The sequence below is a fragment of the Marseilla massiliensis genome (assembly GCF_016899855.1).
Classification (GTDB): domain Bacteria; phylum Bacteroidota; class Bacteroidia; order Bacteroidales; family Bacteroidaceae; genus Prevotella.
Genome location: NZ_JACJJG010000011.1, coordinates 1 through 55086, shown reverse-complemented (window position 1 = coordinate 55086; position 55086 = coordinate 1). Strand labels below are relative to the sequence as shown.

38 protein-coding genes are annotated in these 55086 nt (G+C 50.4%); 20 read left to right on the top strand and 18 right to left on the bottom strand.

The features are described from left to right. Positions 1–52: 52 nt before the first annotated feature. From H6A34_RS04090 to H6A34_RS04080, 3 genes are all read left to right on the top strand, one after another. Entirely contained in the window at positions 53–2632 is a 2580-nt protein-coding gene (locus tag H6A34_RS04090) for a glycoside hydrolase family 2 protein (RefSeq protein ID WP_205103634.1), read from the top strand. A gap of 459 nt (positions 2633–3091) precedes the next feature. Further along, entirely contained in the window at positions 3092–5209 is a 2118-nt protein-coding gene (locus H6A34_RS04085) for a TonB-dependent receptor (RefSeq protein ID WP_205103632.1), read from the top strand. 95 nt (positions 5210–5304) lie between these two features. Further along, positions 5305–9708 (top strand): two-component regulator propeller domain-containing protein, encoded by a 4404-nt coding sequence (locus H6A34_RS04080; RefSeq protein ID WP_205103630.1) that lies wholly within the window; start codon positions 5305–5307, stop codon positions 9706–9708. Positions 9709–10079: 371 nt separating this feature from the next. Here H6A34_RS04080 and H6A34_RS04075 read toward each other — a convergent pair whose 3' ends face one another. Genes H6A34_RS04075 through H6A34_RS04065 form a run of 3 tightly spaced genes read right to left on the bottom strand, consistent with a single transcriptional unit; the run spans position 10080 to position 17144 of the window. After that, positions 10080–12290 (bottom strand): RagB/SusD family nutrient uptake outer membrane protein, encoded by a 2211-nt coding sequence (locus H6A34_RS04075; protein WP_205103628.1) that lies wholly within the window; start codon positions 12288–12290, stop codon positions 10080–10082. 35 nt (positions 12291–12325) lie between these two features. Beyond that, complete coding sequence (locus H6A34_RS04070) at positions 12326–15646, bottom strand: SusC/RagA family TonB-linked outer membrane protein (RefSeq protein WP_205103626.1); 3321 nt, start codon at positions 15644–15646, stop codon at positions 12326–12328. A gap of 28 nt (positions 15647–15674) precedes the next feature. Beyond that, the gene (locus H6A34_RS04065; protein ID WP_205103625.1) at positions 15675–17144 is read right to left on the bottom strand and encodes a DUF4992 family lipoprotein; all 1470 of its coding nucleotides are present in this window, start codon (positions 17142–17144) and stop codon (positions 15675–15677) included. Between the two features lie 574 nt (positions 17145–17718). Here H6A34_RS04065 and H6A34_RS04060 point away from each other — a divergent pair. The 5 genes from H6A34_RS04060 (at position 17719) to H6A34_RS04040 (ending at position 26028) form a co-directional block, all read left to right on the top strand. Then, a complete protein-coding gene (locus H6A34_RS04060) occupies positions 17719–18318 on the top strand; it encodes an RNA polymerase sigma-70 factor (protein WP_205103623.1) in 600 nt (199 codons plus the stop codon). A gap of 68 nt (positions 18319–18386) precedes the next feature. Further along, entirely contained in the window at positions 18387–19391 is a 1005-nt protein-coding gene (locus H6A34_RS04055) for a FecR family protein (protein ID WP_205103621.1), read from the top strand. A 77-nt stretch (positions 19392–19468) separates the two neighbouring features. After that, on the top strand, positions 19469–22867 hold the full coding sequence (locus H6A34_RS04050; protein ID WP_239480748.1) for a TonB-dependent receptor: 3399 nt from the start codon (positions 19469–19471) through the stop codon (positions 22865–22867). Between the two features lie 13 nt (positions 22868–22880). After that, positions 22881–24581, top strand: coding sequence for a RagB/SusD family nutrient uptake outer membrane protein (locus H6A34_RS04045; RefSeq protein ID WP_205103619.1), 1701 nt, complete (start codon positions 22881–22883; stop codon positions 24579–24581). Positions 24582–24714: 133 nt separating this feature from the next. Next, on the top strand, positions 24715–26028 hold the full coding sequence (locus H6A34_RS04040; protein ID WP_205103636.1) for an MGH1-like glycoside hydrolase domain-containing protein: 1314 nt from the start codon (positions 24715–24717) through the stop codon (positions 26026–26028). Positions 26029–26760: 732 nt separating this feature from the next. Here the strand turns inward: H6A34_RS04040 and H6A34_RS04035 are convergent. The 7 genes from H6A34_RS04035 to H6A34_RS04005 all read right to left on the bottom strand — a co-directional run bounded on the left by H6A34_RS04035 (position 26761) and on the right by H6A34_RS04005 (position 33237). Further along, positions 26761–27366: a LysO family transporter gene (locus H6A34_RS04035; protein ID WP_205103618.1), complete on the bottom strand. Its 606-nt coding sequence runs from the start codon at positions 27364–27366 to the stop codon at positions 26761–26763. Between the two features lie 60 nt (positions 27367–27426). After that, complete coding sequence (locus tag H6A34_RS04030) at positions 27427–27723, bottom strand: LysO family transporter (RefSeq protein WP_205103617.1); 297 nt, start codon at positions 27721–27723, stop codon at positions 27427–27429. Positions 27724–27733: 10 nt separating this feature from the next. Continuing rightward, complete coding sequence (locus H6A34_RS04025; RefSeq protein WP_205103616.1) at positions 27734–29062, bottom strand: outer membrane beta-barrel protein; 1329 nt, start codon at positions 29060–29062, stop codon at positions 27734–27736. A 4-nt stretch (positions 29063–29066) separates the two neighbouring features. Then, complete coding sequence (locus H6A34_RS04020) at positions 29067–29630, bottom strand: RNA polymerase sigma factor (RefSeq protein WP_205103615.1); 564 nt, start codon at positions 29628–29630, stop codon at positions 29067–29069. Positions 29631–29713: 83 nt separating this feature from the next. Then, the gene (locus H6A34_RS04015; RefSeq protein WP_205103614.1) at positions 29714–30457 is read right to left on the bottom strand and encodes a NigD1/NigD2 family lipoprotein; all 744 of its coding nucleotides are present in this window, start codon (positions 30455–30457) and stop codon (positions 29714–29716) included. A 147-nt stretch (positions 30458–30604) separates the two neighbouring features. Continuing rightward, a complete protein-coding gene (locus H6A34_RS04010) occupies positions 30605–31666 on the bottom strand; it encodes a DUF4831 family protein (protein WP_021948493.1) in 1062 nt (353 codons plus the stop codon). Positions 31667–31710: 44 nt separating this feature from the next. Continuing rightward, a complete protein-coding gene (locus H6A34_RS04005) occupies positions 31711–33237 on the bottom strand; it encodes an NAD(P)H-hydrate dehydratase (protein ID WP_205103612.1) in 1527 nt (508 codons plus the stop codon). Positions 33238–33324: 87 nt separating this feature from the next. Between H6A34_RS04005 and hpt the strand changes: the two genes are divergently transcribed. The 6 genes from hpt (at position 33325) to H6A34_RS03975 (ending at position 39529) form a co-directional block, all read left to right on the top strand. Continuing rightward, positions 33325–33864 (top strand): hypoxanthine phosphoribosyltransferase, encoded by a 540-nt coding sequence (gene hpt, locus H6A34_RS04000; RefSeq protein ID WP_021948495.1) that lies wholly within the window; start codon positions 33325–33327, stop codon positions 33862–33864. 24 nt (positions 33865–33888) lie between these two features. Beyond that, positions 33889–34461: an adenylate kinase gene (locus tag H6A34_RS03995; protein ID WP_205103610.1), complete on the top strand. Its 573-nt coding sequence runs from the start codon at positions 33889–33891 to the stop codon at positions 34459–34461. Positions 34462–34613: 152 nt separating this feature from the next. Beyond that, complete coding sequence (gene obgE, locus H6A34_RS03990) at positions 34614–35780, top strand: GTPase ObgE (RefSeq protein ID WP_021948497.1); 1167 nt, start codon at positions 34614–34616, stop codon at positions 35778–35780. 111 nt (positions 35781–35891) lie between these two features. Continuing rightward, complete coding sequence (gene pgeF, locus H6A34_RS03985; RefSeq protein ID WP_205103608.1) at positions 35892–36671, top strand: peptidoglycan editing factor PgeF; 780 nt, start codon at positions 35892–35894, stop codon at positions 36669–36671. Positions 36672–36712: 41 nt separating this feature from the next. Next, positions 36713–37834, top strand: a complete 1122-nt coding sequence (locus H6A34_RS03980; RefSeq protein ID WP_205103606.1) for a glycoside hydrolase family 53 protein — start codon at positions 36713–36715, stop codon at positions 37832–37834. Between the two features lie 591 nt (positions 37835–38425). After that, on the top strand, positions 38426–39529 hold the full coding sequence (locus tag H6A34_RS03975; RefSeq protein WP_205103604.1) for an Mrp/NBP35 family ATP-binding protein: 1104 nt from the start codon (positions 38426–38428) through the stop codon (positions 39527–39529). Positions 39530–39635: 106 nt separating this feature from the next. Here the strand turns inward: H6A34_RS03975 and H6A34_RS03970 are convergent, their stop codons facing one another. The 3 genes from H6A34_RS03970 to H6A34_RS03960 all read right to left on the bottom strand — a co-directional run bounded on the left by H6A34_RS03970 (position 39636) and on the right by H6A34_RS03960 (position 42755). After that, the gene (locus H6A34_RS03970) at positions 39636–40742 is read right to left on the bottom strand and encodes a cytochrome d ubiquinol oxidase subunit II (RefSeq protein WP_205103602.1); all 1107 of its coding nucleotides are present in this window, start codon (positions 40740–40742) and stop codon (positions 39636–39638) included. Positions 40743–40865: 123 nt separating this feature from the next. Beyond that, a complete protein-coding gene (locus H6A34_RS03965) occupies positions 40866–42458 on the bottom strand; it encodes a cytochrome ubiquinol oxidase subunit I (RefSeq protein WP_205103601.1) in 1593 nt (530 codons plus the stop codon). Positions 42459–42539: 81 nt separating this feature from the next. Then, entirely contained in the window at positions 42540–42755 is a 216-nt protein-coding gene (locus H6A34_RS03960) for a DUF4492 domain-containing protein (protein WP_239480747.1), read from the bottom strand. 479 nt (positions 42756–43234) lie between these two features. Here H6A34_RS03960 and H6A34_RS03955 point away from each other — a divergent pair, with 479 nt between their 5' ends. The 6 genes from H6A34_RS03955 (at position 43235) to H6A34_RS03930 (ending at position 49692) form a co-directional block, all read left to right on the top strand. Then, complete coding sequence (locus tag H6A34_RS03955; RefSeq protein WP_021948178.1) at positions 43235–44107, top strand: hypothetical protein; 873 nt, start codon at positions 43235–43237, stop codon at positions 44105–44107. 157 nt (positions 44108–44264) lie between these two features. Further along, on the top strand, positions 44265–45758 hold the full coding sequence (locus H6A34_RS03950) for a TolC family protein (protein ID WP_205103599.1): 1494 nt from the start codon (positions 44265–44267) through the stop codon (positions 45756–45758). 112 nt (positions 45759–45870) lie between these two features. Continuing rightward, a complete protein-coding gene (locus tag H6A34_RS03945) occupies positions 45871–46857 on the top strand; it encodes an HlyD family secretion protein (RefSeq protein ID WP_205103598.1) in 987 nt (328 codons plus the stop codon). A gap of 1 nt (position 46858) precedes the next feature. Next, positions 46859–48022, top strand: a complete 1164-nt coding sequence (locus tag H6A34_RS03940) for an ABC transporter permease (protein WP_205103597.1) — start codon at positions 46859–46861, stop codon at positions 48020–48022. A gap of 66 nt (positions 48023–48088) precedes the next feature. Continuing rightward, complete coding sequence (locus H6A34_RS03935) at positions 48089–49306, top strand: ABC transporter permease (RefSeq protein WP_205103596.1); 1218 nt, start codon at positions 48089–48091, stop codon at positions 49304–49306. Between the two features lie 26 nt (positions 49307–49332). Beyond that, positions 49333–49692: a CGGC domain-containing protein gene (locus tag H6A34_RS03930; protein WP_021948183.1), complete on the top strand. Its 360-nt coding sequence runs from the start codon at positions 49333–49335 to the stop codon at positions 49690–49692. A gap of 730 nt (positions 49693–50422) precedes the next feature. Here H6A34_RS03930 and trmB read toward each other — a convergent pair. The 5 genes from trmB to H6A34_RS03905 all read right to left on the bottom strand — a co-directional run. Then, the gene (gene trmB, locus H6A34_RS03925) at positions 50423–51193 is read right to left on the bottom strand and encodes a tRNA (guanosine(46)-N7)-methyltransferase TrmB (RefSeq protein ID WP_205103594.1); all 771 of its coding nucleotides are present in this window, start codon (positions 51191–51193) and stop codon (positions 50423–50425) included. A 127-nt stretch (positions 51194–51320) separates the two neighbouring features. Then, on the bottom strand, positions 51321–52343 hold the full coding sequence (locus H6A34_RS03920) for a branched-chain amino acid aminotransferase (protein ID WP_021948185.1): 1023 nt from the start codon (positions 52341–52343) through the stop codon (positions 51321–51323). A 159-nt stretch (positions 52344–52502) separates the two neighbouring features. Further along, positions 52503–52694 (bottom strand): exodeoxyribonuclease VII small subunit, encoded by a 192-nt coding sequence (gene xseB / locus H6A34_RS03915; protein WP_205103593.1) that lies wholly within the window; start codon positions 52692–52694, stop codon positions 52503–52505. 77 nt (positions 52695–52771) lie between these two features. Next, positions 52772–54076 (bottom strand): exodeoxyribonuclease VII large subunit, encoded by a 1305-nt coding sequence (gene xseA, locus H6A34_RS03910; RefSeq protein WP_205103591.1) that lies wholly within the window; start codon positions 54074–54076, stop codon positions 52772–52774. Between the two features lie 104 nt (positions 54077–54180). Then, positions 54181–55086 (bottom strand): S8 family serine peptidase (locus H6A34_RS03905; RefSeq protein ID WP_205103590.1); only part of this gene is annotated, 906 nt, incomplete at its 5' end.

Below are 55086 nucleotides of genomic sequence, written 5' to 3'. Positions count from 1 at the left end.
TTGTCTTAACTCCTTTACTACCTTACTCCTTAACTCCTTTAAAACTACCTTCATGAAAAAACTATTATTTCTTTTATCCTTATTCATATCACTGACAGCGGCTGGAGCCGACGCCTATTCGGTTGCAGGGCTGTTTCCGTTGCAGGGCAGCGGCAGGGTGATATACAACTTCAATCAAGGCTGGCGCTTCCATTTGGGTGACGCACAGGGTGCCGAGGCCGTATCGTATGACGACAGCAGATGGACCGTTGTGTGCGCCCCGCATACCGCAAGGCTTGAACCTGCCGACGCAAGCGGTGGCCGCAACTATCAAGGCATAGTATGGTACAGAAAGCACTTCACCGTTCCTGCCGACATGAAAGGCAAGGACGTTACCGTGCATTTCGAGGCGATAATGGGCAAACAAGACATCTTCGTGAACGGAAAGAAGGTGAAAAGCCATCTCGGAGGCTATCTCCCGATAACCATAAACCTATCTGAACTCGGCGTGAAGGCGGGCGACAAGTGCCTGATAGCTGTCAAGGCCGACAACAGTGACGACAAGACGTATCCCCCGGGCAAGAAGCAGGCGGCGCTCGACTTCTGCTACCACGGCGGAATGTACCGCGACGTATGGCTCATCGGTAAGTCACCTGTGGCTATAACCGACGCCATCGAGGCGAACAAAGTAGCCGGAGGAGGCGTATTCCTGCACTATGACAACATATCGGAACAGAGCGCCGACGTGTTCGTAAACGTAGAAGTAGGTAACACGTCAGGCCGCACGGCGCAGCCTACGGTCATCGCCGTAGTGAAAGACCGTGACGGAAAACAACTATATTCTGTAACGAAAAAAATAAAGGTTAAGGCAGGAAAGGCTACTACGGCATATCTTGCCATGAAGATGAAGCAGCCGAAGTTGTGGTCGCCGGAGAGTCCCTATTTATATAATGTGGAGATAACCGTCGCTGAAAACGGTACGACAGTTGACGGCGGAATGGTGCGCATGGGCATACGCAAGGCAGAGTTCCGCGGAAAGGACGGCTTTTGGCTTAACGGCAAACCCTATCACCAGCTCATCGGCGGCAACCGCCATCAAGACTTTGCGTACGTTGGCAACGCAATGCCCAACAGCCAGCAATGGCGCGACGCCAAGCGACTGAAAGACGCGGGCATGACCATCGTGCGCTGCGCACACTACCCCATGGACCCGGCATTCATGGAGGCGTGTGACGAACTGGGGCTGTTTATCATCGTACCTACGCCTGGATGGCAGTACTGGAACAAAGACCCACGTTTCGGCGAGCTTGTACACGAGAACACAAGACAGATTATCCGCCGTGACCGCAACCACACTTGCGTGCTGCTTTGGGAACCGATACTTAACGAGACGCGCTATCCTGAGGACTTTGCGCTGAAAGCATTGCAGATAACACGCGATGAATTCCCATACCCCGGACGTCCGGGAGCGGTGGCCGACATGCCGTCTGCCGGTGTTGCCGACAACTACGACGTTGTGTACGACTGGCCCGAGAACATCGGAAAACCGACAACCGTTAAGGACAAGTGCGTATTCACGCGCGAGTTCGGCGAAATGGTAGACGACTGGTACGCGCATAACTGCCTCAACCGCGCCGCCCGTGCGTGGGGCGAGAAGCCCATGCTGACGGCCGCCCTGTCGCTCTGCGACACCTACGGAACGATGTTCCACGGCCAGCGCCAGTTCATCGGAGGCTGCCAGTGGCACCCCTTCGACCATCAGCGCGGCTACCATCCCGACCCGTATTACGGCGGTATATACGACGCCTTCCGCCAGAAGAAGTACACATTCGAGATGTTCCGCTCACAGGTAAGCGACGGCGAGCCGATGGTATTCATTGCAAACGAGATGACACAGTTCTCCGACTCGGACGTAACCGTATTCTCCAATTGCGACAGCGTGCGCCTGACGGTGTTCGAGGGCGACAAGAGCGTGACCCTTCCCGTTTTCCACGACGCTAACGGAATACAGTGCGCACCGGTGGTATTCAAGGGCTTCTGGGACTTCTGGCAGGCCCGCGAGTACAGCTACAAGCAGCGCAACTGGCAGCGCGTAAGCCTTCTTGCCGAGGGCATACGTGACGGAAAGGTTGTCGTCAAGGAAAAGAAAATGCCCTCGCGCCGCTCAACCAAGCTGCGCCTTTACGTCGACGACATGGGCAAGCAGCTCACCGCCGACGGCAGCGACTTCATCGTTGTTGTGGCCGAAGTGACCGACGACAACGGCAACGTAAAGCGCCTGGCGACGGACAACATATATTTCACCGTTGAGGGCGAGGGCCGTATCATAGGCGACGGCGCCGACATCATGGCCAACCCGCGCAAGGTGGAATGGGGAAGCGCGCCCGTGCTCATCCAGGCTACCGACCGTCCGGGCAAAATCACCATCACGGCACGCTCGTATTACGAAGGCAACTACGCACCGAAGGCCGACACATTGACCATCGAGAGCGTAGCCCCTGCCCTGCCCGCCTGTTTCACCGACAAACCTACAAGCACGCAAGCGGACAAGCAGACAGGCAGACAAACCGTAAAGCAAGCCATGACCGACGAGGAACGCCAGCGCACTCTCGAAGAGGTTAACCGCCAACAAGCTGACTTCGGAATACAATGATAATTAAGAATTAAGAAAAATAGCTTTGTCAAATCAGCATTGCATATTTTCTTAATTCTTAACTCTTAACTCTTAATTTCCAATAGGTGGTCTTTTGCTTTCCAAAAGGCCGTTAACCGCAAGCCAAAAGGCCGTCTTTTAGCGTGTAAAAGACGGCCTTTTATAATACCATTGAATATCAGGCAGTTACGTAATGCTAACGACTTGGTTGTAAAGTGACCGCTATACGCAGGAACAAAGACCTGAAACCATGCATCCAGACGCTACAGATCAAGACGCCTCAACAATTGCCCTCTTCGTTAAATTACGTTAATATTAAAAAAATAAAAAATATTTTGTCACTAAATGGCGTACCTTTGCGTACCATAAACAAACGAGGTAAAACATTAATCACGTGTTATCGCTGAGCCAATAACGTTACACGACATCAATATCAACAATCAAACACCACACGCCACGATGAAAAAAGCAACGCTTATATTACTCGCCACGGCACTAACCTACACCACGGCGACAGCCCAGTCCGACTCGCTGAAAGTTGACACGACGCTTAACCTGAGCGGTGTAACAGTAAAAGGAATGCGCTCCATAAATAAAGTAGACCGCCAGGTGCTGCTGCCCACCAAGGCTATGAAGCGCTCGGCGGGCAACGGGTACGAGCTGTTGCAGCTGATGCATCTCGACGGAATAAAGGTTGACCCGGTGCAACAGCAGATCACGTCGCTCAAAGGCGGTGGCGTACAAATCAGGATTAACGACGTTAAGGCCAACACACAAGACGTCATGGCGCTACAGCCCGACGAGGTAGTGCGCGTGGAGTATATCGACAACCCCGGCGTACGCTACTCTGACGAGAGCCTCGACGCCGTGATAAATTACGTGGTAAGGCGGCGCTACGCCGGCTATGTGGGCGGCTTGTCAACAATGCAGGCATTCACAACTGGCTTCAACAACAGTTCGGCATACTTCAAGTACAACCACAAGAAGTCGGAATTCGGCATACAGTACGGTTTCAGTTACCGCGGCTACGACCAACGCCGCTACGACGCCACGACCGACTACTACTTCACCGACGGCACCGAACGCCACAGGAACGAGGTGGGATACAACAGCGATTTCATGTACACAACCAATTTCGTACAGCTGAGTTACAACCTGGCCGAGCCCGACAAGTACAACCTGAACATACGCTTCAACTATGACGGATACAACAGCCCATACCGCGGAGTAAACCAACGAATTGAAGAAACGGGCATGCCCGACCTCTATTCGTACAACGAAAGGATGGACAAACAGTACACTCCGTCGCTCGACATCTACTATTCCGTTAACCTGCCCCACTCCCAGAACATCGTGGCCAACGTCGTAGGAACGTACATAAAGAGTAAGTACAAATACCTGATGCGTGAATATCTGTTCGACCAGACGCCCGAACAGTCGATGCAGTCAGCGGCGCTCAACGACTACAGCTATGCCACTAAGGGCGAGAAATATTCGCTGATAAGCGAGGCGATATACTCAAAAAACTTCAAGAAACTAACTCTCTCTGCCGGCGGAGAGTTCACGCTCAGCCGCACGGACAACCGTTACTCGGGCAGCGTAGGCACCCACGCCGTGCTCAACTCAAACAACCTGTACCTCTTCGCGCAGGCAAGCGGAAAGATAAAATGGCTGACCTACCAGCTCGGATTGGGCGCTAACCGTGCCTCGATACACCAGGACGACATCGGATTCGAGAAGTGGACATTCCGCCCGAGACTTTCGCTCCAGGCCTCGCCGATAAAGAACGTGTCGATACGTCTTAACGGACAGGTAAGCCAGGGAGTGCCCTCGCTCTCACAACTCAGCGACGTGCGCCAGCAGAGCAGCTCGCTCATGGCCTCCGACGGCAACGTAGGCCTGACGCCATACACCAGCTACCAGACTTATCTCGACGTCACCTGGAACCATCCTATGTTCAGTCTGTGGGTGAACGGAGGCCTCAGCTACTCTCCCGACGCCATTATGATGAGCTACATCCCCGAGCTGCAGGACGACGGGTCGTACATCATCGTGTCGCGCCCCGAGAACCAGCGGGCCTTTATCAGTAAGTGGACACGCGCCAACTTCACCCTGCATGCCATAAAAGACGTGCTTGACATCAGCCTATACGGCGCCTACCAGCGTTATGACAGCCGCGGACTTACCTACCGCCACACCTACAACTCATGGCAATGGGGTGCCGACGCAAGCCTCATGTTAGGCAACTGGACGGTCAACGCAGACTTTTACACTACGCCAAAAAGCTTCTACGGCGAGTCGATGAGCGGCGGCGAGAACTCGTCAGACCTCCGCGTAAGCTACCGTTGGAAAAACCTTCGCGTTGGCATAGGAGCCATACTCGTAGGCTATCCGCAGGGCTACGAGTACCCGGGATACACCGACAGCCAGTACTACAAGTCGCATTACAAGACATGGATCAAGGACAACGGCAACATGATATACTTCACCCTGTCGTACAACTTCAGCCGCGGCCGCAAGTACGACGCCGGACAACGCAAGCTGAACAACAGCGATAACGACAACGGAATAAAATAAACCAAACGCCGCCCTGCACGAAGTTTTTACGTATATGATGGCAAAAGTCTGCGCAAAATTTCGAATAATCGGATTTTTTGTGCTATCTTTGCCGTATGATGAAAACACGGAACACTAACATTATCAGGCTGTTACAGCTGGTACTTGCCTTCATTGCGCTGCCCTTGGGCGCAACGGCACAGCCCGACATGATAGTAGAACACTACACGCGCGAAGAGGGTTTGCCGAGCAACACTGTATACAGTGCGCTGAAAGACAGTGAAGGGTTCGTGTGGTTTGGCACCTGGCACGGGCTTTGCTCGTTTGACGGTTCAAAGTTCACGCCATACACCACACGCCCCAGCGGGCCTTCCGACGTTCCGCCGCAGAAGGTGAGGAACATCGTGGAAGACAAGGACGGATACTTGTGGATACGCAATACGGACAACCACCTGTACATGTTCGACAAGGTGACCGAAGCCTATCACGACATATATAACGAACTAAAGAAACTGTCACGCAACGTACAGGTAATAAAAATACAGCGCATGGACAGCGGACACGTGCTCGTGCTCACGCGCAACAAGGATATTTTCGAGGCCCACGTGGGCAGTGACGGCAAGATACAAGTAGATAAAATCTACGACTCCAAGCTCGACATAGACGCCTCGACAATGAGGCTGCGCCATAACGTCCTTGGCGAAAACAATGAATACGTGTACTGGCTTAGCTCAAGGCTCAACATGTACGTCATCACGAAAAAGCGCAACACACGCATACTCAAGGCCGTACGTAAAGGTGAAAGGTTCACTTCCTTCAGGCATGCAGGGCAATACATCTGCGCCGGAACGGCCAACGGACGCATTTACATAATCAACACAACTGACGGACATACGCAAGAATATTCATTCAAGGATACCGGCGCTCCGGTGACAAGCATTGAGCTAATTGACGGGAAACTGTATTTTACCTCCCCGTCAGGACTATACAGCCTGACCAAAGGTTCCGTCCCGAAGCTTATTACCGAGCAGGCACAAGGAATATATAAATCATTCTCTGACAAATACGGCAAACTATGGCTATGCTCGCAACGCGGGCTAATGACATGCCTCGACCCGGCAACAGGCAACAGGCAAACGTTCACAATGCCTACGGACAGCTTGTTTGCCGAGATGAAATTCATGGATACCGGAGCCAACGGATTGTTCATACTGCAACGCAACGGCGAGGTATGGCGCTTTGACCACAAGACAAAGACCATGCAGAACATCAACCGGCTGAAAGAGTTTACGGACTATGCCGTAGGGCCGCATTTCTTTGACGTTGACATCGACTCTAACGGCATAATGTGGCTATCGTCAACAACAAGCGGCGTTTACAAAGTATGTTTCCCTAAATACAGCTTCAGGTTCCTGTTTCCCGACATACTTGAGCCCTCACGCTTCAGCGGCGACGCCAACGGCATACGCTCAATTTACCAGGCACGCAACGGCGACCTTTGGATAGGAACGCGCGACGGCAACCTGTACTGCATGGACGTAAAGACCCATAACGTGAAACGGCATTTCGGGAAAGAGGACATCGGAGTGGTATACCACATAATGGAAGACCGTAACGGGAACTTATGGATGTCGACCAAAGGCTCGGGGCTCGTCAAGGTATCCGACGACGAAATGGCACCACAAGGATTGCGCCTTACCAGATATACCAACCGCCGCGGCGACCGGAACTCCATCAGCAGCAACCGTGTTTACTACACATTCCAGGACAGCCGGGGGCGCATTTGGGTCTGCACTTTCTACGGAGGCCTGAACCTCATTGAGCAAAAAGGAGGAAAAGTTGTCTTCAGGCACAAAGGCAACGGCATGAAGACATATCCTAAATACGAACTGTACACAGACGTAAGGGTGATAGCCGAGGACAACAACGGACGCTTCTGGGTCGGTACGACAGACGGACTAATGTCGTTCGACGGCAACTTCAAGAACGCCTCTGACATAAAATTCGAGACTTACAGAGGACAGAACAATTCCGGACTAATAAGCAACGACATATCCACCATATACAAGGACAGGCACGGGCGGATATGGATGGGAATATTCGGCAACGGCCTAAACCGGCTGGAATACTACGACAAGAAACACCACCGCCCGGTACTGAAATCATATATGATTAACGACAAGCTCAGCGGTAACGTCATCATGTCGATAACGGAAGACAAGAGCAGCTGTCTGTGGATAGGGACGGAGAACGGACTTGCCAGCCTTAAACACGGCTCAACGTTCGTAAAGAGCTATGACAGGTTTGCGGGTTTCCCCAATGTCACCGTTGAAGACAACACCTCCACTTGCATGCAGGACGGCACAGTGCTAATCGGTTGCCGCCAAGGATTGCTGGCATTCAGTCCGGACGCAGTAAGGGGAGAAAACGAAATCAAGCTAAAGACATACGTTGTAGACTTCAAGGTGATGAACCGCGACCTCGAGGACTTTGACCCTCCGATTTACCATGGCTCGGTAAAATACGCCAGGAAAATAAAGCTAAGGCACGACCAGGCCACGTTCACGATAGAGTTTGCATCGCCGTACTACGCCGACAACAACCTTCTGCCGTACACCTACATACTCGACGGATACGAAGAGCAGTGGCATAACGGCAGCAACCGCATGGCCTCATACTCAAACGTGCCACCCGGCCACTATAAGTTCCGCGTCAAGGTTCACGACTACGACTCGCCGGAGTGCGTGCTCGAAATCGTGGTGCTTCCGCCGTGGTGGGCCACATGGTGGGCATACGTCATATATACGTTAGTTACAGTCCTGTTGCTGTACGGCATAATGCGCACCGTGATGTACGTAGTGAAAATGCGTAACGAGGTATATATCAACGACCGCCTGGCCGAACTGAAAATACGTTTCTTCACGAACGTAAGCCATGAGCTGCGCACCCCTCTGTCACTTATAAAGGGACCGGTTGAAGAACTCAAGGCCAACGAGAAGCTGAGCCCCACAGGCCGTGAATACCTGAACCTCATCGACCGCAACTCACGCAAGATGTTGCAGCTCGTCAACCAGATACTCGACTTCCGCAAGATACAGAACGGCAAGATGAAACTGCACGTATCGCTCGTCGACATCAACGGAATGATAGAGATGCTTATGGACGAGTTCAGGATACTGGCCAACGAGCGTGACATAGCGTTCGTATTCGACAAGCCCGACGAGCGCGTAATGGCATGGTGCGACGCCGAGAAAATAGGCGTGGTACTCAACAACCTCATCAGCAACGCGTTCAAATACACCGACGACGGAGGCACGATATGCATCGCCCTCGAACATGACTACGACAGAAAGACATGCACGATAAGGGTTGAGGACAACGGCGCCGGAATACCAAAATCACAGCTCGAGCTGATTTTCGAACGATTCTCGCAGGCCGACAACAAGACGTCCGGCGACACCACTTCAGCCGGCACAGGTATAGGCCTGTCGATATCAAAAGAGTATATCAACATGCACAACGGCCGTATATGGGCCGAAAACATTGCCGAAGGCAAGGGCACGGTATTCTCGGTAGAACTGCCCACCGACAAGGAGCACTTCAACGGCAAGGACATAGAGGTGTACTTCAACGACAGTACGGCCGGAAGCGGAGTAAGGACGGACAACGCCGAGCACAACGAGGCGGACAACAGGCCGGCCGGTGACATCAACGAAGACGTGCCGACCGTACTGCTTATAGAAGACAATACCGACATGTGCCGAATGCTGAAGCTACAGCTCGGAGGCAGCTACAACGTCTTTACGGCGCACGACGGAAAAGAAGGGCTGAAGAAAATATACCAATACCATCCCGACATCATCGTTACCGACCTCATGATGCCCGAGATGAGCGGGCTCGACGTGCTGCGCAGCGTACGCCAGGACTTCAACATAAGCCATATACCGGTAATCATCCTCACGGCAAAAAACACCGAGGAGGAAAAGATGAAGGCCGTAAAGGCCGGCGCCAACGCGTTCATAACCAAGCCGTTCAGCAGCACCTACCTAACGGCAAGAATCAACCAGCTACTCGACGAACAGCGTATTTTCCAGCGCAAGATGGTTGTACAGACAGCCGTAGAGAACAGCAATGACGACGCCAAGGACGAATACGAACAGCACCTGGTGAAGAAGGACATCGAGTTCATGCACAAGATACATGAAATAATAGAGAAAAACCTCAACGCCAACGACTTCAACATCGACACGATAGCCGGCACGATAGGCCTGAGCCGCTCGGCTTTCTTCAAGAAACTGAAGAGCCTGACAGGCTTCGCCCCCGTTGACCTCGTACGGGAAATACGCCTGAACAAGGCCGCGCGACTGATTGAAACAACCGACAACAGTATAACGGAGATAGCGTATTCGGTAGGATTCCGCGACGTGGGCTACTTCGGCAAGTGCTTCAGGAAGAAATATGACAAGACCCCGAAAGAATACCGCAAAGAGGTAAGGGAAAAAATGCGTAACGGGGATTAATCACCACCTTTCACTTTCCCAAAGACCATCAATCACAAGCTAAAAGACGGCCTTCCGCATGACGGAAGGCCGTCTTTCGTAAATCAAAAGATAAACAAATTACCGAAAACATCCGTCATCTGTCAGGTTTTGCCATAACGCCCTGAAATACAACACATTACGGCATGACAGCAAAACACGTATCCTTCACCCATCTTTCACCTGCCGTCAGGTTTCACAACCACCACTGAAAGACACACATTCATCTGTCAGCCCGTAACCGCCTGTCATTCAACAGACTACGCATGAAACTGAAAGATGAAAGATAAAAACGAAAAAAGGACGCACCCTAAGGCGCGCCCCCTCCATATCATGATAACAACGAAATACTATTATTCGGCAAGCGGATCGAAAGTTCCGTTCGCGCCACCGTTGTGCGGGTCTTCCCAACCTATTGTCTGGTCTACCGAAGCCATGTTGTTCAACGCTCCTTGCGGCAATCCGAGGAAGTAATAGCGTGGCAGGAAGTTGATATACAAGTCAACCTGCTGTGATGTCTGGCCGTCACCCTTCTTGTCCTTGCGCACGAGATTGTCTGCATACCATGTCTTCAAGGTCTCAAGCTGGGTTGTAAGGTCCTCACGCAAGTCAACCGCGGCGCAACGTTCTACATCTGCGATGGGGTCACTGTCATACGTCGTACCGCCCACTCCGTTGCTGTGGTCATTGTTTACGCGGAAGTACATGTTCTCGCGACGTTGGCCGTTAAGCGGGGTGAAGCCGAGCCAAGTGCAGGTGTTACCACCCCATCCGGTAAGTGTCCATGCAGAAGGCGCGCCGTCTATCTGGCTGAAGTACTGTCCACCGTCGTAAAGCAGCCAACGGCGGCAATCGTCAAAGCGCTTGCCTTCATACGCGAACTCTATCTGGCGTTCATAAAGTATTGCCGACATACATGCAGCCTGGTCTGAAGCCAGGTTTGCCTGCAGTCCGTAATTGTTCTCTGATGTATATCCAGCGCGTGCGCGTATCTGCTGCAACAGCTGTACGGCGTAAGCCATGTCTTCGGCGCCGCAAGCTGCCTCGGCAAGATTGAGCAATACCTCAGCGTAACGTATCTCCATATACGGCTGCGCGGAGAAAGCGAAACCGCCGCCGCCCTTTTCCGTGTTGGTGGCATCGAAGTTTGCGTAAAGCGGAGAACTGTTTATGTCAAGGTCGTCAGAACGCTTACGTACATACACACCCTGCACATCCGTCAACAGGTTGTCAGCTCCATATTCGTCTCCACCATTCACCTTGTCGCGGTCTTCCTCGGAAGAATACCATACATAGTTCCAAAGCTCGTAGTCCTGTCCGTTGTTGTACGACGGGCTGTTTGGCTGATCCTCGGCAAGCGTGCTGTTGCCCTGATATGCCCAGCGGAAACCGGGGAATGCGAACGTACGGTAGAAGCGCGGGTCACGGTTCATGAAAGGATACTCTTTGTCATAAGAATATGACGAGGCGTCAAGCTTGGTATAAGTATTAGCCGTTGCCGGACGCTTGCCGTCAGCCATGGGGAACATGTCTACAAGCATGGCAGAAGCAGTCTTACCTGAACCTGAAGTGTTAGCCGGACGTATGCTGCGCTCCCAACGGCTGTTCTTAGCAACGTCGCCGTCTATATTCGAATTGTTGTACAATGTCACGAACACAGCCTCCGGATTGGCGTTCTGGCATTGCGTAAACACGCGCGCGAATGTCGAGCCGTTTACGTTGTCGCCGTCAGTGTAAAGACCGTAACCGCAAGCCTTGATTGAGTCAAGCTCGGCCTTCATCTGAGTATAAGCGTTCTGCCAACGTGTCTGGTCGTTGTCGCGGTTGAACAAAGGGCTCGCCCACAACAGCAGTACCCTGCCCTTCAGCGCAAGGGCTGTACCGGTGGTAACACGTCCATACTCCTGGGCGCCACCGTTCATCGTCGACTCTGCCATCATTTTGGCAGCCTTGTCAAGGTCGTCAAGCATGAAGTCAATGCATTCCTTAGTGGTATTACGCGGGTTTACCACACCTTCAACAGGGTCTTGCACCTCGGTTACGATAGGCACACCTCCGTAAAACTTCACCATGTTGTAGTAACGCCACGCACGGAAGAAGTAGCACTGGCCGAGCAGTTCGTTCTTTTCTTCGTCGGAAAGCGTACTTCCGCTAATGCCTTCGATTACCTCATTGATGTTGCGGATATGTCCGTAGGTATTCTCACGGACGTTGTTCATCGAACCGAAGAACAGATCGGGCACCTTGGTTCCGCTCATAACGTTCAGAGGGTTTTGCGTACCATTGACAAAGTCGCTCAGGCCGCTGTATTCCTCAGTTGATTTACCGGCATTGTCATTGCTACCCGTAGACGTATTCCAGTATTTTATGTCATCGTTTACATCCGGCAGACACCTCACGTAGATATCGTTGACACGAAGCAGAGCGCCGGTATAATCGTTATAGGCGTCCGGTGACACATAGTCGTAACTTTTCTTGTCCTCCAGGAAACTGTCACTACATGAAGTAAGGACAATACCTGACATCAAGCCAAAACCGAACAGCTTAAATATTTTCGTATTCATCTATGTTTACAATTAAGATTATATACTTATTAAAATTAGAACGTAACATTAACACCTACCGTAAACTTGCGGAGCGTAGGATAAGCGCCGTAAGAACACATCGGGTCAATGAAATTGTCTGGATAAGGATTGTAGAAGCTCAGCAGATTCTGTCCCGTAACGTTGAAACGGACGTTCTGCAGACCAACCTTCTTAACCCATGCCTGCGGCAGGGTATAAGCCAGCGTCAAGCGGTTCAGCGTAACGCGCGTAGCGCTTATACGCCAGAACGACGAAGCTATCGAGTTAACGCTTTGGTAAGCGAGGTTAGGCAGACTGCCGTTACGGTTAGCAGCGACAACAAGATTTCCCTGCGCGTCATACACGTCTTGGTAAGAATACATGTTATCCACGTTCCAGAATATCGGCATGCTGGTGAACTCAAGGTCGTCTACACCGCTACCCGACTTAAGCATTGAGCCGTCAAGAACATCGTAACCGCCCCACTGTGCGTTGATTTGAGCAGTGAGAGAAAGTCCTTTCCAGTCAGCGCCAAGATTCAAGGTGAAGCTGTACGGGTTGGTACGGTTTGAGAGACGAACCTGGTCGTTATCTTCGTCAACCACGCCATCAGGCTCTGCGTAAGTACCGTCTGCCTGCTGCGGACCGCGTACATCCTTATAGATAAGCATACCCGGACGTACCTCATCCTTGCTCATGCCGAGATAAGAAGTAATGTTGTACTTGTCGAAGTACTCCTCGATGTCCTGGAAGCTGCGGAACATACCGATGCACTGCAGACCCCAAAGACCGATGTCCGTACGTCCGCCCTTTTGTATCTGGCGATAGATATACTCTGTCTCCCAGTCCATGTTGAGCACCTTGTTGTCATAGTAACCGGTGTTCAGGCCGATACGGTACTTGAAGTCCTTACCGATCTTGTCACGCCACGTTACGCTAAGTTCGTATCCCCAGTTGTCCATCTCGCCGAGGTTGGTAGATGCAGACTGCGTTCCGATTGTTGCCTCGATAGACTGACTGATGGTCATGAGCATTTCGCGGTTCCACTCGCGGAACATGTCGAACGTTACGCTTAAACGGTTATTAAGTACGTTGAGGTCAATACCGAAGTTAGCCTTGTACACTTTATCCCAATGCACGTCAGGGTTGACGGCCGAGTTGTTCTTGTTGAGCGAGAGGATATTCGAAGTATCGTTGCTTGCACCAGTTCCGAAGACAGGACCCTTGTTGGCGTCTGAAGCATAGAGCTGCATCCATTGCCATGCCACGATGTTGTCACGGCCGGTAAGACCGAACGAGCCGCGAAGCTTGAGGAAGTCAACCCAAGGCAGGGCCTTCTTGAACCAGTTTTCCTCAGACATTACCCAACCTGCGCTGAATGACGGGAACACACCCCAATAATTTTCGGGAGCGAACTTGGTTGAAGCGTCGGAACGGATAAGGAACTCGAACAAGTATTTATTTGCGTAAGCATAATTAAAGCGTCCGATATACGAAAGCGTACCCGACTCAAAGCGCTTGAAATTCATGTCAATGTCGCCATCCGCACCGTTTGACTGTCCGTTAGTAAACGAATACGGGTCGTTTCTCTGGCCATAAAGATACTCGCTCTCAGCCTCAGATTTCTCTATCGAGAACAACGCGCCTACACTGTGCAAACCGAAATCACGGTTATAAGCTGCGGTGAAGTTCATCTGATAGTTATCCGTACGCACCATTGAACGGTTCAGCTGGGCAGTACCGTTTGAAATTGTCATCTTCTGCAGGTTGCTATCCGTAAGATAGTCATCATAGTTCTCGCCTGCCACTGGAGTGTACAGGTGCTGGCCACTACCGGTACGGTTCAGCATGGTATACACGTCAAAACTTGAACCGAACTGGTTGGTCTTGTCCGTATTTATACTCTTTGAATAAGTGAAACGCAACGTTAATCCCTTGAGAATCTTGCTCCATCCGAAATCATAGTTTACACCGGCCTGTATATTTAGATTTGACGTCATTGAACGACTATAGTCGCCATTGTTGCGAAGCTCGCTGAATGAGTAATTCTGGTCTTCGTCAACCTCTGAATTACTAATACCATACGCGGCGATAGGCAGTCCGTTGACATACTCCGGAATATAACGGGGACGCGTCAGCAGGATATTATAATCCTTCTCGTTAGAAGAGCCACCTATCTTTATATAAGGAGTGTTCTTCTTGCCGTAGTCGCCTGATACATTCAGGTTAGCAGACAACCACTTGCTTACCTTTACGTCTACACCAGCACGGAAATTCCAACGGTTGTAGTCAAGATTACCGAGGTTAGCTCCCTGGTCAAAGTAAGACAGGTTAGCGAAATAACTTGCCTTTTCGGTAGCTCCGCTCAGGTTTACGCTGTGCTTCATGGTAAAGCCAGTTTCCCAATACTTGTCAAGCAGGTCATAGTTCAATCCCTTCATTGCCTCAAGCTCATCAGCCTGGTAAAGACCAGTAAGATGGTTGAGGTTGGTATCCGTCGGGTCAGCTGCAGCTACCGCGTTATACAGACGCCCGTACTCGTAAGCGCTGAGCATTTTGGGATGCGACACAGCGTCGGTAAAACCGAACGTGCCACTGTAAGAGATACGTGGAGCGCCGATTTTGCCCTTCTTCGTAGTTACAAGGATTACACCGTTAGCCGCACGTGCACCGTAAACAGCAGCCGAAGCATCCTTTAGCACGGTGATACTTTCAACTTCAGCCGGGTCGAGGTTATTGAAAGCCTCTGCTCCAAGGTTCTGTGAAGCGTTGCCCACCTTTACGTCGTTCGGATAGATGTATCCGTCAATAACGAAAAGCGGCTGTTGGGCCGTGCTACCTATATCTGACAGCGAACTTGTACCACGCACGTACATAGAGGCACTTTCGCCCGGACGGCTGTTGCCGCCGCTGATGCTAAGACCATTGACAAGGCCTTCGAGCGTGCTGGCAAGGTCGCCGGAAGCAAGGTCCTGAATTTCGTCGACTGGAACGGTAGCGACAGAACCGGTCAAGTGGGCCTTCTTCTGCACACCGTAACCTACTACTACAAGCTCGCCGAGGTTCTGAGAGTCCTCCTTAAGCTGCACTCTTCCGCCGCCCGTTACGGTCATTGGCTCGTAACCGATGTAGGTAATGGTCACCTTTGCGCCTTTTGGAGCCTTGATTACATAATTACCGTCGAGGTCGGTGATGACACCGCCATCCTGTCCTTCCACACGCACGGACGCACCGATAATCGGCTCGCCGTGTTCGTCTACTACGGTACCTCTAATGTCCGTGTTCTGAGCAAGAACCGGAGAGGCGGCAAACGCCATGACACCGAAACATAGACTGATTATGAATTTTCTTTTCATATCTTGTGTTTTCTGTTATTACTGATTATTATTCATTAGTCGGCAACCAGCGCGGATCACCTGTACCGAGGCTTATTTGTGCCGAACCGCTTACGGTAAAGTCACCATTCGTCGGGTCTGCGAAACCAGGATTCTCCGTTATCATAGAACCACTGTTATCATAACCATCACTGCCTGTGTTTGCCGCACTTACATCCACTCCGTCATAGAAATACGTGTTATTCGCGTATTCCGTATGAGGATTTGCCGAAGCTTGTTCAAGAAGACCGTTCAAGAACTTGTTTGTACCACAATCTACAATAATGGAGTTGGTAACTATGTACTCGTTCCAAGTCTGTCCCTTATCACGTTGGTTGCTAAACTTCTTATTGTAAGACACTCCGTAAAGTGTACAATTCCTGAACACCATGCTCTGCTTGAGAGTACCGTCAGAGGTTATATCCTTAGGACGTCCGCCATATTGCGAGAAGAAATAGCCTGTGTTAGTACCGCTCTCCCAAATAGTTGAGTTCTGGAACGAGTACGAAGCAAAACCTGCGCCATTGAAATTAACAATAGCATCAGAGTTGTCCGTTTTGTTAAGCTTTATAACACAATCGTCCACAACCAAGTTGTACACAACATAATAAATCTTGTTGTTGGAGATAAGACTTGTGCCAAGGTCAGTAATGTTGCATCCGGTGAAACCGATTGGGTCTTCGATAAAATATGCCCCTTTCGTACCAATCAAATCCATAATCGACGGATCTAGTTGATCTGTCAACTTTACAAGTGGTTCAGTAACGCCTGCACAATCAACGTCAATATTCTTCAACTTGAATCCCCTTGCCGTCTTAAAGCAAGCCGAGGCAGCCAACGAAAGTTTAGCATGGTTGCTATTATCCTTTGCCCTAAAGGTTACAATCTGGTTATAGAAATCCACCGGCTGTGACAGCGTATAAGTACCGCCCGGCTCGAGGTCGAAGCACAATTCCTCGCCTGTACTCTCGGACGGGAGCGGATTCTGTTGGAACCATTCATACAAGTCTGCATTAGCAGGTATCGACCCGTATGTAGCCAAATAACTGTCGAAATCCACCGTTGTAGATGTTGCGGCGTCAGTGTTGCCGAGTTCCTCGTTGCCCAAAGTCTTTATACTGAACGTATAATTATGGTCCTCCGTACGGTCAACGACAATCTGGCAACGGTCGACTATTGAGTCCTGCATATTGCTTACAACCGCAGGGTTGCCATCTTCCGTTACGTCCACAACCGAACACAAATAACCGCCGGCACCCTGCACGACAGGCCACGAGATTATCGTCTGTGAACCGTCGGCCGAGGCCTCGATAGTGATGTCATCAGCAGCAGGGCTTTCAAGCTGGGTATTGGTGACGTCGCTACGCCAGCTCTCGTCATCAAAACCGTCCTGCGCGCATGAAGACACGAGCAACACGCCTACGGCCATTGCCGAAAGCATGCCTGCCTTTCTTCGCAGTGATAAATGATTTCTTTTCATAAATCGTTTTTTAATGTTATACATATAATTATTTTTCCGTCAAATTATCTATAGGTAAAGATTTCGCAAAGAGATACACTAAGGGTATTTGAATAAGAGACGTATGAACTTAAAAAATGTAATCATTCTTTCAAAAAAATAAAAACAAAATATCTGATTAAACCTTTCAGGACGCCGCGCTATACTAAACACCGCGACAACACACGGCATTTCATCCCGCAAGAGGCCACCTTTTACAGTCAGGAATGTCGTCTTTCACAAACCCAAAGACGGCCTTTCGTAACAGTAAGTTTATCTGTTCATTTTGTTGCTGAACGTTACACAAGACACGCCTCACCGACCGAATCCAAACTAAAAGACCTGAAAAAGCTAACGTTTTTAGGCGTTCTTACCGACGTTCAAGTAAATAAGACATTTTATCCGCATTTATTTTGGCTTTTCATCCGTTTTTCATAATTTTGCAAAAATTCAGAATTTCTTAACAGCAGCACTGCATCTAATAGAATAATACCTTATTAAATATACGGCCTGAAATGAACTGCGCACAAGCACTCTGAGGCCATAGGTTACACTTATGACTGACGAAACGGCTATAATCTCAAGGATAAGGCAAGGCGACGAAAAAGCTTTCAAATATTTATTTGAACATTATTATGCCGCGATGTGCAGCTTTGCGCGCCATATCGTACATGACGGCCACTTGGCGGAAAGTATCGTCGACGACGTGGTTTTCAACATTTGGGAAAACCACAGGTCGCTACATGTCAAGTCATCGTTGCGCACATATTTGCTTAGTGCCGTACGCTATCGGTGCATCAACGAGATGAAGAGCCCGTACAGAAGGTTCAGCCGTATGCAAACAACAATCCCTCCAGGCGACAGCACAGACTTCGTCATGTCTCTTTTCGCCGACGCGCGCCATCCGCTTGGCGAACTGATAGAGAAAGAGCTGCAAGATATCATCAAGGAAAGTATTGACGAACTGCCAGACGAATGCCGCAGGGTATTCCTGAAAAGCAGGACGGAGCACATGAAGTACGCCGAGATTGCCGACGACATGCACATATCGGTAAACACGGTGAAGTATCACATAAAAAACGCGCTTGCGCATCTACACCGAAGGCTTGGAGGCTATATAAAGTGGATTTTTGCAGTTTGCGTGATAGATTTTTGAAAAAAACGGCAAACTACACTACCCTTAAACAATGAAATCTTGTCTTAACTTATAGAACAACGGATATTATGGACAACAAAGACCGGCATGACGATATAGACGCGCTGATAGCGAAATATCTTTCGGACGAGCTTGACGAAACTTCTTTCAACACCCTGAAAGAATGGACATACCGTTCCGTGTCAAACCGTGAATACGTAAGGGCAAGGGTCGAAGAATGGTTCTCGGCCGGAGTGGCGGCCGATTCGTACAAGTATGATGCCGAAAGCGCATACCGCAGGTTCAGGCTCCGGATAGAGGGAGCGGAGGCCAACATGCGCAAACGCCGCACAAGACGGGTCATTAGGATAGCTGCCGCCATAGTCGCGGCAGTGCTGCTTCCACTTGCTGGTTATCTCTACGGCACGGGCAGGGACTACAGCCGCCATGCCATGATAAGTATCGAGACATCTGCCGGAGCACCGTCAGCCGCAACACTGCCCGACGGCACAAAGGTATGGCTCAACGCCATGTCAAGGCTGGAATACCCTCAGGACTTCGGCATAAACGGCAGAAATATCACACTGAAGGGTGAAGCATGCTTTGACGTTAGCCATGATGAAAAAAAGCCTTTCATTGTACATACCGACGATGTAAGCCTGACCGTGCTTGGCACAAAGTTCACATTCAGCAATTATGCCGATGACGACAACGTTACCGTTGACCTGATCAGAGGCAAGGTATCCCTATCCGCAACCGCTTCCGAACAAAGCATGTACCTGGCTGCCAATGAGCGGATGACGATGGACAAGAGGACAGGCAAGATGAAGAAAAGCAGAATAAACGCGGCTGGCTCAGACAGTTGGACACACGGAGAAATAATATTCGAGGACACGCCGCTGGACGAAATAGCCAAGGCTGTATCAAGAAGGTACGGCGTAGAGATAAAAGTGGCTGACAGTACAGGCAAAAAGCGCTTTTACGGAGCATTCGACACACGCAGGCGCACTGCTGAAGATATACTCGAAGCCATCTCGAAGACAAGGCGCGTAAAATACACATACAAAAACGGAAAATACATTTTATACAATTAAATACTAACCAAAATAAACAACAAGCCTATGCAGCAAAATACCTAAAAAACACAACTACGCCTTACGCGCACGGCAACATGGCGTACGGACAGCGGCCGGTATCCGTACACAACGCCGTAGACACGGAGGCAACCACACCGCAGGGACGTTGGCAACAGGAAAACACCATGACACGAGAAGCCATCATACGACCTGCAAAACACTTGATAATCAACGGTTTATTCAACTTTAACACATTAATAATCATGGGAACATGCAAGAAGGCTATACTCATAGCCGCGCTATTCTTGTGCTTTAATTTTTCCACATACGCACAGAAAATAACATTGAATGTCAATAACGTATCGGTAAGGCAAGCCATGGGAGAACTGCGCAAAGCCACCGGTTACACATTCGTATTTTCCTCGGCTGACGTCGATACGCGCAAGAAAGTATCTGTATCAGCTAACGGGAAAGACATAAACTATGTCATAAAACAAATACTGAAAGGACAGGAAGACGTAGAATACAGGATTGAAGGCAAGGAAATAATACTTACCAAGGCTACCGGACACCAAGGTACGCATGGCGGAGGAAACAAGGCCAACGCGCAAAAAAGCGTCAGCGGTATCGTGACTGACGAAAACGGTGACCCGATGATAGGCGTAACCGTAAAGGAAGACGGAACGGACAACGTAGCCGTAACCGACCTTTCGGGAAAGTTTACGCTTAACAACCTATCGGCAACAGCCTCCTCCGTAACGTTGTCATACATCGGATATATCCAGCAAAGCGTGAAAATACGCCCCGGAACAATGTCCATCGAGATGCTTCCCGACAACCAGTCGCTTGACGAAATTGTCGTAGTCGGCTATGGCGTGCAGAAGAAGCGCGACTTGACCGGCTCGGTATCGTCGCTAAAGCAAAAAGACATAGTGGCCATCCCCACCACCAACGTACTCGAGTCCATGCAAGGAAAAATAGCCGGACTCGACCTTAGCGTAACGTCGGGACAAGCCGGAGCGTCACCCACTTTTACCGTCCGCGGCGAACGTTCGCTTACGGCCAGCAATGCCCCGCTCATCCTCGTTGACGGAATAGACTATGGCTCGGACGTGGACATTAACCCGTCCGACATCGAGTCAATCGAAGTCTTGAAGGACGCATCATCCACTGCCATATACGGTACACGTGGAGCCAACGGAATTATCATGATAACAACGAAGAAAGGAAAGAGCGGCAAGTCGAGAATCTCGTTTAACGCCTTCCTGTCGTCAACAATGATCACGGACTATCCTGACATGATGAACGCCGAGCAATACGCCCGCTACAAGCGTGAGGCTTACCGTGACCGTGAGACCGGTGAATATGCCGACGATGCATCCGTGTTCGCGCCTGAAGAACTTGAATATCTCGAAAAAGGCTACGATGCTGACTATCCAGACATGCTGATGCATAACGGATTCAACCAAAGTTACGAGCTGTCGGTATCAGGAGGCAACGACAAGACACGTCACTTTTTCTCGTTAGGCTACAGGAGCGAGAACGGACTTTTCAAGGATGACGGTTACAAACGCTACAACGGAAGACTTGCCCTTGACCACAACCTGTTTAAGAACGTACAAATAGGCGCAAACGTAATCTACTCTTACGTAGACAAAGACAATAGATATAGCCCGCTTAATCAGGCAAGAAAAATCATACCTATATCAAAACCGTATGATGACGACGGAAATATCGTGTCGTATCCCTCGCCCGGATATAACACACAGATGAACCCGCTGCTCGACGACCAGCCCGGAATGCGCACGGACAATACAATAAGTGAACGGTTCTTCGGCAGCTTCTACATGAATTGGAACATCACTAAGGAACTCTTGTTCAGGACAACCTTCGCATGGAGCTCAGTTAACCAGCGCCGTGGTTTCTTTGCGGCAAAAGGCTCCCTACAGGGCGGAGACATCGACTCGCAGTCATACAAGGAGCATTATGCCACACGGGAACTTACCTGGGAGAATGTGTTGACATGGACAAAAGATTTCGGAGGAATACATAACCTGCAACTCATGGCCGGAACAAGTACAATCATGAACTCCGAAGAATATACATACGCAGGCGGAAAAGACCAGCCATACGACGACAACATATTCCACAACCTTGGCTCCAACGAAAAAGAAATATCCATAGACAGCTATCTCAACGAAGAGAATCTCGCATCTTTTTTCGGAAGGGTAAACTACAAGCTGATGGAACGCTACCTGTTCACAGCCTCCATCCGCGCCGACGGTTCTTCCGTATTCGCCGACGGCAAGAAGTGGGGATACTTTCCGTCAGTGGCATTAGGATGGAGAATCAACGAAGAACCATTCCTCAAGAACATCAAAGCCATATCCAACTTAAAACTCAGGCTCAGCTGGGGTGAATCCGGCCAATGTGCAATCGACCCGTACCAGACAATGGGCTTGTTGGGAGAATCGACATATTCGTTCAATAACGGCGTAGCCTACGGATATTATCCTAAGACCATGTCGAACAAAGACCTGACTTGGGAAACGACGAGCCAATACAACATCGGCCTTGACTTCGGATTCTTAAATAACCGAATATCAGGTAGTATCGACGTGTATAAAGCTGAGACACGCAACGTCCTAATGAGCAGGAACATTCCTTCAATCAACGGCTTTACGTCTGTTATGGAGAACATCGGCAAAACTTCGAGCACGGGTGTAGACTTCTCTTTAAGCACAGTAAACATCCTTACAAAGGATTTCTCGTGGACTTCTGACTTTACGTTGTCGCACAACAAGGAGAAAATCAAGGAGCTCGCGTCGGGCCAGACCAAGGACGAAGCTAACGCATGGTTTGTCGGAGAGGCTTTCAAAGTATTCTACGACTATAAGAAAATAGGTATTTGGCAAATCGGAGAAGAAGCCGAAGCGGCAAAGAACGGACAGGTGCCGGGCGACATCAAGGTTGCAGACGTCAACAAGGATGGTGTTATCACGCCTGACGACAGAATCATCTACAGCCAAAGACCGGACGTGACATTAGGTTTTAACAACTCGTTCAAGTACAAAGACTTTGACTTTACGATATTCCTTTATGCCCGACTCGGCCAATGGATCGCCTATGACTACAATACAACCTACCGCGTAAACGCATCTGAAAACGGCGCGAACATTGATTACTGGACACCAGAAAATCCGACGAACGCATTTCCACGTCCCGATAAGAGCAAGAGCTACAACCAGGTAATGTACTACACCACACTAGCTTACGAAAAGGGCTCATTCCTTAAGATTAGGGATATTACGCTCGGATACACGCTTCCAAAGAGCCTTCTCAAGCGCATTAAGCTGTCAAAACTGCGTCTGTACTGCACGGCAAAGAACTTCTTTACCTTCAGCGGAATTGACCACTACGACCCTGAGGCTGGAGGAAGCATAGACTTCCCTATGACGAAACAACTTGTGTTCGGTATAAACTTAGAATTCTAAAGAACAATATATCATGAAAAAATATAATTATATTATCGCCATCATCGTGGCTATCGGCGCTGTATTTTGCAGTTGTTCCGACTTTCTCGAGGAGCATAACCGCAACGACCTGAGCGCAGACAACGGATACTATGACACCGAAGAGGGATTCGAGTCGCTTATAAATTCATGCTATACGACAATGCGCCTGTGGGGCGGCAAGGCTCCGGGCATTGCGTTGGGAGAATCGGGCACGGACATCCTTGCCCCCGGCGGCAAGTGTGACTATCCTACACTGGCGCTTTACCAGACAGACCTAAACGGTACGGTAGCTATTTTCAGCGAATACTTCAACCGTTTCTACAAGGCGATTAACATCTGTAACACGGCCATAGCTCATGCCCAGACCGTAGACGCGGACGACGCTCTGAAGAAGCAGAGGGAAGCCGAGGCACGATTCCTCAGGGCTTACTACTATTGGCTCGTGGCCGAGACATTCGGCGACACTTACTATTCAGACCAGCCATCCGAGCATATCGTCACGGAACCGCAGAAAACATCTGTAGCAGACATCTATACACACATCTTCGACGACCTTGACTTCTGCATCAACTCAGACAACTGCCTGCCTACCACGCAGTCAGAAGGCGGACGCGTAACGCTGTGGGCGGCAAAGGCGTTCAAGGCCCGCCTACTGCTCACACGCGCCAGTGAGACTGGCGACACGCAGCTTTACGAACAAGCCTATACCATGGCCAAGGACGTGGTTGACAACGGCCCGTTCGAGCTGAACAAGGATTTCTCGGCCGTATTCGACATGAGGAAGCAGGGCGCCGACGGCAACGGGAACCTTGAGGTGATATGGTACGTGGACTATTCATCAGAAAACCAGTTGTACAACGGCGAGTTCGACGACGACATAATACGCTCCGGCGGCAACAACTCACACCTGTCCTACTGCATGGAATACGACACCCAGCCAGGATTGGAGCGAAGCATTGAGTATGGAAGGCCATTCGTACACTACATGCCAACGCGTTACCTGCTCGACTTATACGACGACTGCGATCAGCGCCTGGCAGCTACGTTCCAGACTCTGTGGATTGCCAACAAGGAAGGCGGCACCAACTATCCGCTTATGCACGTAGGCGACACGGCCATCTGGGCTACCCGCGAGTCTACCACACAAGAACAAAAGGACTGGGCAAAGGGGCGTTACCAGATTATAGACCGCGACGTGATGTACAACGCTGACGGCACACTAAAGAACCAGAAGCAGTATATGGCCATCTCGAAGTTTGCAGACCCGACACGCGAGACTGTAAAGGAGGACCGCAGCACACGCGATGCCTTCATGATACGTCTGGCCGAAATGTATCTCATCATAGCCGAGGCCGGCGGCAAATGCGGAAAGGCCGACGCATTGGAATACATGAACACGCTGCGCAGGACGCGCGCCGTGAGCGGTCACGAGGCAGAGATGGAGGTGACACAGGCCGACATCGAAGACATCGACTTTATCCTTGACGAACGCGGCCGCGAGCTTGCAGGAGAGCAGCTAAGGTGGTTCGACCTTAAACGCATGGGCGAGGAAATATTCCTACGGAGGATAAAGACCGGCAATCCCGACGCCGGCAAGAACGTGAAAGCATACCATATGCTGCGCCCGTTCCCGCAGGATTACCTTGACGCGATAACCAATAAAGAAGAATTCAAGCAGAATGAAGGCTATTAATCATTACATGTCCTCAAGGGCCCCGTGGCCGGCCGCGCGCCGCGCCGTGGGGCTCGCCGCTGCGCGCGGTATCAGGACGGTGGTAGCGGCGGCGCTCCTCGCGCTAACTACAACGGCTGCGGCGCAGCTGCCAATGCGCAATGCCGAGAACGTAAACAAGTACAAGGACATCTGCAAGCGGTATATCTACAAGGAGAAAGAGGGTATGTACCGTGAGGCAGGCGGCTCGCTGCCCTACCCCTTCCTTGCTCCCGGTAGCAACCAGTACCTTGACATGCTGTGGGACTGGGACTCGTGGCTGAGCAACGTGGCGCTGCGGCAGATTCTGGCCGACTGCGGCACGAAGGCCGACAGCGCCCGCGCGCTGAAGTACGAGCAGGGCTGCGTGCTCAACTCGTTAAGCTACGGAGGCATGGACGGCTGGATTCCCATCTGGATAGAGCGCAACGCGCCCAGCCGCGAGGACATGTTACGCAAGCGAAACCCGTGGAAATCTAACATGCACAAGCCTACGCTGGCGCAGCACGCGGCGTTTATCACGCGCACGATGAACGGCGACGCCGAATGGCTGAGGGACGGTTTCTACTTCCTGCAGGCGTTCGTCTCGAAATACATGAACCATCACCGCCACCGCGCTACGGGTCTGCTCTACTGGGAAACTGACGAGGCTATCGGCGTGGACAACGACCCCAGCACATTCTACCGGCCGCACGAAAGCTCGGGCTCGATATTCCTCAACGCTCTGATGTACAAGGAATTGAAGGCTATGGAGTATCTCGCCACACGCCTGAACCTTACCGAGACGGCACGGCAATACGCCGACGAGGCCGACGAACTGGCAGCCCGCGTGCGCGAACACTGCTGGGACAGGCGCGACGGATTTTACTACAGCGTAGACCTGAACCTGCTGCCCGTAGAGAAGCCCGACATTACCGGACTTGAGCCGGGCGACCTCTACCTGCACGTGGGGCAGCCCCGCTCGTACGACTGCCTTATCCAGCGCCTCAGCGTATGGAGCGGTTTCATGGCAATGTGGGCAGGAATCGCTACCAAGGAGCAGGCAGCCGAGATGGTAAGCAAGCACTTCCGCGACACCACGTCGTACAACGCGCCGGCCGGAATACGCACCCTCTCGCCCTTGGAAAAGATGTACAACACCAAAGCGAGCGGCAATCCCTCATCTTGGCAAGGCCCTGTATGGATTAACGTCAACTACCTCGTGTTCCGCGGACTACTTAATTACGGATACGAGGAAGAGGCCCGCGAGCTGGCCGAAAAGACAGTCCTGCTGCTCGGGAGAGACTTCGAGCGCTTCGGCGCGCTGCACGAATACTACCTGCCCGAGAACGGCGAACCCGTGCTGAACAAGGGTTTCCAAAACTGGAACTTCCTCGTGCTCAACATGATAGCATGGCTCGAGGGTCGGCAGCAGGTAACCGAATTCTGAGCGTAAACGGTTACAATATCCGCATACAATGATTTTTATATAACAGCAGCGCGGGCGTTGTCATTCGTGGCAACGCCCGCACCCGTTTTATCAATATATCACCGATAGCGTGCATAAACGCTACAAAATGTCACAAAAGAAAGTTCACGGTTTCTGCGCAATCTGGAAACGGATTTTATGAAAATGGCATGCATACTTAGCAAAACAGTCCTTTGTTTGTAAAGAAAAGTATGTTAAAAAATCGTTCAACCGTTACATGATTGTAATATAAGCGCTCTTTAATGAACATACAAGCACTCCACGATAATCGTGGAGGCGCTGCGCGATGTCCAAAAGGCGGCTTTTCGGAACGCAAAAGGCCGTCTTTCGTTGCACAAAACATGGCCTTTAGATGTAAAAGTGAGTGTTTAAACGTGCTACGCTTGCATACGCAGGATGACATATTCAAGCCAATCGACGGAAAATTTTTGGCCGTGCCCGTTCTACAGCGTCAACGTTTTTCAAAACGAAAGCCGTCGAGCCTGTTTCGTGTACATAATGTAACATTGAGAAACAAGCTGTCCAAACTTTGCCAAATATCATTATCATAAATATTATCCAACAATACACACTCATTAAGCCAACAAGGCTAACTGTCATTCCATGCTTAACACGGAATGACAGTTAGCCTTGTTGGTTTAGCAAATGTGCGTTAGCGTTGACAAAAACGCAGGCATTAAGATTATTAAAACGTCACAGCGAACAGAAGAAAGTGACAAGAAACGGCACGCTGAAGTCTACCGTGAAGCCGTGGAAAACGGACAGTATTACGTAACGGCTGCCTGATACGCGGGTTATTATGGGCAGCGTAGTGTCCATGGTAGTTGCCCCGCCGGCGGATATTGGGGCCAGCCGCCCGAACCATCGGGCCAGCAGCGGGGCGCAGAGCAGCGTTATCAGCTCGCGCGAAATATTGGCCAGCAAGGCCACGGTACCAAGCTCAGCGCCCTTGTATTCCGTTATGAATATGCTCGAAAGCGAATAGTAGCCGAAGCCTGCGCCCACAGCCATACACTCCGGCAGGCTGCGATGGGGCATAAATGCACCGGCCGCCGCCACTCCACCCAGCGTGCCGGCCACCGTTACCAGCGGCAGCAACATGAGTCTCGGGTTGACACGGCGTATGCTGCGCAGCACCTCCGTATCGCCGCCTACACTCAGTCCGACGAAGAACATCAGGGCGCACAAAGCCCAAAAGCTGATGTCTCCACCGTCGGCAAGCCATGACGGAGCAATGCCGGAAACGCCTGCCACCGTGCCCAAAACGAAGAATCCTACTATTACGAGACTGCCCCTCATTTGCTGAATATACGTGTAATATGTGAAGGAAACGTATTATCGGTCATAAAATACATACCGTTACGCCCGTTGGCCGCCGTCGCCGTCGTCATCACGAGCGCCACGCACTACCCTGTATAGCACCCATGCCATCACCGCGCTGCCAAGAACGCCGGCCACGGCCAGTACAGCCGCCTCGGCGCCCAATCGCCCTATGCCGCCAACAACGCGCGGATTAGTGCCAACCTCGACGCCCAACAGAAACAGCAGCAGCCACACCAGCACCGTTACGGCGCGCCTTACGAAGGCGAAGCGGCCAGCCCTTAGCACATAGCCCAGCCCCATGCCGGCCAGCATGATGATTATTACGGTAAACACGTCGGTACGTTTATCTTATGGTAAATCTGAGCCCCACGTTAAGGTTGAAGTTCAGCGGCTTGTCCTTGTAGATAGTGCTCACGTTGCTGCCGTTGTCGAAATAATAGCTTACTCCCGGCTCAGCGTAGATACCGACAAGACTGCTGAAATTGTACTGCACGCCAGCCGATGCGTTGACCGACCACTGCGTGCGCGTATCACGCACGTCATCGTCAGACGAGCGCACCACCTCGTTGCCGGAAATATAGTCCGTGTGCGACTTTCCTGACACGCAGAACTCGGCCGCTCCGCCCGCCGAGGCATACACCTCGAGATAGTCCGTATGCCAGATGTCATAGCTGACGCTCACGGGCACACCAACAAAATGCAGCTTCTGCTCAGTCTTATATCCGCCCTCGTCGTCGCCAGACGCAATGTCGGAAGAATGGTACGAGTAGTTAAGGCCAGCCTCAACGCTTACACGGCGGGCCACGTTAAACCTGGCCGACATGCCGACCTTAACGGGCTGGCGGTGCTTCACCCTCACCTCGTTGCCTTCGGCCGTCGGCATGTAACCGTCGTCCGCCGACGACAAGAGCATGACCACGTTCTTGTCGTTCATAGGCGACTGCTGCATGGCATAGGGCAAAAGAGAGGTGTTAAGTCCACCCGCCGAATTGCCGAACGGCGCCGTGCCTCCACCATACACAGCCATTGATATACTGCCATGGCCGCCACCATGCCCACGGTCTACGCCCATAGCCACGTCGCCATGCCTATAGCCACCCGACTGACGCGGCGGATTGCGCTTTACGACAACACTACCGCCACCTTGTTCAGCGGGCTTTTTCTCCTGACCTCCGGCCTCGGCTACAACAGTTCCGGTTCCAACAGCCGTTGCGCTGGCATGTTCAAGACTGTCAACCTTATCTATTACCTCCGCCACATGTTCGCCTGTCATGGATACGGCAGCCACCAGCCTCTCGCCAACACGGCGCAAAGCTGTCCCCGGACTGGCCGTCACCACGTCGCCGCCAATGTCTCCGGCAACGTCAGCCGCAGGTTTGTCGGCATTTGCGGTAACATGAGTACCTGCACCGCCGACGGCCACGTGTTCAGCCTCCTGCCCAAAGTATAGCCAGCCGGCACCGGCCACGACTGCCACGCAAGCAGCAGCCGCAACGGCACGCCGCCAGCGCAGGGGCACCGTCCGGACACGCTTCGAGCCGTCCGCTGGCACTACGCCAAGGGCGCCACGCTCACGCATCGCTGTCTCTATGCCCTCCCACAGGCCGTCAGGAGCGGCTGCCTGCCTGTCGGAAAACCTTTTCCTCAACTGTTCTATCCAATATTTTTCCATGACATCAATCGTTTTTATGTATGGTTTTATATTCCTTGATACGCTTAGCCAGCAACGCCTTGGCACGAGAGAACTGCGATGCCGACGAGCTTTCGCCAATGTTCATCATCGCCCCGATTTCCTTATGGCTCTTCTGCTCGAACACATACAGGTTGAATACGGTACGGTATCCCGTCGGCAACGACAGTATCATGTCGTTAATGACATCATCGGGTATTCCCTCAACTTCAGGTTCGTCAGCGATGTCGGGCAGCGTCTCCTCATGCCCAATGAAATCGTAAGACGTGCTTTTCTTAAGAAAACGCAAGGACTCGTTTACCACAATTCTTATCATCCAGGCCTTCAAAGAGCCTTCACCTCTATAGTCAAACTTGTCAAGAGACGTAAAGATACGTATAAAACACTCCTGCAACACGTCCTTGCGGTCGTCTTCATCGGCTATGTAACGGGCACACACGGCAGACAGGTAACCTACATATGTGTCGTAAATTACCTTTATTGCGGCATTATTTCCGCGTGCCGCAAGATTTACCAGTTCACTTTCCTTGTATCCGCCGTTACCAGCCATTATAACTGAAAGAAAGGCCGCGCTTAAAAACACGGCGCGGCCTTCCCGGTTTTATGTAATTGATTGTTAAATATATAGCCCTCTTACTTGAGTCGTGACGAGTAAGCCGCACGCTCTACCGAGCCTTCTACCGTTGTCGACTTTCGGCTGCAATAGTCGAACTGTATGCTCTTCTCGCCGCTGAACGACTTGTATTTAAGAGTTATCTTCACTGTCTTTCCCTCGGTATCGGGCAAATCGCTGAGCCTGAAAGCCACCAATGCATCTCCCCAAATGCCTTCCACATCGCCATAAGCATTATGCTTAAACTCCACTTCATACGGGTCGTCAGGATTTACACCGGTAAGAAGATTTACGTAATGTGCCACCCCCGTGTTTCCCCACAGCGTGCGGAAACGCAATGTAAGGTAGCCATCCTCCGCTATGTTGACCCAGTCTTTCACTATCTCTATCGCGTCGTCACCGTATTCGTCAACGTCTCCATCGGCCGGATAGGGCACAGCCGCCTTGGTAAGAATACTGTCCATCCATGAAACTTCAACCGACTTAGAATAATAATCGTTAACCGGATTCACCTCACGGTAGCATACAAGTGCCCTTACTTCCTTGTCGCCATAAGGCGAAACTGCCATGTTTACGGGATAAAGAGTGGTGCTGTCGTCGAGCTGCATGTAAAAGCCCGCACCTTCAATCGGCTTCACCGTAACCAGCGCGTTTGGCTGTGGATAATAATACCAGACGTAGCCGTCGTCGTCATTACATGAGGCTAATGTGAAAACGGACACTATGGCAAACGTCAATCCTGCTAAAAATTTCATTGTTTTCATAATCTATAGCTCTTATATCTTACAACAATGAAATTCATGATAGGCACATAATCTTGCGCAAGACACACTTTTTTTAATCATTATTCACAAAAAGATGAATGTGGCAGAGATATTTCCACCACATTCATCTACAAAAGACCACTATCATTATTTCTTCGTGTTCTCAATCTCTATGCTCTCAAGATTGCCTGTAACAGGATTGAGCACTATGCTTGTGAACAGTTTTTTATCAAACAGTTCCTCATCAAGCGGAACCGTCGTGCCGAACTGTGCTGCATAAAGCTCATACGCAGCCCACTGGTCGTTGCCTTTATATAGCGTCACCTTGATTTTGCCAGGCAAGTTGACATAAAAACCGCCATTGTCCTTGACTTTCTTCTTGTTTAACAAGTCCTCTTGTATTGACGGCGTTATATGCTTATCCTCCACGCTTATATAATAAGGATTTCCACCTAAATCATCGGCATCCGTTATGCCCATCCACTTTGAGAAGCGGAACAGCAACTGCTTATCCGCCACCTTTGTCGGCACAAACTTCACCACTGCCTCTAACGTATCCTTCACCGTAACGCCTGCGAACAACTGCATTAAGGCACTTTCCTGCATGTCAAGATTCTTCAACATTATCCTCAACTGTTCACCATCGGTAGGCATAAAGTCTGCCTGTCCCTTGTTAAGCATGCTTCTGCTGTCACGGATATCATATATCTCCAAGGCACACAGCTCAGCCATCTTAGCCGAACTTCCTGCCGACAGGACATCCTCATTCATATAATCACGCGGATTTAAAGCTGCTGGCTTAGGCGCAGGCCTGAACGGTTCAGGCAAAGTGACTTCCTTTGGTTCTGCGTTAATGGCCAGCAACACTCCATCCTCGTCTATGTCAACGGTCTGTATATTGTGCTTGTTATCCGTAGGAAGTACATAAAACTTTGACGTGTCACGTTCTCCAATGGAGTTTATGTCAAGTCCCAATATCCGGTAAGTTACCGACCCCTTCATCGGCACATCCCTCATTTTCATGTACTTCTCTGCGTAAATGGCAAAGTCGCCCGGCGTATATGACGTCTTTTCTATCTTCACAGTAAACTGTAGTTCAGTACGGGGCAAATAATATCCAGTACCCTCTGCGACTTCTTTACCACGTTGCGCAAAAACCGAACATACACTTGATGCGAGCAATAAAGACGCTAAGACAAGGTTTTTCATATTGTCATTGTTTATTCGTTATTCAATATTATCAAGGTAAAAAATCAACTTACTATTCCATACAAATGCTTAAATGCCTGTGGCAGATAATTTATCAAATCGCTTGCCACGACGCTCTCGACACCTAAAGACTGCGCGGCAATGTCACCGGACAAGCCATGCAGGTACATACCAAGCAAGCATGCATCAGCCTGCTTGTATCCCCGTGCCAACAAACCGGTTATTATTCCGGTAAGCACGTCTCCACTACCGGCCGTGGCCATGCCAGCATTTCCTGTTGGATTAAAAACAATATTACCGTCAGGCATGCATAATGCAGAATAATGTCCCTTAAGAATAATAAAAGCATGCAGGCGTTCGGCCATATCCATCGCACTTGCAAGACGCTCATAACTGTCACTGAAATGATTGCCGGCCAGACGTTCATATTCCTTAGGATGAGGAGTCATAATTATGCCATGCGGCAACTGTTGCAGCCACGCACGATGTGAGGATAGCATGTTAAGGCCGTCTGCGTCGATAACGATTGGAGCCTGAGTTCTCCTGATTTGCGTTATCAAGGCGATGGCTGAACTTTCCTGTTGACCAAGTCCGGGACCAATGCCTATGGCATCGAAATCTGTCGCATCAACAGCTTCCGAAAAATAAGTTTCCTCCTTATCAATGCACATCACGGCTTCAGGTACAGAAACCTGCATTATATCATTATTACGACGTGGAGTACAGACTGTAACTTTCCCCACACCACTCCTAAGACAGGCTTTTGTAGCCAATATTGCGGCACCTGCCATACCATAACTTCCGGCAATGATAAGCGCATGTCCCATATCTCCCTTATGTGAATAATCTCCACGATGGAGGATACGCGGATATAACTCACTCTCTTCCAATACACTATAATGCGTGCTAAGACTCTTCATTCCATCCTTACTCAAACCAATGTCAAGAACATTCAGTTCTCCTATAAATTTCTGGTTTTCAGGGAAAAAGAATGAAAGTTTTTTGTTCTGCAACGTAAAAGTTACGTTTGCCTTAATGATATTAGCCCTGACATTATATGTATTGTCTTCGGTCATAAGCCCCGAAGGTACATCTATGCTTACTACGGTAGCCGAAGATTGGTTGATGTATTTAACGAGCGACGCAAATCCTCCAGCAAGCGGTTTATTCAATCCCGAACCGAACAAGCCGTCAACAACAAGCATTCCACTTTCAAGCTTCGGCGGATCAAACTCGTTAATGACTTCCGTAAACTCCTTGACAGCCTTGCACTCCGTAAGCCTTTGCCTATTTGTAGTGCAATCATCGGAAAGCTTACCGCTAATGTTAAACAAGTAAACAGAAACTGAATACTTCCGTTCTGCGAGCATGCGGGCAACAGCCAATGCATCGCCACCATTATTGCCTGGACCGGCAAAAACTACGACCTTCGTGCAGTTGCCCCAACGATCGGTAATGGCACGAGTCAACGCACGCGCCGCGCGTTCCATCAGGTCTATGGATTTTATCGGCTCATGCTCTATTGTGTATTTGTCAAGCTCACGAATTTGAGCGCCTGTAAAAATCTTCATCAGTGCAAAAATACAAAATTAATACAAACCACTTGTCAAGTTTGGCATATTTTTAGTAATTTTGTGCCAAAATATCAAAAAAGCATTATGTCTACAATAAAAATCCACGACAAGACATTCAGGATTTCATACACAGAGAAAGAGATACTGGAGCATGTCAAGGCTGTTGCCGACCGCCTTAACAAGGATATGGCAGGCAAGAAACCGCTATTTCTTGCCGTACTTAACGGTTCTTTCATATTCGCGGCCGACCTACTCCGGATGATAGACATTCCTTGCGAAATATCGTTTGTTAAATTAGCGTCATATCAAGGAACGATGTCTACCGGAAAAATAAAAGAGGTTATCGGTATTAACGAAGACCTGACCGGACGTACGATAGTGATAGTCGAAGACATTGTCGAGTCTGGCCTTACAATGAAACGCATGCTCGAATCGCTCGGCACACGTAATCCAGCCTCTATCCACATCTGCACGCTTCTACTCAAACCGGAAAAGCTGAAGGTTGACCTCAACATTGAGTATGCAGCCATGGAAATTCCGAATGACTTTATTGTAGGCTATGGCCTGGATTACGACCAGGAAGGACGCAATCTGAGAGACATTTATACACTGGTGGAAGAATAACTACATTTTATATTAACTCTAAAAATGAAGAATATTGTTATTTTCGGCGCGCCTGGTTCAGGGAAAGGCACGCAAAGTGATTTGATGATTAAGAAGTACGGCTTTGGCCATATATCAACGGGTGATGTTCTGCGTAATGAGATAAAGAACGGGACAGAGCTCGGCAAGACGGCCAAGCAATACATAGACAACGGCCAACTCATACCAGACAACTTGATGGTCAACATCCTGGCAAGCGTATACGACGGTTTCGGCAAAGAGCATGAAGGCGTAATCTTCGACGGCTTCCCCCGCACTATTCCGCAGGCTGAGGCATTGAAGAAAATGCTTGACAAACGCGGCCATAAGATTGCAGCAATGATTGAGCTGGACGTTCCGGAAGAAGAACTTATGACCCGCCTCATCAAACGAGGACAAGAAAGCGGACGCTCGGACGACAACGAGGAGACAATAAAAAAGCGTCTTGACGTTTACCACAGCCAGACTGCGCCACTGATTGAATGGTACAAGAAAGAGAATATACACCACCACATCAATGGTCTCGGCGAACTTGACCGTATTTTCGCCGATATTTGCAATGTTATAGACAACATCTAAATTAATTAAGAATTAAGAGTTAAGAATTAAGAAATATGCAATGGCCATATTAATGTTATAACTCTTAATTCTTAACTCTTAATTCTTAACTCTTAATTCTTAACTCTTAATTCTTAACTCTTAATTCTTAACTCTTAATTCTTAAACTTCCTATGCCCGAATCGAATTTTGTTGACTACGTTAAGATTTACTGTCGCTCCGGTAAGGGAGGCAGAGGTTCAATGCATCTGCGACATGCCAAATATCAACCTAACGGCGGTCCTGACGGCGGCGACGGAGGTAAAGGCGGCAGCATTTACCTGCGCGGCAACCACAACTACTGGACATTACTACACCTGAAATACCAGCGCCACGTATTCGCCGAGCATGGAGGAAACGGGGGAAGGGACAAATGTCACGGTACAGACGGCAAGGACGTATACATTGACGTACCGTGCGGCACGGTAGTGTATAACGCGGAGACGGGCAAGTATGTCTGTGACGTAACACACGACGGGCAGACCGTACTGCTTCTGAAAGGCGGACGAGGCGGACTTGGTAATTTCCAGTTCCGCAGCGCCACGAACCAGGCTCCACGCTATGCACAGCCCGGTGAGCCAATGGAGGAGATGACGATAATCCTTGAGCTGAAACTGCTTGCCGACGTAGGACTCGTTGGTTTCCCCAACGCAGGCAAGAGTACGTTGTTGTCAACACTGTCGAGCGCACGGCCGAAGATAGCGAATTACCCGTTTACGACGCTTGAGCCGTCGCTCGGAATCGTCAGTTACCACGACCGCCAGTCGTTTGTTATGGCCGACATTCCGGGTATTATCGAAGGAGCAAGCGAAGGCAAGGGGCTCGGGCTGCGTTTCCTGCGCCATATCGAGCGTAACTCGTTGCTGTTGTTCATGGTTCCGGGTGATACCGACGACATAAAGAAAGAATACGAAGTACTGCTTAACGAACTGGCAAACTTTAATCCTGACATGCTTGACAAGCACCGTGTGCTGGCCGTAACGAAGTGTGACTTGCTGGATGACGAGCTTATCGAGATGATTAAGGAGACCGTACCCGAGGGTATTCCGGTTGTATTCATCTCGGCAGTAACCGGACGCGGGCTTGACGAACTTAAGGATGTGCTGTGGAAAGAACTGAACAGCGAAAGCAACAAGCTGAAGGATATAACGTCGGAAGATACTCTTGTCCACCGTGACAAAGACCTCGGCACACTACCCGAGGAACTCAGGGTGGAAGGAGAAGACGAAATAGAGTTTATAGACGAAGACGACATCGAGGACCTTGACGATGTTGAATATTACGACGTCGACGAAAAATAAGACTTAAAAACACATGAAAAATGAATAATCCGGCATATCGTTACAACATAACATGACCGATTATTCATTTTTCATCATTTATCTTTAATTCTTGATTGTTCATTTAAACAAATGACAACTCCTATCCTAACATATTATAATATATCTCCCGGCGTGACGGCATTCAGCACTACACGCCACGGAGGAGTAAGCCAAGGACTTTACGGAGAGTTCAATATCAACAGGTATTGCGGCGACAACGACGAGTGCATAGAGAAAAACACCGAGGCGTTATGCCGTAAGCTGGGTATTGTGACAGACCATCTTATCATGCCACACCAGACCCACGGCACGGAGATAAGGCAGATTGCGACCGACTTTCTCACGCTTCCGCCAACAGTGAAAACCCTGTTGCTTGAAGGTGTTGACGCCTTGATAACCGACGTCAAGAATGTATGCATCGGAGTTTCCACGGCCGATTGCATTCCGATACTTATCTATGACGAATGCCATAACGCCGTTGCCGCCGTTCATGCGGGATGGCGAGGCACGGTGGGAAGAGTGGCCATGAAGGCCGTTGACGCCATGCGACTGAGTTATGGCTCACACCCCGAATCGCTGAAAGCCGTAATCGGGCCTGGCATTTCGCTCGACGCGTTCGAGGTGGGCGACGAAGTGTATGAAGAGTTCGCCGCCGCAGGATTCAACATGAGCGGCATAAGCATTCGCAAGGACAAATGGCATATCGACCTGAAGGAATGCAACCGCAGTCAACTCGTATCGCTCGGAATACCCGAAAGCAGCATTGACGTATCGCCCGTATGCACGTTCGGCAACACAGGCGATTACTTCTCGGCGCGCCGCCTGGGCACAATGTCTGGCAGGATATTCACCGGTATAATGACCGTTTGACAACATTCAACAATACGACTATAACACTAAAACAATTGATTATGAAAAAACACATCATCTTAGTAATGCTTGCATTGATTACATGCGCAGGCGCCAATGCCCAAAAGTATCTCGGAGGCGACATCTCACTGTTGCCGACATACAGGGAAAAAGGCACCACATACAAGACTGCTGACGGCAAAGAAACATGTCCGTACAAGCTATTCACCGAAGCGGGATGGAACGCCATGCGCGTGCGCCTGTTCGTTGAGCCCGACAATGCGCCGCTGGGCAACAAGGACGAGGGCGTATGCCAAGACCTGCCTTACGTAATAAAGCTATGCAAACAGATAAAGGCTCACGGCTTTAAGCTAATGCTTGACTTCCACTACTCTGACACTTGGGCTGACCCCGGCAAGCAGTTTACTCCGAAAGCATGGGACGAAGCCATTGCAGGAAAGAGCAAGGACGAACAGGTGAAGATACTTGCCGACTCGGTTTACGCACATACCCTCAACGCGCTGAACGCCCTGAAGCAGGCCGGAGCGGAGCCTGACTTCATCCAGGTGGGCAACGAAATAACCTTCGGCATGCTTTGGCCGACGGGTAGGGTTGAGCCAACCAAGGCCGACAACTGGCCAGCGCTGTTGACATTCCTCAACGCCGGGGTGAAAGCCTGCCGCCAGGCATGTCCCAAGGCACAGATAATAATACATACGGAGCACGCCCAAGACTGGAACGCGACTGAGGGATACTACGCAAAACTGCGCGACGGCAAACTCGATTACGACATCATCGGACTGAGCTACTACCCCATGTGGCACGGCACGATAAAACATCTTGACGTCGTGCTTGACAGTCTCAAGACGACATTCAACAAGCCCGTGATGATTGTCGAAACAGCATTTTATTACTCTCACGAGAACGACATTTGGGAGAAAGACCCCAACCATTATTCCGACCTATACCCAATCAGCGCCGAGGGTCAGCGCCGTTTCACAGAAGAACTTGTCACAATGCTCAACAAGCACGATGACGTGACCGGTCTGTTCTGGTGGTTCCCTGAAGAAAACGAGTCCGGCTCTACCGTCGTAAAAAGCTGGCTTAACCGCGGCCTGTTCGACAACCACACAGGAAAGACACTTCCGGCAATGGACGAATTTTCTAAATTCATAAATCAATAGGATAAATAACATACAACAGAAGAATGAAGAGTGGACAATCAGGCTTGCGCTGTTGCGCATAAAGCGGTTGTTCATTCTTCATTTTCTTTTATCCCTTTTTCTTACGGCAAAACTCCATCCTACCGAAAAAAGCTTACAGTTGAAAACATCGTTATTTACCTGATGTTCAACCATACATTTCGCCCCGCACTACAACCGTTACGATTAGAAAGTAAAGAAGCGAATAAAATACAGAATCGACGGTTATCACACGAAAAGCGTTACACAGTCAAAGCGTTTCCAAAAGACGGCTTTTTGGCTTGTAAAAGGCCGTCTTTTGCAAACTAAAAGGTGGTCTTTTGCAATGCGATTGACGGCCTTTCGGAAAGTCATCAATTTCAAAGTAGATAAATACCGCATAACACACAGGCGCCTCGGAAACGAAAATAAAAGCTCGTTTCACTCTCTTTTATTTTGCGGTTCGCTCGGCTTGCACTATCTTTGGATAAAATAGGCGGCGCCTCGGAAACGAAAATAAAAGTTCGTTTCACTCTCTTTTATTTTGCGTTTCGCTCGGCTTGCACTATCTTTGCACCATCAAACACAAACATTATGACGTTATATCCTAAATTGATAATGGACGCCCTGGCTACCGTTACGTACCCGGGCACGAAAAAAAATCTGGTAGAAAGCGAAATGGTTGCCGACAACCTGCGCATTGACGGTATGAAAGTGTCGTTCTCACTAATATTCCCGCGAGATACCGACCCGTTCCTCAAGTCTACCGTAAAGGCTGCCGAAGCCGCCATCCATTACCACGTAAGCAAGGACGTGGAGGTGGAAATAAGCGTTGAAACAAAGTCTAAGCCTCGCCCCGAGGCCGGCAAAATGCTGCCCGAAGTGAAGAACATCATCGCCGTAAGCTCAGGCAAGGGCGGTGTGGGAAAGAGCACAGTGGCCGCCAACCTGGCAATAGCGTTGGCACGGCTGGGCTACAAAGTCGGTCTGCTCGACACCGACATATTCGGCCCTTCAATGCCTAAGATGTTCGACGTAGAGGACGCTCGCCCCTACGCCGTGCACAAAGACGGGCGCGACCTGATTGAACCGGTTGAGAAATACGGCGTCAAGCTGCTCAGCATCGGCTTCTTCGTCAATCCCGACACGGCCACGCTGTGGCGCGGCGGCATGGCATCGAACGCCCTGAAACAACTAATCGGCGACGCCGACTGGGGCGACCTTGACTACTTTATACTTGACACGCCGCCGGGAACAAGCGACATCCACCTTACATTATTGCAGACCCTGGCCATCACCGGAGCCGTGATCGTAAGCACACCGCAGAAAGTCGCGCTGGCCGACGCACGCAAGGGTATCGACATGTACCGCAACGACAAGGTTAACGTACCTATCCTCGGCCTCGTCGAGAACATGGCATGGTTCACTCCGGCGGAGCTTCCTGAAAACAAATACTATATCTTCGGCAAGGAAGGCTGTAAGGAACTTGCAAAGGAAATGGGCGTACCTCTGTTGGCGCAGATACCAATGGTACAGAGCATTTGCGAAAGCGGAGACGACGGCAAGCCCGCCGCGCTCAACTCGGACACCGCTACCGGACTGGCATTCATCAACCTGGCACAGGCCGTAGTGACCGTTACCAACCGGCGCAACAAGGAACAAGGCCCGACAAAAATCGTGGAAATCAAAAATAATTAAGAATTAAGAGTTAAGAATTAAGAAAATATGCAATGCTGATTTGACAAGGCTATTTTTCTTAATTCTTAACTCTTAATTCTTAAGTTTCTTCGCCCTTAACTCTTAATTATTTCTTGTCCATCTTTCGCCATACCACTACTATGTAGGCAAGGACGAAAGGAATAATCAGCGAAACGACAGACATGACGCCCAGGGTGAACTCACTGCTGCAGCTGTTTGTTATCGTCAGGCTGCTCTGCAGGTCGGCCGTCGACGGATAATAAGCCGTATTGTTCCATCCGGCGCACAGCAACAGACTCAGCACTACAAGCACCGCGCCTATGCCGGCAGGCCATATTCCGCGAATATACGCTGCGTTGAAAATAGTCTTCACGCAGCCGTACAGGAATAACGTGACGCCTGCAAGCAACACAACGGCTAACGGCCACATGGCCACGAAGTTGTTGAAGTACTTGTAAGGCTCAAGGTATATCTCGCCGGTTGCAGGGTCTGCGGCGTATCCGTCCTGCAAAAGTATGTGCACAAGAGCAACGAGGAAGAACACGAGGAACGGCACGAAGTTACCCACCAGGCGCACCGTACACCGTGAACGGATGTTCTCGTTGTCGACATTGTTGATTATATAAAGAATGCCGAGTATGCGGGCAAGGAAGAACACGGCAAGGCCGAATATGAGATTCCAACCGTTCAGCAGCGCGTCAAGGCCGTGGCTGGCGTTGGCCCAGCCGCTGATTATCGGGCTTGCGCCGGGCTCCAGGATGTTAGACTTGTCCACAATGAAGTTTGCCCCGCTGAAGAACGTGGCCACGGCTACGCCGAGCAGCAGCGGGCCAAGTATTCCGTTGATAACGAGAAACCAGTGGAACGTGCGCGCCCCGAGCAGGTTGCCCAGCTTATTCTGGAACTCATAACTTACGGCCTGGAGCACGAACGTAAACAGTATGATCATCCACAACCAGTAAGCACCGCCGAAACTGGTGCTGTAAAACAGCGGGAACGAAGCGAAGAAAGCGCCGCCGAACGTGACGAGCGTCGTGAAGGTAAGCTCCCACTTCTTACCGGTGGAATTGATTATAAGGCCGCGCTCGTCATTGTTTCCGCTCAGTGAGAACAGTAAGGAGTTAGCTCCCTGGACGAACATCATGAACACCAGCAACGCGCCTAACAGCGAAACAAGGAACCACCAGTATTGTTGCAAAAATTCGTAAGACATATCTTTCTTTTTTATTATAGTTAAAGGTGACGTGGAAACGTAATCCGGTAAAGGCGCATGGTTCACTGCCGCTATTGTCTTTGGCGTGGTCAGCCCTTACGGTTTTCGCTCCTTTTTACTTTTTCATTTCTCTGTAGAATATTCAGGCCCGTGCTTTATAGCCTTGCACATGATGTTGATTTCAACGGCAAGCAGTACGGTAAAGAGTACGAGGAATATGAAGAACGTCAACATAACCGAGCCAGCCCCGACGTCAGACACGGCCGCCCATGTAGGCAACATGTCCTGGATAGTCCATGGCTGGCGGCCGAACTCAGCCACGAGCCATCCCGCCTCGCTCGCTATATAGCCCAGCGGCAGCAACGCCATGCCCGCTACGTGGAACCAGCGCATGCGTGTTATGTCTTTCTTATATGACAGGAACAGGGCCACGGCAAAGAAAAGGAGGAACAGCATGCCGAGTCCTACCATCACACGGAACGCCCAGAAGCACAGCGGAATGTACGGCACGGTCTGCTCGGCATTGTCTATGTAACCATAGCCAAAGTACTTCATGTTCTCGTCCAACACCTTGCGGTGCTGTGCTGCCACGGCTTCGTTACCCGCTTTCTTGGCCTCACGGTAATCGGCAAGCGAGGCAATAGCCTGCCGTCCGCGCTGCATCTTCTCGTCAAGCGACATCGCCGTGGAGCCGTCGGGCTGTGTATATCCGCCCTTGATGATGTCATTCACGCCCGGCACGTAACCGTTAAGGTCGCGCGTAGCGAGGAACGAGAGCATGTTGGGTATCGCAATACGCATTGCCGGCTCCTCTCCCGAGGCGTAATCAGGCTGTTCAAACGGGTTGACAAGCGCCACGAGGGTCAGCCCCTCGCCTTTGCCGCCATCATAAAGGGCTTCCATCGCGGCGAGTTTCATCGGCTGTGCCTTGGCCACCATGTAAGCTGAGCTGTCACCGGTGTGCACCGCCAGGAGCGACGCTACCAATCCGACGATTGACGCTATCTTGACGCTCTGCACGGCAAGCTTGCGGTCCAGCCCGGCCCTTGCGGCGTCGCCGTGCTTACGGAACATAAGATAACAGCTTACGGCTACGGTGAATATCGCGCCGATTACCCACGCAGAGATGACGGTATGGAAGAATTTGTCGACGGCGAATGGCGACAGCGCCACTTCAGCGAACGACGTCATCTCGTTACGCATGGTGTCGGGATTGAACGCCTGGCCAACCGGATACTGCATCCATGCGTTCGCAACGAGTATCCACCAGGCCGAAATCGTGGCGCCGAGACCTGTAAGCCATGTCGAGGCAAGGTGGAAACCGCGTGACACCTTGTTCCATCCGAAGAACATCACGCCTACGAACGTAGCCTCGAGGAAGAACGCCACTATGCCCTCCACGGCCAGCGGTGCACCGAAAATGTCGCCCACAAGCCATGAATAGTTGCTCCAGTTCGTTCCGAACTCGAACTCGAGAATGATACCCGTGGCCACGCCCATGGCGAAGTTGATACCAAACAGCTTTTGCCAAAAGCGCGCGGCGTCTTTCCAGAAGGTCTTGCCCGTGCGGTAATAGCATGTCTCCATAATGCCCATGATGAGCGCAAGGCCCAGCGTGAGCGGCACGAATAGCCAATGGTAAATGGCGGTAAGGGCGAACTGCGCCCTCGACCAGTCTACCGTACCGGCACTCATGCTCAACAGTAAATCGTACATATTCTTTGTTGTTTTAAGGTTATGCGGTTATGTTAAAAGTGGAGCGAGCCCTGCGGAGCGGACCACGCGGCGGCAACAATGTCAGTGCGTATCGCCGCTTATGTCGCCGAGGCGCTGCATAATGTAGTCGGGCTCGTTGCCCTCTCCTGCCCTCTCCTGCAATATGTCGGGCATGAAAAACAGCTTTAACACAAGGAAGATAACAACAAGCTTGACTATGACAACGAGCCACAGGGTCTTACCTGTCCTCATATTCGAGAATCCCTCGTAATAGAAATTGATTATTCGCTTTATCATATCATGTCCCATTTATCTGCCGGCGGCAAAAAAACGTAACTATTCAGCCACGTTTTGCTTACAGTACAGTCAGCCGGCGGCTATTCCGCGCACGGGTTATCAGCGTACGGCCTCCATTCACTTACAATATGAAAGGCCGTCTTTTACCCTTCAATATGCGGCATCTTGCAGGCCGAAACACGGCCTTTCGCATTGCCGTCAGGCACATATCGTAACACTACCGGCGACGAAACGCACCGACACGGCAAACGTATCCGCACACAAAACGCGCACTAAAGCCGCCATACTCGGTTACAAATATAAGAAAACCTTTTTAATATTGTTCAAAAATTCGGTAAAATTGCTAATTTTACCAGTTAATGTATTTATACTTGGCAAAAGTTTGTGACATTTGAGATAAATAGGTTAATTTTGCATATCGCATAAATTTTGTAATCAAAACATTTAAAAGTCATCTCATAACAACAACCGGAAAATATATGAACAAGAAATTCATCATCCCCTCGGTAATCGTCGGTCTGCTGCTAATCGGCGGCATTGTATATCTTGCGATAAGCCTTAACAACCAGAAACAGGCCAACAAAGACATGCAGGAACTGGCCGAGCTCGACAAGAAGGAAATGGAGAACGAGTACCAGATGTTCGCCGACCAGTACAGCGAACTGAAGACCCAGATAAACAACGACTCGATTATCGAACAGCTTACACAGGAACAGCTCAAGACCGAAAAACTGCTCGAGGAACTGAAAAACGTCAAGGCTTCCGACGCACGTGAGATAGCCCGACTGAAAAAAGAACTCGCAACATGCCGCGCCGTCATACGCAGCTATGTGCTCGAAATAGACTCGCTCAACCGCCTCAACCAGAACCTCACGGCGGAAAACACCCGAGTAAAAGGACAGTACGCCGAGGCCACGAGGCAAATACAAGGACTTAACGCCGACAAGCAGACCCTGTCGGAGAAAGTGGCCATCGCCGCCCAGCTTGACGCAACGGGCATAAGCATGACCCTGAAGAACAAACGCGGCAAGGCGACCAAGAAGCTAAAAAGGTGTAAGACAATACAGGTAAGTTTCAACATAGCCAAAAACGTTACAGCCGCCAACGGCACAAAGACGATTTATGTGCGCATTACCACACCTACGGGCAAGGCACTGTCGGCCGGAGGAACATTCCCATACGAGAACCGAAACCTGCAATACTCGATGAAGAAAGCCATAGAGTACACCGGCAACGAGACCCCCGTGACAACTTACTGGAACGTGAACGAATTTCTTGGCGAAGGCACTTACAACGTAAGCATATTCGCCGACGGCAACATGATAGGCTCAAGAAACTTCACGTTCGACTGATTAATACCGAACAAGCGGCAAGAAGGCAAAGGAGTAAGCACGATATGTCGTGACGGGCGCACAGGCTGCCCGCCAGCGCACAAGCCACACGGACAGCGCGCCATATATGCTTGCTCCTTTACCGTTTGAGCATTGCGGTCATAAAAAATACAAGAAAATGAAGCATGTCCCGTTACTGATTATGTTGGCCTGCGCCATATCACGCGCCGACGCACAGCAGGTACTGTCGCTTGACAGTTGCCGCGCCATGGCGTTGCGCAACAACAAGCAGCTGGCCATAGCGGCACTGAAGCAGGACGTGGCGCGCGACGCACGAAAGGCGGCACGCACGAAATACCTGCCGCACGTAGACGTACTCGGAGGATACGAGTTTACAAGCCGTGAGGTATCCATACTAAACGACAGGCAGAAAGGAGCGCTCGGAAGCCTCGGCACCAACGCTGCCGGACAATTGGGCAGCACCATGTCTGACGTCATATCCGAAATGGCAGGACAAGGAATCATAACCTCGCAGACGGCCGAGGCACTCGGCAACATAGCCCAAGGGATAATGCCCGGAATAGAAGAGGCCGGCAACAATATGGGCAAAACCATACGCGACGCATTCAAGACCGACACGCGCAACTTCTTCGCGGCCTCAATCATGCTGACACAACCTATATATATGGGCGGAAGCATTATTGCGGCAAACAAGATTGCGGACATAAGCGAGGAACTCGCCGCCAACAGTTTGCACAGCAGAAAGCAAGACATAATCTACGATGTGGACAACGCCTATTGGACCGTAGTATCGCTGAAGCATAAGCAAAAACTCGCCACAAGCTACTATAACCTCGTGAAAAAGCTAAGCGGCGATGTGGGCAAGATGATAAAAGAAGGCGTAGCCACAAGGGCGGACGGACTAAGGGTAGACGTAAAGGTCAACGAGGCGGAGATGCAACTGACCCAGGTCGACAACGGACTGTCACTGGCCAAAATGCTGCTCTGCCAGCTATGCGGACTACAGATAAGCGACAAAGTGGCCCTTGAGGATGAAAACAAAGACATGGTATCGGCTGCGGCAGACATACCGGTTGCATCTGTCGACGACGCCATGGAGAACCGCACGGAACTGAAAATGCTGCAAAACGCCGTCGATATAAGCAAACAATCAACCAAGCTGGTACGCGCCGCTTACCTGCCGCAGGTAGCTCTCACAGGCGGATATCTCATAACCAATCCCTCGCTCTACAACGGTTTTGAGCGAAAGTTCTCAGGAGTATGGAACATAGGCGTAATGGTAAGGATACCCGTATGGAACTGGTTTGAGGGCACATACAAGATACGCGCAGGCAAGACAGCAACAAGCATAGCTATGCTTGAACTGGACGAAGCCCGCGAGAAAATAGAGTTACAGGTAAACCAAAGCTCTTTCAAGGTAGCAGAAGCCAACAAGAAGCTTGCCATGGCATGCAAGAACGTAGAGCGCGCGGAGGAGAATCTAAGGTGCGCCAACCTTGGATTCAAGGAAGGAGTAATGGACGTTACGGACGTTATGGCCGCGCAGACAGCATGGTTACAGGCATGCTCACAAAAAATCGACGCCGACATTGACGTAAAACTTACACAGACAAACCTGAAAAAAGTACTCGGCGAGGAACTATATCAGTAAAAAATAAAAACAGGAAAAGGCAAGAATAATACGCGTCGGCAGCCAAATACCGGCATATAAACCGGAAATAAAGCCCGTGCACACAGTAAAACAATCTTACAAAGAAAAAGACATGACAGAAAAATCACAACATAAGAATATAATAATCGCCACGGCATGCTTTGCGGCCGCCGTCATAATAGTGGGAGCAATAGGCTTCCTCGCCTTCGGCCGAACGCCGGACGTCATCCAGGGAGAGATCGAAGTGTCTGAATATAGAGTGTCCAGCAAGGTGCCTGGACGCATACTCGAATTATGCGTCCAGGAGGGCGATTACGTCAAGGTGGGCGATACGCTTGCCATACTCGATGCTCCAGACATAGAGGCTAAGCGTACTCAGGCAGAAGGAGCGGAAAGCGCCGCTGCAGCATTGAGCGCGATGGCTGACAACGGAGCAAGGCGGGAGCAGGTACGCGGGGCGTTCGAGGTATGGCAGCAAGCCAAGGCAGGACTGGATATCGCGGAGAAATCCTACGGCCGTGTACAACGCTTGTTTGACGAAGGCGTAATGAGCGAGCAAAAGCGCGACGAGGCATACGCCAACTACAAAGCAATGGAGGCACAGGCAAAAGCCGCCAAAAGCCAGTATGACATGGCTGTGGCAGGTGCCAGGAAAGAGGAGCGTGAAGCTGCCGCCGCCCAAGTAATAAGGGCTAAGGGAGCAGTGCAGGAAGTCAATTCGTACATCAACGAAACTGTACAAACGGCCCAGATGGAAGGCGAGGTAAGCGACGTTTACCCTAAAATGGGAGAACTGGTTGGGGCCGGTTCGCCAATAATGAGCATATCCATAATGAACGATGTATGGGGAACATTCAATGTACGTGAAGACCAGTTGAAGGGACTAAAGATTGGAGACACGTTCACGGCTTACTGCCCGGCGTTCAACAAGGACATAAGGATGAAGGTTTACTATATCAAGGACGAAGGAAGCTACGCCGTGTGGAAGGCAACCAAGACTAACGGCCAGTATGACCTTAAGACATTTGAAGTAAAGGCACGCCCGATTGACAAGTTTGAAGGCCTGCGCCCGGGCATGTCGCTTATAATAAAGGAATGATATGTTTGCCCGTTTGCAGCAAGTAGTCTGGCGTGAATTCGGCATAATGCGCAAGAACAGGATGTATCTGTTCTGCATGGTGGTGCTTCCCGTCATTGTCGTGATATTCTTCACCTCGCTGATGTCGGGCGGTCAACCTACCGACATGCCGGTGGGAGTAGTCGACCTTGACAACACCCCTACTACACGCACGCTGGTACGAAAGCTCGATGCGTTCCAGGCTACCAAGGTTGTAAAACATTACGCAAGCGTGGCCGACGCGCGCCGCGATATACAGCGGAACAAGATTTACGCATTCATATACATTCCCGAAGGAACAACGGACAAGCTGCTCTCTATGAGACAGCCGAAGATTTCTTTCTATTACAGCTCGACATCATATACGGCAGGAGCGCTGCTATACCGCGACCTGAAGACAATATCAACGCTCGGCTCGGCGGGCGTAGGGGCGACGCTGCTCAGCGCCAAGGGGCTGTCGGAAGAACAGGTAATGAGCTTCCTGCAACCTGTAATCGTTGACCTGCACACGGTAAACAATCCCTTGGTGAACTACAGCGTTTACCTTAACACCATGCTTATCCCGGGATGTATTATGCTGTTCATTTTCATCGTTACGGCCTACTCTATCGGCACAGAACTGAAATTCAACTCCGCGAAAGAATGGCTTGACACCTCAGGAGGCAATATATTTGTAGCCCTAATGGGCAAAATGCTTCCGCAGACCATTATCTTCCTAATAATAATGTACGCTTACATGTTCTACGTTTTCGGCGTACTCCACTTTCCACACCCCGGCGGCCCCGGCTATATTCTTTTGCTCGGCGTGCTCTCGGTGCTCTCGTCACAGGGATTCGGGATTTTCGTCTTCGGCGTTGTTCCGTCATTACGCATGTCGATGAGTATATGCTGCTTATGGGCGGTTCTCAGCTATTCATTGTCGGGCACGGCATTCCCGTTATCGGCTATGGACTCCGAGATAAAAGCCATTGCCCTGCTTTTCCCTTTGAGGCATTATTACATGATATACCAACTTAACATCTTCAACGGCTATTCCCTTGAGTTCTCATGGCCGTACATGGTCGCGCTTATGGCTTTCGCGGCATTGCCTCTGCTCGTAACGGGACGTATCAAGAAGGCGTTGCAGACATACCAATATATCCCATAAGCCGCAAGCGGGGATAATACGGGAAAGGTTTATGCAGGAATATCAGGAACACTTGAATTGCAGATTATGAATCGTGGATTAAGTAAAGCATTTGTAGATGAACTGAAAACCATCTGGAAAGACGAGGGGGTTATTATCTTCTTCATCCTCGTGCCCATGCTTTATCCTTTGCTTTATTCATGGATTTACACCAACGAAGTAGTGCGTGAGGTGCCGGTGGCCGTTGTCGACCTGTCGCACAGCGACATGAGCCGCGACTTCATACGTAAGTTCGACGCCTCACCAGACACGAGGATAGCATGCTACTGCAACAGCCTTGACGAGGCAAAAGACGCCATCGGGCGACAGGATGCATTCGGCGTGATATACTTCCCCACCGACTTCCAAACCAACATAATGCGGATGGAGCAGAGCCGCGTCAGCGTTTTCTGCGACATGAGCTTCATGTTATACTACAAAGCGATATTCCAGACGGCAACGGCCGTTGCGGGAGACATAAACTCGAAAATACAGATTGAGCGGGCGGGCAACTGGACCAATCGTGAAGACGAAATCACTACAAAGCCTCTCGACTATGAAGAGGTGCAGTCGTTCAACACCACCGGAGGCTACGGTAACTTCATCATACCGGGCGTGTTAATGCTCATCATCCAGCAGACACTGCTCCTCGGCATTGGCCTCATCGGCGGAACAAGGAGAGAACGCATGTCAAGAATGCCCGGCATAAATGCGCTGCATACCACTACGGCACGTCCAGAGGGAAATGCCGCAACGGCCGGCACGGACAACAATACCTCACTGCAGCCTGCCGCCTCGACAATAACCGACATCATAGGACGGGCATTGTGCTATTTCATGATATACACCATAATGGGCGCGTATATCATTCTCGCCGTACCGCAGATGTTCGGCTTCACCTCGCTACTGAAGCCCGTCACAACATTATGCTTCATGCTGCCGTACCTCTTGGCGTGCATATTCTTCTCGATGACCGTCGCATGCTTTATACGCTACCGCGAGAACGTCATCCTTCTTGTAGTATTCACGTCAGTACCGCTACTGTTCATCTCCGGTGTGTCATGGCCCCAGAGCGCCATACCCGACTTCTGGCAGTGGTTCTCCTACCTGTTCCCGTCTACGTTCGGCATACGCGGTTTCGTAAGGATGAACACCATGGGAGCGCTGTTGGCCGACATCAAGCCCGAATACATCACGCTATGGATACAGGCAGTGGTATATTTTACCACTACATGCATACTGTACAGACGCCGCGCCAAGGCATGACATAACACGATAAGATAAAAAACATTATGAAATTAGGAATTATCAGATGCATGCAGACCGAGGACTACTGCCCCGGCGCAGGCTGTTTCAAGGCCATAAGGGAACATGGAGGCAGCTTTGAAAACATTGACGAAGGCATTGAAATAGTAGGCTTTACCAACTGCGGCGGCTGCCCGGGCAAGAAAGCCGTACTACGCGCAAAAATGCTTGCCGCACGAGGTGCCGACACGATAGCCTTCGCGTCATGCATACGCAAGGGAACTCCTATAGGTTATCCTTGCCCGTTTGGAGCAAAAATGAAAGCCCTGGTCGAAACACACGTACCGGGCATACGGCTGCTTGACTTCACCCATTACGCCCCGGGCGACAAACCTGACGGTAAATAGCCTTGTCTTTAGTAGTTAAAGGAGTTAAAGTAGTTACCGTTCGCTTTGCTCTTTAAGGATTTAAAGACAAATGCATTGTCTGCTTATGCACGATTAACGACAGTATGACTGCTTGCGGATGTTTATAAAAGTAAAACGCAAATGATGTTCTATAAATTAATAAGGGCGTCGAAGAGGCCGGGATTGACTTTTATATGTCATCCAACTGATTGGCGGATTAACCCGTTTTGCGTTGCAAAAGGCCACGTTCAGCGATGCAAAAGGCCGTATTTCGCAATACAAAAGAGGGCATTTAGTGTATAAGCCGAAGGCATAGGCCAATTTAACAGGCAAGGCACAACTTATTAATAAAATGAATGTCCACAAAGATTATATTTATTAGTAGTTAAAGGAGTTAAAGACAAATGCATTGTATGGGTTTGCCTGATTAACGGTAATTGGGGTATTTGCGGACACTCATTTAATTAATTTTGCGTTTTAATCTTTCATCTTTCAGCTCTTAAAGGATAACATATTGACAATCAACATTTTACATAACAAATGACATTCCCGTCTCTGTCAGCCATCTGTCAGCCATCTTTCACTGCATGTCATCCAACATCTTTTGAAGCGGACGGTGAAAGATGGCTGACAGATGGCTGACAGAGACGGGTGATGTATCCGTTGTATAACATACTCATTATCAGCATGATACACAAAAAGGATGAAAGATGAAAGATAAAATACGAAATTATTTACGCATTTCCACCCCGCTACGCCCCTGCCTACGGTAACTGCGGTAATCGTCAACGGGTATCTCCCTTCCTGACTCCTCCAACGGCCCCCCGTGGGGAAGGCGGAACTTCATGTAACGTATGTCCTTGCCGCGCTCTATCCACTGGCTCTCGTAATATGTACGGATGGAAAGTATGCGGCGCGTGTCGTCGTCGATGTCAATAGCATGGTAGAGGTCTTCAGTGCGGAAGAGCAACGGCAAGTGGTTATGCTCCACCATGTATGTCGTGTAAGTAAAGAGAAAATTGCTGTCTGTCTTGACGTGTATAATGCCGCCGTCAACCAGGAAACGACGGTAACGCTCCATGAAGGCCGTACCGGTAAGGCGCTTGCGCACGTTCTTCATCTGCGGGTCGCTGAACGTGAGCCATATCTCCTGCACTTCTCCCTCACCGAAAAAGCGGTCGATAATCTCGATGTTGGTGCGAAGAAACGCGACATTCTTCAGTCCTTCGGCAAGTGCCTGCGTGGCTCCTGTCCACATGCGGGCACCCTTGATGTCCACGCCTATGAAATTGACGTCGGGAAACATGCGCGCGAGCCCCACGGCGTATTCGCCCTTGCCGCACCCTAACTCAAGCACAATCGGATTGTCATTATGGAAATACATCTCGCGCCAACGGCCCTTCATCTCGAACGGCACCTGTTCTACAACGGAGAACGGATATTGAAAAACGTTCTCATAACGCTCCATGTCGGCAAACTTGGCTAACTTTCCCTTGGACATTTTAAATTAAGAGTTTAGAATTAAAAGCAAAAATTTAATTAAGAATTAAGAGTTAAGAATTAAGAAAATATGCATTGCCATTATCCAACAAAGCTATTTTTCTTAATTCTTAACTCTTAATTCTTAATTATTCAATGACCACCTTTGTCCATCCGTGTACATCCGGCTCAATACCGTACTGGATGTTGCGCAGCTTGTTATACAGCTTCGTACTGATAGGACCGGGCTTGCCGTCCTCGCTGAACACGTAACTCTTGTGGCCTTCGAGGTCGTCTATCTTTGAAATCGGGCTTATCACGGCTGCCGTTCCACATGCTCCGGCCTCCTCGAAAGTAGCGAGTTCCTCTTCCGGAATCTGGCGGCGCTCAACGGTCATGCCCATATCCTCAGCCAGCTGCATAAGGCTCTTGTTTGTAATGCTCGGCAGAATGCTGGTTGACTTAGGCGTAACGTAAGTGTTGTTCTTTATGCCGAAGAAGTTGGCAGCGCCACACTCGTCCATGTATTTCTTCTCCTTCGCGTCGAGATAGAACTCGCATGCGTATCCCAAATCATGCGCCATCTTGTTGGCACGAAGGGATGCAGCGTAGTTACCGCCTACCTTATAAATACCCGTGCCGAGCGGAGCCGAACGGTCGTACTCACGGATGATGACATACGGATTGGTAGCAAAGCCGCCCTTGAAGTACGGACCTACCGGAGTGACGAATATCATGAACAGGTATTCAGAAGCTGGATGCACTCCAACCTGTGCCGACATTCCTACGAGCAGCGGGCGAATGTACAGCGTGGCGCCGCTCTCGTATGTCGGTATATAGTCCTGGTTGAGGCGCACCACCTTGGTAACCATCTCCTCGAAAAGCTCCGTAGACACTTCCGGCATAAGTATGCCGCGGCAAGTACTCTGCAGACGCGCCGCGTTCTCGTCCATACGGAACACACGCACCTTGCCGTCGGGACAACGGTAAGCCTTAAGGCCCTCGAACGCTTCCTGACCGTAATGCAGGCATGTCGCGGCCATGTGCATCTTGATATACTCGTCTGAGCACACCTCTATTTCTCCCCACTTGCCGTCGCGGTAATAGCAACGGACGTTGTAGTCTGTCGGAACATAGCCGAATGGCAGTTTTGCCCAATCCAGATTTTTCATAAGCTAATATTTTAATTTAAGATTGCTGTATTACAACATAACAAGGCACAACCGCCTACACACGGACCGGTCGTCTTGCCCATGCAAAAGTAATAATAATATCATTAACAAACAATTTTTAGCCGATTATTTTACCCTCTGCCGTATGCTCACCTGGCGTCACTGGTTGGCGTCAAGTATTTTTCTGATGTCCTCGTCGGTCTTGGTCAGCTTGTCCTTGCAGAGCTTAACCAGTTTCTGGGCGGTCTTTAGCTGCTGGCCCAGAGTGTCTATGTCAAGCTCGTCGTTCTCCATCTTAGCGACAATGTCCTCAAGTTGCTTGAGAGCTTCTTCATATTTCAGTTCTTTCATTGTTTTTTGAGGTTTTGGGGTTATGAGGTTATAGGGTTTTGGGGTTGGACTTATCTGCATTATCCGGATAATTTATACTAATTATCCTTATTTCTTACCACCGACCTTACATTGCCTTCCGCAAGGCGTGTCTCTATCACGTCGCCGTCGGAAAGCTGGCCTGGCGAATACACGGCACGGCCGTTATGCAGAGTAATAGAATATCCACGGCGCAACAGGATAGCGGGGTCAACCGCTGAAATGCGCTGCCCAAGCAGCTCAAGGCGATGATTCTCGGCAGAGAGTCTTTGTCTTACGGCAGGAGCCAAAGCCACGGAAAGACGGTCAAGACGTAGTCTTTCTTCCGCAACGATTCGTCCCGCAGCCGCGCCTACCCTGGCAAAAAACGAGTCGATACGCGCCTGCTGGCGTGTCTTGACAAGTGAGAACAACACAGGAATACGGCCCGACACACGTTCAAGCCGTACACGTTCGTAGTCCATACGGCGACTGACTGAAACGGAAATGCGCTCCTGCGCCTGGACAATGCGGTCGTAAGTATGTTTCAGATTTTCGATCAGCAGCGCTGCGGCAGCCGTAGGAGTCTTGACCCGCTTGTTGGCAACCATGTCGAGCACGGACTCGTCACGCTCATGGCCTATTCCTGTAATAACCGGCAATGGAAAGTTGGCAACGTTCTCGGCAAGGGCAAGCGAGTCGAATGCGGACAAGTCGCTGACGGCACCTCCGCCACGGATTATCACTACACAATCAAAATCATCGGCTTCACTGTTGATTGCGTCAAGAGCCGATATTATGCTGCCTTCCGTTCGCTCGCCCTGCATGACGGCAGGGAACAACCTTACACTGAACGCGAATCCGTAGGCGTTAGTGTCCAACTGGTTGCAGAAGTCACCGTAACCCGCCGCCGATTCGCTTGAGACAACAGCGATACGCGAGGCAAACAAAGATAAACACAGCTCCTTGTTAAGGTCGAACACACCTTCTTCCTTCAATATACGGATTATCTCCTGACGTCGGCGCGCCATATCGCCGAGGGTGTATGCAGGGTCAATATCCGTCACAATCCACGAAAAGCCGAAATTCTCATGAAACTGCGCATGCACCTGCAACAGCACCTTCAGCCCTGCACGGAAATGCTCGCCCGTAACCTGTTCGAAGCCCGGGCGCACAGAAGCCCACGTCGACCGCCAGCAACGGGCCGAGGCGCGCGCCACGGTAGAGTTGCCCGTCAGGTCTTTCTGGACCAGCTCCATGTAGCAATGTCCGCTACGCTCACGGACTTCGGACAATTCTGCCTCGACCCAATATGAACCAGGCATGCCCAATTCCACGACGTCACGTACCATCGAATTTAGCTCGTATAATGTCAATGCTGCCATAATCCTTAGAATTAAGAGTTAAGAATTAAGGGTTAAGAATTAAGAAAACATGTCTGACGTGATAATCCACAAGAGTATTTTTCTTAATTCTTAACCCTTAATTCTTAATTTTTCATTCCCCTTTCGTATGCCCGCCAGAAATCGGGCACTCCGTAACCGTAAATATTGTCCGGCGCGGCAGTGTTGTCACAACTGTCGAGCACAAGACGGATAATGTCCTTGGCCGTCTTGCCAGGCAGAGCCTGCCACAGACATGCCACCATGCCCGCTACGAGAGGTGTCGAGAATGACGTGCCGACATCCTTTATTATAGTGCCCCGGCCGGTTATTACCGACGTAGGACTGCCCAAAGCCATTACGTCGGGCTTTACCCTGCCGTCGGCCGTCGGGCCTACACTGCTGAAAGCGGCATTGCGGCGTTCGGGAGTCACTGCGCCAACGGTTATTATATCCGTGGCGTCAGCCGGCACGTTGATTTTCTTCCAGGCAGCCATGCCGTCGTTGCCGGCGCTGTTAACAAGCACAATTCCCTTGCCGGCCAGCATTGAGGCCGTACGCGATATTAGCGCAGTATGGCCGTCGAGCTGGCGGTAATCATAGTTGTCGTCTGGATTGTCGAAAGCATGGAATCCGAGCGAACTGCTTATTATGTCCACCCCTACGCTGTCGGCAAACTCCGCGGCGGCGGCCCAAAAATCCTCCTCGGCAAGGCTTTCGGTAAGATTATCCTCGCATCTTAGCAGCCAGAACGTAGCTTCCGGCGACGTGCCGACGAAGGTATAAGGCACGTCGACGGCCATAGTCGAGAGCACCTTTGTGCCATGGTCCATCTCCTTGAACACCGTGCTCGATGCCGGAACGACAAAATCACGCCACCCCGCGACATCGGCATTCTTAAGACTGGGTATGAGGTCGGCGTTCATGAAGCCGCCGTCGAGCACGGCTACGGTCATGCCTCGTCCACGGAATCCATGGTCATGCATCTTCACCCCGCCTATCATCTCGACCTG

Excerpts from the sequence above, each read along its gene's own strand:
- H6A34_RS04090 (WP_205103634.1), top strand. The coding sequence starts at position 53 with ATGAAAAAACTATTATTTCTTTTATCCTTATTCATATCACTGACAGCG.
- H6A34_RS04085 (WP_205103632.1), top strand. The coding sequence starts at position 3,092 with ATGAAAAAAGCAACGCTTATATTACTCGCCACGGCACTAACCTACACC.
- H6A34_RS04080 (WP_205103630.1), top strand. The coding sequence starts at position 5,305 with ATGATGAAAACACGGAACACTAACATTATCAGGCTGTTACAGCTGGTA.
- H6A34_RS04075 (WP_205103628.1), bottom strand. The coding sequence starts at position 12,290 with ATGAATACGAAAATATTTAAGCTGTTCGGTTTTGGCTTGATGTCAGGT.
- H6A34_RS04070 (WP_205103626.1), bottom strand. The coding sequence starts at position 15,646 with ATGAAAAGAAAATTCATAATCAGTCTATGTTTCGGTGTCATGGCGTTT.
- H6A34_RS04065 (WP_205103625.1), bottom strand. The coding sequence starts at position 17,144 with ATGAAAAGAAATCATTTATCACTGCGAAGAAAGGCAGGCATGCTTTCG.
- H6A34_RS04060 (WP_205103623.1), top strand. The coding sequence starts at position 17,719 with ATGACTGACGAAACGGCTATAATCTCAAGGATAAGGCAAGGCGACGAA.
- H6A34_RS04055 (WP_205103621.1), top strand. The coding sequence starts at position 18,387 with ATGGACAACAAAGACCGGCATGACGATATAGACGCGCTGATAGCGAAA.
- H6A34_RS04050 (WP_239480748.1), top strand. The coding sequence starts at position 19,469 with ATGGCGTACGGACAGCGGCCGGTATCCGTACACAACGCCGTAGACACG.
- H6A34_RS04045 (WP_205103619.1), top strand. The coding sequence starts at position 22,881 with ATGAAAAAATATAATTATATTATCGCCATCATCGTGGCTATCGGCGCT.
- H6A34_RS04040 (WP_205103636.1), top strand. The coding sequence starts at position 24,715 with ATGCGCAATGCCGAGAACGTAAACAAGTACAAGGACATCTGCAAGCGG.
- H6A34_RS04035 (WP_205103618.1), bottom strand. The coding sequence starts at position 27,366 with ATGAGGGGCAGTCTCGTAATAGTAGGATTCTTCGTTTTGGGCACGGTG.
- H6A34_RS04025 (WP_205103616.1), bottom strand. The coding sequence starts at position 29,062 with ATGGAAAAATATTGGATAGAACAGTTGAGGAAAAGGTTTTCCGACAGG.
- H6A34_RS04020 (WP_205103615.1), bottom strand. The coding sequence starts at position 29,630 with ATGGCTGGTAACGGCGGATACAAGGAAAGTGAACTGGTAAATCTTGCG.
- H6A34_RS04015 (WP_205103614.1), bottom strand. The coding sequence starts at position 30,457 with ATGAAAACAATGAAATTTTTAGCAGGATTGACGTTTGCCATAGTGTCC.
- H6A34_RS04010 (WP_021948493.1), bottom strand. The coding sequence starts at position 31,666 with ATGAAAAACCTTGTCTTAGCGTCTTTATTGCTCGCATCAAGTGTATGT.
- H6A34_RS04005 (WP_205103612.1), bottom strand. The coding sequence starts at position 33,237 with ATGAAGATTTTTACAGGCGCTCAAATTCGTGAGCTTGACAAATACACA.
- hpt (WP_021948495.1), top strand. The coding sequence starts at position 33,325 with ATGTCTACAATAAAAATCCACGACAAGACATTCAGGATTTCATACACA.
- H6A34_RS03995 (WP_205103610.1), top strand. The coding sequence starts at position 33,889 with ATGAAGAATATTGTTATTTTCGGCGCGCCTGGTTCAGGGAAAGGCACG.
- obgE (WP_021948497.1), top strand. The coding sequence starts at position 34,614 with ATGCCCGAATCGAATTTTGTTGACTACGTTAAGATTTACTGTCGCTCC.
- pgeF (WP_205103608.1), top strand. The coding sequence starts at position 35,892 with ATGACAACTCCTATCCTAACATATTATAATATATCTCCCGGCGTGACG.
- H6A34_RS03980 (WP_205103606.1), top strand. The coding sequence starts at position 36,713 with ATGAAAAAACACATCATCTTAGTAATGCTTGCATTGATTACATGCGCA.
- H6A34_RS03975 (WP_205103604.1), top strand. The coding sequence starts at position 38,426 with ATGACGTTATATCCTAAATTGATAATGGACGCCCTGGCTACCGTTACG.
- H6A34_RS03970 (WP_205103602.1), bottom strand. The coding sequence starts at position 40,742 with ATGTCTTACGAATTTTTGCAACAATACTGGTGGTTCCTTGTTTCGCTG.
- H6A34_RS03965 (WP_205103601.1), bottom strand. The coding sequence starts at position 42,458 with ATGTACGATTTACTGTTGAGCATGAGTGCCGGTACGGTAGACTGGTCG.
- H6A34_RS03960 (WP_239480747.1), bottom strand. The coding sequence starts at position 42,755 with ATGATAAAGCGAATAATCAATTTCTATTACGAGGGATTCTCGAATATG.
- H6A34_RS03955 (WP_021948178.1), top strand. The coding sequence starts at position 43,235 with ATGAACAAGAAATTCATCATCCCCTCGGTAATCGTCGGTCTGCTGCTA.
- H6A34_RS03950 (WP_205103599.1), top strand. The coding sequence starts at position 44,265 with ATGAAGCATGTCCCGTTACTGATTATGTTGGCCTGCGCCATATCACGC.
- H6A34_RS03945 (WP_205103598.1), top strand. The coding sequence starts at position 45,871 with ATGACAGAAAAATCACAACATAAGAATATAATAATCGCCACGGCATGC.
- H6A34_RS03940 (WP_205103597.1), top strand. The coding sequence starts at position 46,859 with ATGTTTGCCCGTTTGCAGCAAGTAGTCTGGCGTGAATTCGGCATAATG.
- H6A34_RS03935 (WP_205103596.1), top strand. The coding sequence starts at position 48,089 with ATGAATCGTGGATTAAGTAAAGCATTTGTAGATGAACTGAAAACCATC.
- H6A34_RS03930 (WP_021948183.1), top strand. The coding sequence starts at position 49,333 with ATGAAATTAGGAATTATCAGATGCATGCAGACCGAGGACTACTGCCCC.
- trmB (WP_205103594.1), bottom strand. The coding sequence starts at position 51,193 with ATGTCCAAGGGAAAGTTAGCCAAGTTTGCCGACATGGAGCGTTATGAG.
- H6A34_RS03920 (WP_021948185.1), bottom strand. The coding sequence starts at position 52,343 with ATGAAAAATCTGGATTGGGCAAAACTGCCATTCGGCTATGTTCCGACA.
- xseB (WP_205103593.1), bottom strand. The coding sequence starts at position 52,694 with ATGAAAGAACTGAAATATGAAGAAGCTCTCAAGCAACTTGAGGACATT.
- xseA (WP_205103591.1), bottom strand. The coding sequence starts at position 54,076 with ATGGCAGCATTGACATTATACGAGCTAAATTCGATGGTACGTGACGTC.